Source organism: Mesorhizobium sp. WSM4849 (assembly GCF_055811385.1).
In genome coordinates this window covers 1-55,821 of record NZ_JBVVPW010000003.1, presented here as the reverse complement: position 1 = coordinate 55,821, position 55,821 = coordinate 1, and the positions used below count along the sequence as shown (strand labels likewise).

Sequence of the window (55,821 nt, the reverse complement as noted above, 5' to 3'; positions counted from 1 at the left end):
CCGATGAAATCTACGACACGCCGAACTCGCCGTTCGTCTACGGCTTCATCGGTGAATCGAGCGCGCTTCCCGTCAAGGTCGAAGACGGTCAGGTCTGGATCGCCGACCGCCCGATCGGGCTGTCCGCGCCGCATGCACCGCAAGGCGAAGCGACGCTGTTCTTCCGTCCGCACGATGTCGAACTGGTGGACGAATGCAATGGCTGCATCGCCGGCACGGTCGCCGCCAGCCGCCGCGTCGCCGGCACCAGACGGGTGGAGCTCGAAATCGGCGGCGAGCGTCAACGGGTCGAGATCGAGCTGCCCGTCGACCATCCGGCGGCGCAGAAAAGCCGGGTGGCGTTCAGGCCGCGGCGCTGGAAGCTTTTTCCGACTGCTTGATCCTCTATCCGGCCTACACCAGCCAGTTCTCGACCTTCAGGCCTTTGATCCGGTTGAACTCTGCCGTGTTGGCCGTCACCAGGGTAGTGCCCAGTGCGTAGGCGTGGGCAGCAATAAAAAGGTCGTTTTGGCCAATGGTCTGGCCGATGCGTTCCAACTCGGCGCGAATCGCGCCGTACTCGACATCCACCGGCACATCGAGCGGCAAGACAGGAATCTCAGCCAGCAATTCCTCGACTTTCTTGAGCATGACCGATCCTTTCCTGACGCAGCCATATCGCAGTTCCGAGGCGACGACGATGCTGGTACACACGGCGGCGTCTCCCACGCGCAGGATGGCGCTGGCGGCTCTGCCTGCCGGGTTTCGGATCATGTCGCTGATAATGTTCGTGTCCAGCATGAACCTCATTTAAAAAAATCCTCGGATTTGACAGGCATATCGTCGATCTCGGGGAAGTCCTCCTCGGGACCGAGCCGCGGCTCTTTCGCCCACTGCGCGAGCAGCCCCGTGAGGCCAGGTTTGCGGACCGGCTCGATGACCAAGCGGTCGCCTTCACGGCTGATCAAGACCTTTTCGCCGGGGAGCTCGAACTCGACAGGAATGCGCACCGCTTGGCTGCGATTGTTGCGAAACAGCTTCGCCTCTTTCGGTGGCGTTGTTGAATGGCGGCGCTGGGGCATGGCGACGGCTCCTTTGTATATACCATTTGTATATGCCAGATTACGCCATGACGCAATCGTCTTGCAGCACATGGGCACCGCTGCCCAGGTGAGCCTCGAACACCCTGCGTGAAAGAAAATCCTAGCGACGGCCCGGAATGGGAACATTTTTCTCGCGATGATGTGGCGAAGCCGTTCTACGTGTCTCGTCGCCCATCATGCCTTGCCGCTATGGTTGGGTAATAAGCGCACTGCGTTGGAGGCCTGTTTTCATGAAGCGATTTTTGCTTGGCGTCGCCACATTGGCCGGCCTGTTCCTGGCATCCTCCCAAGCCTGGTCGGCCGACAGACTGCTGAATGCGTCCTATGATGTAGGCCGCGAATTGTTTGCGCAGGTCAACAAGGCCTTCATATCAGAGCACCCCGGCGTGGCCATCGATCAGTCGCATGCCGGGACGTCGGCGCAAGCGCGCGCCATTGCCGAGGGCCTCGGCGCCGATGTCGTCACCTTCAACCAGGTCATCGACATCGACTTCCTGGTCTCGAAGGGTCTTATCTCCGCCGACTGGCAGAAGGACTTCCCCGACAACGCCTCGCCTTTCTATTCGCTGCCGTCCTTTTTGGTGCGCGCCGGCAATCCGAAAAACATCAAGGATTGGAACGATCTCGTGCGCGACGACGTCCAGGTGATCTTCCCCAACCCGAAAACATCCGGCAATGCGCGCTACACCTATCTGGCGGCCACCGCCTACGCCAAGGAGGCCTTCAAGGATGACGACGCCAAGGTGAAGGAATTCGTCACCAAGCTGTTCAACAACGTCCCGATCTTCGACAGCGGCGGGCGCGCCGCGACCACCACCTTCGTGCAGCGCGAGATCGGCGACGTGCTGATCACCTTCGAGTCGGAAACGCGCGGCGTCCGCAGGGAGTATGGCGATGACAAGTTCGAGCAGGTGACACCCTCGGTCAGCCTGCTGGCGGAGTTTCCGGTGGCGATCGTCGATACGGTCGCCGACGAGCATGGCACGCGTGACCTCGCCAAGACCTATCTCGACTTCCTCTACACGCCGCAGGGGCAGGACATCGCCGCCCGCAACGGCCTGCGGACTCGCGACGCGGCGGTCGCCGCCAAATACAAGGCCGAGTTTCCCGATGTCCGCCTGCTGACGGTGGAGGACGTCTTCGGCGGCTGGGCCAAGGTCAAGGTCGAGCATTTCGCAGCCGGCGGACTGCTCGACCAGACCTATGGCAGCCGCTAACGCGAGCGATCATCGAACGCGACAAGAAAGCCGGCTTTTGTCGGCTTTCTTCGTTTTCGCGGTCCGGAAAGGTGATTTCGCGCATTTTCGGGGCGGACCATCCAAAACGTCACGAAGAATCAACGTGTTTGTGCCTACCGTTCCATCAGACGGCTTGTTTTCGCGAAACTGCATCGCGCGACCAAAACGTCATGATTTACACACAAACAACCGCCAGATGCGGGGCGGTTGGGGTTTTCATGAACTGAATCGGGCATGCTTACCAAAAAAGGCAAATACGGCCTCAAGGCCCTCGTGCATCTGTCAGGCTTGCCGGTCGGCCAGCTCGCATTCGTCAACGACATTGCCGTCGCCAACAACATCCCGAAGAAATTCCTGGATGCCATTCTGGGCGAATTGCGCAATGCCGGCTTCGTCCAGAGCCGCAAGGGCAAGGAAGGCGGCTATCGCCTCGCCCGGCCGGCCTCCGAGATCAAGATCGGCCATGTCGTGCGTGTCCTCGACGGGCCGCTGGCGCCAATCCCTTGCGCCAGCCGCACCCAATATCAGCGCTGCGAGGATTGCGACGAAGCGACATGCCAGGTCCGGAACATGATGCTGGAGGTGCGCCAGGCGATCGCCGAGGTGCTGGACAATCGCAGCCTCGCCGCGATGCGCGACGCCGACAATGACGATTTTCCAGTCGAACTGACGTCGCAGATCTGATCAGCCGCCGCTAAAGCGGGATCCGCGCCGGCGAAGCCGGCTCATGAATTCGCCTCAAACAGGCTCACGACATCGCCGACGATGTCGGCGACCGGGCGCGTCGCATCGAGCGTCAATGCGTTCTCGTCGGCTGCCGGCGCTTCGAGCGTGGCGAACTGGCTGTCGACCAGGCTTGCCGGCATGAAATGGCCCTGGCGGGAGCCGACACGCTGCTTTGCGGTCGCGGGATCGATTTCCAGATAGAGGAAAACGATGTCTTGGCAAAAGCCGCGCAGACGTTCGCGGTAGCTGCGCTTCAGCGCCGAACAGGCGGCGACCACGCCTTGCCCTTCGCCGACCGATCCCGCAATGCGCCGGCCGATCGCGTCGAGCCAGCCTTCGCGCAATGCGTCGGTCAGCGGCTCGCCTCTTGCCATACGCGCGACGTTTTCCGGCGGATGCAGCCGGTCGCCCTCGACGAAGATGGCGCCCAACGCTGCGGCCAGCGCTTCGCCGACGGCCGACTTGCCACAACCGGCGACGCCCATCACCACGACGGCCGGTGCGGACCGGACGGCATCCCTCTGCATTTGTGCTGCCTTTTCGTCCACGATGCGGGTCAGCGGCTGGCCGGCGCGCGGCCGTAAAGCAGGAGCATGGCGACGATGACGACGCCGTAGATGATCTGCCGGCCCGCCTCCGGCATCTGCATGACCGAAAGAATGGATTGCAAAAGCGTGATCAGGATGACGCCGGCGACCGTGCCGAGATAGGAGCCGCGGCCGCCGAGGATCGAGGTGCCGCCAAGCACGACCGCTGCGATCGACGGCAGGAGATAGGCGTCGCCCATCGACTGCGCCGCCTTGGAGGCATAGCCGGCCAGAAGCACGCCGCCGAAGGCGGAGAGCCCGCCGGACACGGCGAAGGCGATCAGCACCACGCGCCGCGTGTCGATGCCGGAGAGGTAGGCGGCGCGCTCGCGGTTGCCGATGCCGTAGACCGTGCGGCCGAAGCCTGTGCGGGTCAGCACGAAGACCGTCGCAGCGCCGATCAGCGCCCAGATGACGACCGCGTTGGGCACGCCTGGAATGGCAAAGCCGGTCGCCAGATAGCGCATCGCCCGGGTCGCCGAATCCTGCGGCGAGAAGCCGCCCGTATAGACCACCATCAGCCCTTGCGCGACGGCATTGGTGGCAAGCGTGATGATCATCGAGGGAATGCGCAGATAAGCGACGCCGATGCCGTTGACGACGCCGATCGCGACACCGCAGAAGATGCCGAACGGGATCGCCAGCGCCACGCCGACCGGGCCGTAGGCGGCGGCCGCACAGGCCATCATTGCGCCCGCCGCCACCGACCACGGCACCGACAGGTCGATCTGGCCGAGCAGGATGACCAGCATCATGCCGGTCGCGATGACGCCGAGAAACGAGGCCACCTTGAGCTGCTGCAGCAGATATTCCGGCGACAGGAAGCTGCGCGAATAGAGACTGCCGACGAACAGCAGCAGCACGATACAGGCAAAGGCCGTCAGCACCGCGGGGTCGGCGCGGCGGATGAATTTCGGCATGCGGCCAGCGATGCCGCCGACGGTCGTTTCGCTCACAGGAACCACTCCAGCCGGTTGCGGACCCTGAACAGGGCGAAGGCGCCAAGGCTGACCGCGATCAGCAGGATGACGCCCTGGAACAGCGGCTGCCAGAGCGGATCGAAATCGAAGACGAAGAGCAGGTCGCCGATGGTGCGGAAGGCCAGCGCCCCGAAAATCGCGCCGATGGCGCTGCCCTTGCCGCCGAACAGCGAGACGCCGCCGAGCACCACGGCGGCGATCGAGAACAGCGTATAGGCATTGCCGCTGGCATAGGCCGCCTCGCCCGTATAGGTGAAGAAGGTCAGGAACAGCCCGCCGATCGCGGCCAGCAGGCCGGCCAGCGCATAGGCGGCGAATTTGCCGCGGCGGATCGGCACGCCGGACATGTAGGCCGCCATCTCAGACGATCCGGCCGCATAAGCCGCGCGGCCGAGCACGGAGCGGCTGAACGGCACCCAGACGACGAGCACGACGGCCAGCAGCGCCACCAGGCTCGCCGGCACCACGCCGAACAGCCGCCCGGTCAGCGCGTCGGCGAGATCCTCGTTGACCGAGCCGCCCGGGAAGGGTCTCAAAAGCAGCGCAATGCCGAAATAAACCGCGCCGGTGGCGATGGTGGTGACGATCGGCTGCAGCCGTCCGTAGATGACGATGGCGCCGTTGATCGCCCCGCACAGCAGCCCGGTGCCGAGCACCGCGACGACGCCGAGCGCGGTCTCGATGCCGGTGCCGATGACCAGCCATGAGGCCAGGCAGTTGGTCAGCAGGAAGATCATGCCGACGGAAAGGTCAATGCCGGCGGTGATCACCACCAGCGTCTGCGCCATGGCGACGAAGGCAAGCAGCACGCCCTTGTTGGAAGCCGTCTGCACGACATTGGCGGTAAAGCCCGCTGGATGGTTCGAGGTGTAGATCGTAAACATCACGATGAAGATGCCGAACGCCAGCAGCGTTCCGCGTTGTTCGGCAAGCCAATAGCGCCAATCCTTCACGCGTCCGCTCCTCGGGCTGGCGTCTTCGCCATGCCTCTAACAGGCATCTCTTCGCCATGGATGTTGAGCGCGCTGGCGATCAGCGCCCGCTCGGTGATCTCGGCGCCGACCAGCTCGCGCTTGACCGCTCCGTCATAGAGCACCAGCACCCGGTCGCAGCAGCCGATCAGCTCGTCATAATCGGTGGAGTAAAACAGGATCGCCGCGCCTTGGTCGGCAAGCTTGCGCATCAATTGATACAGTTCCTGCTTGGTGCCGACATCGATGCCCCGCGTCGGGTCGTTGAGCAGTATGATGCGCGGCTGCCGCATCAGCCATTTGGCGATGACGACCTTCTGCTGGTTGCCGCCGGACAGCGCGCCGACCGGAATGTCGAGCCCTGCCGTCTTGATCGCCAGCAGACCGACCATGTCGTCGATCAGCCGCTGCTCGGCGGCACGGTCGATGATGCCGGCCCTGGACAGCCGGTCGAGTGCGGCGAAGGAGAGGTTTTCGCGCACCGTCATCGGCAGCATCAGGCCTTCCGTCTTGCGATCTTCCGGGATCAGCGCCATGCCGATCCGGTCACCGCGCGCCTTGGCCGGGCTGGCGATCGCCACCGGTTTGCCGTCGATCACTATCTGGCCGCTGAGGCCGCGCAACACGCCGAAGAAGGCGAGCAGCAATTCGCGCTGGCCCTGGCCATCGAGGCCGCCGAGGCCGACGACTTCGCCCGCCCCGACCGTGAGCGAGATATTGTCCAGCCGGTCGGTCCAGGACAGTTTCCGCGCCTCCAGTACCGGAGCGGTGATAGCCGGCGCGCGCACCGGCTTCGTTGGGAAAATATGGCTGTATTCGCGGCCGATCATCAGCTGGACGACTTCATTGTCGCTCTTCGAGCCCGCAGCATAACTGGCGACATTGCGGCCGTTGCGGAATACCGTGCACTGGTCGGCTAGCTCGGCGATCTCGTTCATGCGATGCGAGATGTAGAGCAGCGCCAGCCCTTCCGACCGCAGCCGCTTCAAGACGCTGAAAATCTTCGCGACGTCGGCCGCGGTCAGCGCCGAGGTGGCCTCGTCGAGGATCAGGATGCGCGGCTTCCTGGCAAGTGCTTTGGCGATCTCGACCATCTGCCTTCTTGAAAGCGGAAGATCCTTGACCAGCGCCAGCGGGTGGATGTCGGAAGCGCCCGCGCGTGCGAGGGCTTCTTCCGCAATGCGTCGCTGCGCCTTGCGGTCGATCATGCCGAAACGCTTGGGCGGATCGGAAATGACGATGTTGTCGGCGACGCTGAGTTCGGGGACGAGCGACAATTCCTGGAAGATGCAGACGATGCCGGCCTGGTTGGCCGCGGCCGGCGAAGCGAAGCTCACTTCGCTTCCGTCCAGCATCATGCGGCCTTCGTCAGGCGCGACGACGCCGGCCATGACCTTGATCAGCGTCGATTTACCGGCGCCGTTTTCGCCGAGGATGGCGTGAATGCTGCCTGGTGTAACCGAAAGCTCGGCCTTTTCCAGCGCCCGCACACCGCCATAGCGCTTGGATATGCCCTCCATGCGGAAGAGCGGAACCGCACCGTCCATCGGCCCCTCCCAAGGCGCTTGTTCTTCGGAACCGGCGCCGCGGTATATCCCGCGGCGCCGAGCGACAGTCTACTGGTTTTCCTTGCTCTGGCCCATGATTTCCTGCGCGGTGAAGTTGATGCCGCAGGTCGGGAAAGAGTTGCCGACGAAGAAATTGTCGGATTGGTCGGGGAAATAGTCCTCGCCTTCCTTGAAGTTCGGATCCTCGACGATCGCCAGCGGCAGCTTCACCGCTTGCGGGACGATCTGGCCTTCGAGCGCGGCAATCGCCGTCTTGATGGCGACCGCTACCTGGGCCGGGCCGGTTCCGGCCGACGAGCATTTCAGCCCCTCTGCGGCAAACTTGGCGCAGAATTTGCGAAAGCCATTCTCCGTTTCGCCGCCGAACGGCACGAACGGATGCTTGGCATCGATCATCGCCTGAACGATGCCGGTGTCGCCGCCCTGCCCGGTGACGCCATCGAAGGGACCGTTGGTGGCGATCGCGTCGGCCGAGGCTTTTTGCGCCACGCCATCGTCCCATTTGCCGATGACTTCGGTGACCTCCCACTTCTTGCCGGAAGCATCGAGGACCTCGTGGATGCCATTGTGGCGGTCGGTGTCGACCGACGTGCCGGCAACGCCGCGCACCTCGAGTATCTTGCCACCATTGGGAATATGCTTGATCAGCCAGTTGGCCCACAACTCGCCAAGGCCTTTCTGGTCGACATTGACGTTGATGGCGTCCTTGGTGTCGAGAATGTTGTCGAAGGCGACCAGCACGACGCCGGCTTCCTTGGCGCGCTTGATGACCGGTCCGAACGCCGTCGGATTCTGCGCGTTGACGACGATCGCGTCATAACCGGAATCGATGAAGTTGTTGATCGCCGAAATCTGCGCCGGCACGTCTTCGCCGGTCGAGACGACCTTGAATTCCTTCAGTTTCGCCGCGACCTCCGGCTGCGCCGCATAGGCTTTTGCCGTCTGCACCATCTGGATGCGCCAGGTGTTGGCGATATAGCCATTGGCGAGCGCGATGCGGTATGGGCCTTCCTTCTTAGGGAATTTGAAGAACTGCGTGTCGGCCGCCCATGGCGCGAAGCATTCCGGCTCGGCGGACGGGCCGGTGACGATTTCGGCTTCGGCGAGCGCCGACGAGCTCAGCATGACGAATGCAGTGGCGGCAACGATGCCACCAACAAGTGACTTGAACATCGATATTCCTCCCAGTTGCAGTTTTTGATTGCTCTTACGCGTCTCGCGCATCCGGCCCGGCACCTTCCCGCCTTGCCCTTCGCGCCTTTCAGGCGGCCGAATGCCGACCCGATCTCCTCCCTTGTCGCTCGGCTAACCGAAGTAAAAACTATCATATTATACATAATAAACAAGCATGAGCTGTCGCTTATATATAATAAACAGACTTCGGTCTTTGCCGCGAGCTTCTTCCCAAAGGCAGATGGTAGCGCTACCCATGACGCCGTGTAAAGCGTCATTTCGCGATGCCTGGAAGTGCTTTCAGCGGGCAGTGCTCTCGCGGCACCTGAGCTCGAAGCCGAGGTCGACGACCGGCTCTTGCGGCCGCTTGCCTGCAATCGCCGCGAGCGCCATCGCGACCGACAGCCGGCCGATCTCGTAGCGAGGCGTCCGGATGCTGGTGATGGATGGAAAAGCCACTTCCATCATGTCGAGATCGTTGAAGCCTGTGATGCCGATCGTCTTCGGCACGGCGATCGAGGCGCGGTGGCACTCGAACAGTACGCCGAGCGCAATGTCGTCATTGTTGCAGAAAACTCCGTCCAGCGTCGGCACCTTGGCCAGCGCGTCACGAAACAGTTCGCGCCCGAGCGTCACGCTGGACGGCACCGGCGTCGTGGTGATCAGCCGCGCGTCGAACAGACCGGCCGCCTCCATCGCCGCGCGATAGCCGGCCAGCCGACGCTGCGAGCGTGGGTCCATGCGCGCGCCGATGAAGCCGATGCGGCGATAGCCCGTTTCAATCATGTGCTCCGTCGCCGCCTTGCCGCCGTCGAAATGCGAGAAGCCGACCATCATGTCGACCGGATCGGGCCCGGTCTCCATGACCTGCACCACCGGACAGCCGGCCGTCTCGAGCAGCCTTCGCGACGTTGGCGTCTGGTCGATGCCCGCCACGATCAGCGCCGCCGGGCGCTGCGGGCCGAACACCTGCAGCAGCCGTTCCTCCTCGAGGCCGGAATAATGGGTATTGCCGAGCTGGATGCGGTAGGAGCTGTCGGACAGGCTGTCATAGATGCCGCGCAGCACTTCGGCAAAGACGCTGTTGGTGAGCGACGGCACCAGCACGCCAAAGACCTCGGCGCGCGCCGAAGCCAATGCTCGCGCATTCGGGTCGGGCAGATAGCCGAGTTCATCGACGGCCGCCTGGATCTGGCGGCGCAGATCCTCCGAAACACGCCCGGGCTCGCGCAAGGCGCGGGAAACCGTGATGGCGCCGACGCCGGCCTTACGCGCGACATCGGCGATCGTCGGACGGCCGCCGCCGCGGCGCGAGCGTGGCTTCGTCATAGCCTTGTCCCGAACGCGGCGCCTTCGCCGAAGCGCGGCCACGAAATGCTGTTCAGCGTCTTTGCCACTGTCGCCATGCCAACCCGACTTGCCGCACCCGTCTGGCGTCGCGCAGCCTTACCCCATTGTCAAGCGAACCGGCCAGGACAGCTACCCGAACTCGGGTAGCGCCACAGTTTGAATTTCGGCTGTGGGTGGGTTCGCGGGCGTCTTGTCGTCCACCGTGCTCAGGCTTCTACGCCGTGCGGCGTCCGCTGCGCCACCTCGTGGCATAGGGCAACGCGAACAAGTAGAGACCGCTGAGCATAAGCAAGCCGAGCGGGATCAGCGGCATGAGGTACACCCAGTAGGCGGGCTCGACACCTACGCCCAAGGTGATGAAGATGGCAGCGACGACCGACGTAAAAATGATCGACAGCCAGCGGTGGAATTGCCGAATCCACGTATTCCAGTTCATGAGCACCTCCTCTGAAGACGAGCTGAAGCGGATCGGGCGACCCGCTTGGCGGCAGCCTTATTTGCAAGCTTGTTTGATTTGATGACGTCTTGTTGGCCATTGCCCGTTGGCGCCGGCACGCCTTACTCTATCCGCGCCAGGATCTGCTCCAGGTTAGTAAAGAACCGCTGCCATCCGTATTGGGCACCCTGGTAGTACTGCTGCTGATCCGGCCGGAAGCCCAACTGCTCCATGCGCAGATGGGTCCCCGTGCTCGTAGGGGTGAGCGTCCACGTGACGACACTTTTGAGATCCTTGGTATCCCACGTGTAAGACAGCGTTTTGTTGGGCTCGACTGCCTGGACCTGACAGTCGACCGCCCCCCAGTCCGCGCTAAGATTGAAACGGTGCCCCTCGTCTGGCTTGAAATCGTTCTTCATCAGCCACTCCTCGATCAGGTGTGATTGCGTGAGCGCGCGCCAGATCTTTTCCGGCGGAAAAGCGACCTCCCGTTCGACGACGACGGCGCGCGTTTTGGTCTCAGTATTGGTCATTGGTCCATCCTTTTGAGCAAATCTTCGAGGTTGTCGAACCGGCTTCGCCAGAACCCAGCCATTTGGTTCGTCCAGTCTATCAGCGGCGCCAAGGCACCGAGTTCCGCGCTATAATGCGTGTTGCGGCCTTCATGACGGTCGCGCACCAACCCGGCCTGCTTCAGGACCCCAAGATGCTTTGACACGGCCGGTTGCGAGACCCCGGCCCGAGCGGTCAGGGCCGCGACGGTCTGGTCTCCGTCGCGACACAGCCGCTCGAAGATGGCCCGTCGCGTCGGATCGGCAAGCGTTTTAAAGAGGATCTCGTGGGGCTGTGGCATCGTGATCGATAACTCGCTGGCTATTTATAAACCAATAACCACCGAGATATGTGTAAGTCAAGCAGGAACGTGGACCGGGATCCGCGTCTCAGGAGCCACCGCCCATGTCTTGCTACCACCGATTGCGGACTGTCATCGACTAGTCAGCGAATTTCCGCTCGGGGTCGTGAGCCGAAATTCAAAGGGTCAGTGCTCAGGCCATCGCCGCGGCGCTGCGCCGACTTTCCACAGCAACAGCACCATGGCCGCTATGTTCAGCAGGTTCCAGGCGATGCCGTTGAGGAACGCGGCGGCGTAGGAGCCGGTCAGATCGTAGATCCAGCCCGACATCCAGCCACCGATCGCCATGCCGAAGATGGTTGCCATCATGACGATGCCGACGCGCTGGCCGGCCTCCTTGGCGGGCATGTATTCGCGCACGATGATGGCATAGCAAGGCACGATGCCACCCTGCGACAGGCCGAAGACCAGCGAGACGACGTAGAGCGACGCTAGCCCGTCGAAGCGGATGTAGAACAACAGCGACAGGGCTTGCAGAACCGAGCCGATCAACAGGGTTTTCACGCCGCCGATGCGATCGGCAAGGAAGCCGGACGCCAGCCGGCTGACGACGCCCGCCGCCAGCATGATCGACAGCATGTCGGCGCCACGCGCCACGCCGTAGCCGAGGTCCATGCAATAGGCGACGATATGGACCTGCGGCATCGACATCGCCACGCAGCAGCCAAGGCCGGCGACGACGAGCAGCACCTGCAGGGCTGCCGGTGACAGTGAGATCGGCTGGACGGGCCGGCTGCCGGGAGAACCGGGAGCGGCGGCATGTGGTGCGCCGCGCCTGAGCAGCAGGATCAGCGGCACCATGGTCGCGAGGCAGACGACGCCGATCCCGGCATAGGTGAAACGCCAGCCTTCGGCCTGCATGACAAAGGGCATCGCCAACGGCCAGATCGCCCCGGCGAGATAGTTGCCGGCGGCGGCAGCCGTCACCGCGACGCCGCGGCGGCGGTTGAACCAGTGCGAGATGTCGGCGATCAGCGGCCCGAAAATCGCCGAGGTGCCGACGCCGATCAAAAGTCCCTGGACAAGAGTGAACTGCAGGATCGAAGTGGTCAGCGACGCCAGCAGGAAACCGGTACCGAGCGCCACCGAGGCAATGAGCGCCGGGATCCAGTAGCCCATGCGGTCGATGGCGCGGCCGACCAGCACATTGCCGGCGGCGAAACCGACCATGGTCGCGGTATAGGGCATCGACGCGGCGGCGCGATCGACGCCGAATTCCGCCTGCACGGCGGGCAGCACCACGACCACCGCCCACATGCCGACGCCGCCGATCGTCGCCAGCAGCACGGAAATGCCGAGCCGCATCCAGGCATAGGCGCTGTCGATGCCGCGGCTGCTTGCCTGGCTGGAGACGGTTGTGGTCAAGGCGTTTCCTGTCCGCGATTCTGCAAAATCGACCGGTTCGACACCACTATCGGTGCATTGGCGGCGCCGTGCAGCGCCACGACAGGCAAATCCGTGGCTCCAGGGATTCGAGCTGCGGTGGAACAGTGGCTGCCGTCCCGGAGTTTTATCAACGCACCAATGGAAGGAGTTTGTCATGACCGCGAAAAGGAAATGGTCGGCCGAGGTCACCGAGCACAGCGACGCGCTGGACCTCGAGGAACATATCTTCGAATCCCACGATCCCAAGAAGATCGCAGCCTCGCTGAAGCGATCGGCCGAACACAGCGAGCGGCGCAAGGCCGAGCCGTTCCAGTCCGCCATGTCGATGCTGAATTTCTACATCAACCGTGCCGGCAAAAACCTGCCGGCCGAGCAGAAGAAAGTGCTGGAGGACGCCAAGGACGAGCTGCGCGCCGCGTTCGGGCGCCCGAAACAAGATTAGAGGATCGACTTTACCTCGACTTGATGACGCCGTCGGTGTTGGCCAGGAGCTTGCGTACCGCGTTGCGCGCCGCATCCGGCCGCTGCAGGCGGATGTTCTTTTCGATCGCTTCGTGCAGCTTCTGCGCGTGCTGCAAATCGTCCAGTTCCCGCGTCGTATAGGCGAACAGATGATCGAACGCCGATTCGATCAGCACGCCGAGCGGCACCAGAAGATCGTTGCCGGATGCACGCAGGATGGCCAGATGAAAACGCGTATCGGCGCGCGTGCGCTCCTGCAGCGTCGTCGCCTCCCCCATCTCCCGGCAGGCCTGGCTGATCTCGGCCATCTGCTCGTCTGTGCGCCGCATGGCGGCAAAGGCGGTCGCTTCCGGCTCGATGATGTGGCGGAACTCCTGCACCGTTTTCAGGAACACCTCGCGGTCGGGCGATGTCGCATACCAGGCGAGCACATCGCGATCGAGCAGGTTCCAGCGCTCTTTCGGCTCGACCCAGCTGCCGATCTTCGGGCGCGAGGCCAGCAGGCTCTTGGCCATCAGCATCTTGATCGCTTCGCGCACCGCCGAGCGGCTGACGTCGAAGGTCTCGGACCATTTGGCTTCATTGGGCAGGATGGTTCCCGGCGGATAGTCGCCGCGCACGATCCTGAGACCGATTTCGTTGGCCAGCGACGCATGCACGCTCGACCCAGGCATACGCGCCGCGTCGGCGCGACGCACGACTGCCGGGCGCTCGGCGGACGCCGCCTTGGCCGGTGTTTTTCTCTTATTCGGCTTGCCGTCCCGCATGCGTTCACAAAGTCCGGATTCCGAAAGCTGTCAAGCACGGGGAAAGCCTCGGGCTGCAATGCCTGCTTCTGTGCACAGATCAGCCCGGATGCATCGACCTCGTCATGTCGTCTTGACGTATTTCCGCCAGCTGTGTTCCGGGCGGAATCCGAGCATATCCCGCGCCTTGCGGTTGGAGAGCAGCGTTTCGTATTCACCAAGTTCGCCCTTGACCGGCACGCCGGGATAAAACCGCTTCAGCAATTCGGCCGTCGGCAGGTCGGACGAGGTGTCGTCATTGGCGGCATTGAACACCTGATAGCCGAGCCCGTCCTTTTCGATGGCGCGCAACGTGATCTGGCCGAGGTCGCGCGCGTCGACATAACTCCAGGCGATCCGCTTGCGGAAACCCGGATCGGCGAACCATTTCGGAAACAGCGAATATTCATGCGGCTCGATGACGTTGCCGATGCGCAAAGCGTAGATGTCGATGCCGCTGCGCAGCGCGAAGGCGCGCGCCGTCTTCTCGTTGACGATCTTCGACAGCGCGTAGCTATCCATCGGATCGACATCGTACTCCTCGTCGAGCGGGAAATGTGTCGGGTCGCGCGGCTCGTTGGCGAAGACCAGCCCATAGGTCGTCTCGCTGGAAGCGATCACCACCTTGCGGATGCCGAGCTTCACCGCCGCCTCGATGACATTGTAGGTGCCGAGCGCGTTGATGCGGAACACCTCGTTGTCGGGCGTGATCATGATGCGCGGGATCGCCGCGAAGTGCACCACGGCATCGACCGGCTGCGCCCGCAACGACGGGTCGAATTCATGCAGGCCCATATAGCTCGACAGCGCATTGAACACCTGCCCGCTGTCGGTGATGTCGGTGACCAGCGTGCGCACCTTGGGATTGTCGAGCGGCTTGGTGTCGATGTTGAGCACCTGACAGCCCTGCTCGACCAGATACTGCACGACATGACGCCCAGCCTTGCCGCTGCCGCCGGTGAACATGATCCGCTTCGTCATTTTGCTCTCCACATTCCCTGGAATACATGTGTATTGTCAGACAATATGGCATTCCGCAATCGCCTGCCAACCGCCTGCGGCGAAAACCGGCTTCAACAATTCGCCTGCCAAAGTGCAGCGCCGTCATCGAGACCGCAACACAGGATTACACGACATGAACACCGCCGCCGCGAGCGAAAAGATCGGCTTCATCGGACTGGGCTTGATGGGCCACGGGATCGCGAAAAACATCGTCGATAAAGGCTATTCCCTGACGTTTCTCGGCCGCAAGAACCGCGCGCCGGCGCAAGACCTGCTTGGCCGCGGTGCGGAGGAAGCCGCGACCTCGCGCGACGTGGCAGTGGCATCTGATATCGTCTTCATCTGCGTCACCGGCTCGCGTGAAGTCGAAGCCATCATCCGCGGACCTGGCGGCCTCAAGGAAGGCCTGAAGAAGGGCGCTGTGGTTGTCGATTGCTCGACCTCGGATCCGACCTCGACGGTAACGCTTGCCGCCGAACTCAAGGCGCTCGGCGTCGACTATGTCGATGCCCCGCTCAGCCGCACGCCGAAGGAGGCGTGGGAAGGCACGCTCGACGCCATGGTCGGCGCGTCGGACGCGGTCTTTGCCCGGCTGAAGCCGGTGCTCGACACCTGGGCCGGACGTATCGTCCATATCGGCGACACCGGCGACGGCCACCGCATGAAGCTGCTCAACAATTTCATCTCGCTGGGCTATGCGGCGATCTATTCCGAGGCGCTGGCGCTGGCGCAGAAGGTCGGCATCTCGCCGCCGCGCTTCGACAGCGTCATCCGCAACGGCCGCATGGATTGCGGCTTCTACCAGACTTTTATGCGCTGGACGCTGGAAGGCGACCGCGACGCGCACAAATTCACCATCGCCAACGCCTTCAAAGACCTCACCTATCTCGAATCGATGGCGGGTGCCGCCGGCATCGCCAACCCGCTCGGTAATGCCACCAAGAACGCCTTCGCCGGCGCATTCGCCGCCGGGCCGGCCGATCAGTATGTGCCGATGCTGGCCACGCATATTGGCAAGGTCAACGGCGTCGACCTGACGCCGCCTACAGCGCCACGCGTCCGATAGGACGCGCAATGAAGGCTGCAGAGCCGACATGGAATTTTCATGAGCCCAAAGCCTGATTCATTGCAATAGAACCAGGCGCTATGCTCTTGTTTGATCATCATCTTCCGAACCGAACCTTTAGGACTACCATCTAGGGGCAAACCCAACCAGCCAGCGCAAATGGCCAAGATGGGTAGAATGTTGCCATTCGTCTCGCCGATGAGAACGAGCAAGTGGCGCCAATTGCCGACCTTGCCAGCGACGCCGGGAAGGTCAAGTCTCGGCCCCAAAGGAGCCGCTGGCGAAGAAATCATCCCTGCGTTGGTCGACAAGGTGAGCGCTGTAGAAGGCGACGAACCGGGTGCGGGCGCGAGCCCCACTACCCAAGCTTGTGACAAAGTCGATCGAGCACGTCTCGAAGCGCATTAGCGGCTTGGTCACGCTCGTCAGCAGACATCAGCTCGGGTTCAGCCTCCAGCCTGAGATGCGGCAGCACGGTTCGAACGGCGCTGCGGGAGGCGACCATATTGGCCTTCAGATCGAGGACGCGATAGGTGGCGACGGGATAGGCGATGCCCCTGACGTGGATGTGTCCCAGTTCCACGCAGGCGATAGTGTCCTTCACTTGCGCAAACGTCTCATAGGAAATGAGCACGGCGCCCGGCGGCGCCTCCTGCTCGAGGCGTGAGGCGAGATTCACGGCGCCGCCGATGATCGTGTAGTCCATCCGGTCTTCGCTGCCGAAGTTGCCGACGGTGCAGTAGTCGGTATGGATGCCGATGCGGCAGCGCAGCGGCGTTTCGATGCCGATGTCACGCCAGATTTCGGCAAGGTCGGTCATCCGCTTCTGCATGGCGAGAGCCATCTCGACGCAGGCGAGCGCGTCCTCCTTGACACCGCGAGTCTCCGGATCGCCGAAAAACATCAAGATCGCGTCACCGACATACTTATCGATCGTCGCGCCGTGATCCGAAGCAATTTTCGACATTTCCGTCAGATAGTGGTTGAGGAGCTGGGTGAGATCCTCGGACTCCATCTTGTCAGTGGTCTCGGTAAAGCCAGCGATGTCTGAGAAGCATATGGTCAGCTTCTTGCGCTGGCTGGCGATCCTGACGTCCTGACGGCCAGAAAATATCGATTTGTACACCTGCGGCGCGAGATACTTGGCCAGCTTGTTGGAAAGCGCCTCGAGAGCCGCGGACTTCTCGGCGAGGTTCTCCTCCCGTTGCTTCAGCTCCGTGATGTCCGAGTAGACGGCGACCGTTCCGCCGCCGGTGATCCGCCGCTCGCCTATCATGATCCATCGTCCATCGCCGCGCCGCTGCACCCAAGGGTCGCCAGGGTTGCGGTGCCGGGAGAGCCGCTCGGCGACCCATTCCTCGACCCGCCCCTCGGCATCCTTGATGTAGCCGCGCTCAGCGGACCGGCGGACGATGTGCTCGAATATCGTGCCGGGCGTCATTTCCTCCAGGCCGGCGTAGAGCAGTTCGCGATAGCGGCTGTTGCTGAGGACAAGCCGGTCCTGCCCGTCGTAGAGAGCGAACCCTTCGGAGATGCTCTCGATGGCATCGACGAGCCGCTGGCGCGCCTCGGCGACCTCGCGCAGGTTCTTTTCCTCGACCTCGACCGCGGTGTCCCGGAACAGCCTGAGCGCCTCGGCCATGCGCCCGATTTCGTCGCGGCCGGCGGCAGGTAGGGGCGCTCGAAGATTGCCGCCAGCGATCGCGAACATGCCTTGGCTCACCGCCCCCAGCCGGGCGAGAAGGCTTCGGTCAACATAGAGCCAGACCACCAGAACCGAACTCAGAAGGCTGAGGAAGGCGGAGCCAAGGACAACTCCGGTGCCGTAGCGCTGGACGACCGCGGCTTCGAGACCGGACGCGGTGATCTCGCGGTCCGCCGCGGCGACCAGCCGATCAACGGCAGCGGTGAGGCTGCGCGACAGCCGATTGTTTTCGCCGAGAAGCTTTTCGCCCTGCGCCAGGACGGCGAGCTCGTCCTGGCGGGCCTTGGGGATGCTCTTTTCGCCATCGATCAGCGCCTTAAACTCGTCCACCCGTTGTCGGAAGCGGATCTGCAGCTTCTCGTCGATCTCGGCGGAGATCGTTTCCAGAGCGGCAAGGGACCGGCGCAGCGGAAACAGGATCAACGCCAGATCGCCCGGCGTCGACGCGTCCGCCGTCCTGACCAGAGCGTCGTTGACCGCCGACATCTCCTGGTGCGCCCTCTGTTGGGGGATGTAGGCTGCAATCGCCTGGACGAGATCGGCCATGACCGCCGCGCTTCGATCCGGCGCGAGCGATGCGTCGGCCGCGGCCCGCCACTGCGCGAGCCTGGAATTCATCACCAGGATGCCGGGGGCCACGAGACGCTGGCCTGCAATTGTCGTCGCCGACAAGCGGCGCAACAGCTCTTCCTTGCGCGCGACCACGGCGAGGCGCGTGGCAACAAGGTCGTCGAGAGCGTCGAGGTTGCGCCTGAGACCGAGCACCGCAGCCTCGATCTCAGCCACCGCTGGCGTTCCGAGCGCGGCACCCTTGAGCGCGGCGAGCAGCTCCTCGAGGCGCGTCATCTCGACCCCGATCGCGGCCGAGACTTCGTTGTGCCGGGCTTTGCTAGTCGACGTCAGCACGGCCGGCGCAATGGCCGCGACCCGCTCGGCCTGGCGCGACAGCTGGAGGGAGGCAAGCGCCGACGGCACCCGATCCCTGGTGATGCGGTCGACGACGTCGCCGACCTGGAGAAAGGCATACAGGGCAGCCGCTGTTGCCAGCACTGCGAAGGCGCTGATCCCGAAAAAAGCCAGCAGCAGGCGGCCGCGTATGCCGAGACTTTCAAGCATCGCGGCGACGCTTTGATCCGAACGAGCGCGCTAACTTGGTCCGCATAAGATGCCTCAGGCGCGGCGGCGGCGGGGTGGGATCATCCTATTCCACCGGCACGTAACCTCCATCCCGCCAGACGTACCACGCCCAACTTTGGTTCGTGAGGTCGCCCTTTTCGTCGAAATCGACCAGGCCGAGCACCGTGTCGAACTGCTGGCCGCGCAGTGCTGCGATGACTGCGTTCAGCTCCAGGGAACCAGCCTTCCCGACTGCCTGCGCCCAGACCTGGACGGCGCCGTAGCTCAGCAGCGTGTAGCCTTCGGGCTCGAAGTTTTCGGCACGAAACCGCTCCACGACTGGAGCCGCTTCAGGGTCTCGCCGCGGGTCCGCAGGGATCGTGAAGAGAGTTCCCTCGGCCGCGGGACCGGCGATCAGGCCGAATTCCTCGGTCGCCATGGCATCGCCTGAGACGAGTTGAAGTGAGTATCCGCGGTCGCGTGCAGCACGGGCCATGAGTGCGGCCGCGTCATAGCGGCCGCCAAGGTACAACACTGCAATGCCGGCTGCCTCTAGAGCAGCGATTTCAACCGAATAGTCGGTCTTCTCGGGGTCGTACGCTTCATAGATCGCTTCGGTTACGCCCCGCCTGTTCAACTGCTTTCTGGTCTCGTCGGCGAGGCCCTTCCCATAGGTCGTGCGGTCGTGAAGGATTGCAATTTGCTTGTCGGCCCTGTGGTCGGCCAGGTAGTTGCCGGCCACGGTCCCCTGCGTATCGTCGCGGCCAATGACACGAAACACGTTGGCGCTACCTTGCTCCGTCAGCATTGGGTTAGTGGAGGCTGGCGAAATCTGCAAAATCCCCGCCGCCTCATAGACCTTCGATGCCGGGATCGACGACTCGGAGCACATATACCCGACAACGAAAACGACACCGTCAGCCACCAGCTTTTGGGCGGCCGCTACCGCTTGCTCGGGATCGCAGAAATCGTCGGCGGTGATGAGCCGTACCTGCTGCCCGAGTACGCCGCCCGCCGCATTGATGTCGGCTACGGCCATCTCCACGCCGCGCTGCAGCTGCTCGCCATTCCAAGCGAGCCGCCCAGTGACCGGACCAGCTGCCCCGATCGGTATCTCCGCCCGCGCCGGGCAGATGACGAAGGCCGCAAACGCGGCGACAGCTATGGTAACCACGCGGTGCATGACTGCACCTCCAAACCTTAGCTTACGCTAATATGGTTAACGCCGACAGCCCTTTCCGCAGGCGGGACGTGCCTGGGTCGGCCGCGATCCCGGCAACGGAGACGCAACAGGCGGCTGCATATACCGAGGCGTTCAGGCTCGCACCGATGCTTGATCCGAACGAGCGGCTGATTTGCCCTGCATCAGATGTCCCAACCAGCGCCGATGACCGGTTCTTACTCGACCGGCACGTACTCTCCACCTCGCCAGACGTACCATACCCAGTTCTGGATCGAGAGATCGCCCTTGTCGTCGAAATCGATCGAGCCCAGGACAGTGTCGAACTCCTGCCCGCGCAGGGTCGCGATGACCGTCGCCAGCTCCAGCGAACCTGCCTTCTCGACCGCCTGCGCCCAGACCTGGACGGCAGCGTAGCTCAGCAGCGTGTAGCCTGCGGGCTCGAAGTTTTCGGCACGGAATCGCTCCACTACCGGGGCCGCTTCGGGGTTTCGCCGTGGGTCCGCGGAGAACGTGAAGAGGGTCCCCTCGGCCGCGGGGCCGGCGATCAGGGCAAATTCCTCGGTCGCCAGGGCATCGCCGGAGATGATCTGAACCGCGTAGCCGCGGTCGCGTGCGGCGCGAACAATCAGCGCAACCTCGGCATGATACCCACCGACATACAGCACGGCGATGCCAGCGGCCTGTAGTGCTGCGACCTCGGCCGAATAGTCATCCTTGCCTGGGGTGTACGCGTCGTAGACAGCTTCGGTCACGCCCCGCTTGTTCAGCTGCTTTCTGGTCTCATCGGCGAGACCTTTCCCATATGTCGTGCTGTCGTGAAGGATCGCGACCTTCTTGTCGCCCCAGCGATCGGCTAGGTGGTTGCCGGCCACGATTCCTTGCGTATCGTCGCGACCAATGACGCGGAAGACGTTGGCCCGACCCTGTTCGGTCAGCTGCGGATTGGTCGATCCCGGCGAAATCTGTAGAACTCCCGCCGCCTCGTATACCTTCGATGCCGGGATCGAGGCTCCGGAGCAGTAGTGACCGATGACGAGCACCACGCCATCAGCGACCAGCTTCCGGGCTGCCACCACCGCCTGCTCGGGATCGCAGAAATCGTCGACCGCGATTAACCCCACCTGCTGGCCGAGAACGCCGCCCACAGCATTGAAGTCGGCAACAGCCATCTCTGCCCCACGCTGCCCCTGCTCGCCAATCCAGGCGAGCCGTCCCGTCATCGCGGCCGAAACCCCGACCAATACCTCCGCCCGCGCGGGGCAGATGAACAACGCCGCGAGCGCCACAAAAGCCACTGTGATGATACGGTGCATGGATGACACTCCAAGCGTGTAGTTTACGCCAATCCCGTCAACGCCGACAGTCCTTTCCGCGAACGTGGATATCTTGGCTGTTCCTACGGCGCACTCGTCTCGTCTTTGATTAGGCTTAAACCTGGATTTGCCATATCCCTGCGCGGGTTCGTTGACGGCTAAAGCGCTCGCGCTTGCCGAGGTTCTCAACAAAATCGGGCCTAAGCGGTTGTTGCCATCGCGTGCTACGAAGTGGATTGTCCCCTTTGCAGACGTTCCGGCCCGACCTACGAAGGTCGCTTTCGGGTCATGGGCGGGAGTTCGGCCGAGCGCGAACGAGTTTCCGCTTAGAGCCGAACTTTGCCGTTCAGAGCGATTGCGTTTGACCTTATCGCCGCGACCGCCCGATAACGTCGTCGGTGTTGGCGAGCAGCCTGTGCACGGCATTCCTTGCAGCCGCCGGACGCCTGAGACGGATGTTCTTTTCGATCGCCTCGTGCAGTGACTGTGCCCGCCGCTGATCGCTGGTCTCCCGGGTGACGAAGACGAACAGGTGGTCGAGCGCGGATTCGATCAGCACGCCGAGCGGCACCAGGAGGTCGTTGCCCGACGCCCGCAGGATGGCGAGATGAAATCGCGTATCGGCGCGGGTGCGCTCGGGCAGCGTCGCCGCCTCGCCCATCTCCCGGCAGGCCTGGCTGATCTCGGCCATCTGCTCGTCTGTGCGCCGCATCGCGGCAAAGGCGCTGGCTTCCGGCTCGATGATGTGGCGGAATTCCTGGACGGTGCGCAGGAACATTTCGCGATCGGGCGCCGTCGCGTACCAGGCAAGCACGTCGCGATCGAGCAGGTTCCAGCGCTCTTTCGGCTCGACCCAGCTGCCGATCTTGGGGCGTGAGGCCAGCAGGCTCTTGGCCATCAGCATCTTGATCGCTTCGCGCACCGCCGAGCGGCTGACGTTGAAGGTCTCCGACCATTTGGCCTCGTTGGGCAGGATGGTTCCCGGCGGATAGTCGCCGCGCACGATCCTGAGACCGATCTCGTTGGCCAGCGACGCATGCACGCTCGATCCGGGGATCAGCGCCGCGTCGGTACGGCGCGCGCCGGGCGGACGGGCAGCCTGTGCCTTGACCTTGGCCCGTGCCTTGACCGTTGTAGGTCGCTTTTTCAATCTTGCGTCCGACATCCATGTTCCCCGGCACAGGCTGAACTCAAGGCGCGGCAAAGCAGGAGCGGTTCGCCCCAGCACTGTCACCTCGCACGTTTCGTGAACCGGTGTGACGGGGCGCCCGTCGATCGGACGCCCCGAACTGCGAACCTACTTCTGGATGCAGGTATCGACCGTATCCTTGGTGCACTCGTCGAGACCGGTGAAGACCGGATCGGCGACAGGCTTGCCTTCGATCAGGTCGATCATCACCGAGGGTGCCTTGTAGCCCATCTCGAACGGCCGCTGGCCGACCAGTGCGGTCACCAGACCCTCCTTGGCAATGGCCACCTCGTCACCGATCGTATCGGCGGCGCCGATGACGAACTCGTTGCTGGCGATCTTGTCGGCCATCGGCTTGAACAGGTCGCGATAGGGCTGTGGCGCGCCGAACAGCGGCCAGCCGCCCATGATGCCGAAGGCGTCGAGATCGGGATTGGCGGCGAGGATATCGGTCATCGCCTGCACGCCCTTGGCGCCATCGTCATTGGTGAACACCGGGCAGCCGGCAACCTCGGTCCAGCCGCCCTCGCCGGCGAGCGCCGGGAGATCCTTCTGGCCTGAAAGCGCGTCGCGCATGCCCTGGGCGCGGCGCAGGATGTTGTCGGCCGCCGGATTGCCCTCAATGGTGCAGATCTTGCCACCCTCCGGCTTGCCCTTCTTGATGTACTCGCCGATCTTGTAGCCCATCAGGTAATTGTCGGTGCCAAGATAGGTCTTGCGCAGCGCCGCATCTTCCTTGCTGAGGTCGGCGTCGAGCGTCATGATCGGGATCGACGGATTGGCGCTTTTGATGGTCTGCGCGATCAGCGGCGCGTTGGACGGCGAAATCGCCATCGCCACCGTGTCCGGCTTGCTCAGCATGTCCTGGACGATCTGGGCTTCGCCGGCCTCGTCCGAAGTCGACGCTGGACCGGTGTAGAAGCATTCATATTCCGAGCTGGCGTTTTCCGAGTTCCATTTCTCGCAACCCTGGTGGATGGCCTCGAAGAACGGATTGTCGAGCCCCTTCACCACGATGACGAGCTGTTTCTTGGCCAAAGCCGGCCCGGCGCCCAACGCCAACACGGCGACGGCAGCGAGCAATAGTGATTTCCTCATTTCAGTCCTCCCTTGAAACAGACGGACACGGCGTGCCCGCCACACAGACCAGCCCGGATGCGCGATGACAGAGGTTCGTTTCGCGAGCGCTCGTGTCGTCAAGCCGGGCCGATAAGTATTTCCAGATGCGATCACAGACCAGCGCGATATAGACGCTGCCAGATCCTCGACCGATAAACCTCCGCCTACTTCGCCCCGGCGCGCCGGGGCAGGAGATCGGCATAATCTCCTCCGACGCTTAGCTAATATCGGCTTGCTACGGACGTCAATTGCTATTTGTCCTACAAAACGGATTTTTCGAAAGAAGCCGCTGTTGACGGCAAGGGGGCATATGCGTAAATGGGCGAAAGCGCGGTTCCCGGGAGGAGCTGGGAAGAGCGAGGCCGCGGCAGGACCACAGGCCGAAAGCACGGAGGAAGCAGTCTGGTGTCGGTTCTCGAACTCGCCAACATCTCAAAACATTTCGGCGCCATCCAGGCCGTCAACGACGTTTCACTGTCGATCGAGGCCGGACAGGTGGTCGGGCTGATGGGCGACAACGGCGCCGGCAAGTCGACGCTGGTCAAGATGATCGCCGGCAATTTCCGCCCGAGCCATGGCACGATGCAGATGGACGGCAAGGAGTTGATCCTGCACAAGCCGGTGGAGGCGCGCCAGCACGGCATCGAGATCGTCCATCAGGATCTGGCGCTTTGCAACAATCTGACGGCTGCCGCCAATGTCTATCTCGGCCGCGAGCTGCGCCGCGGCGTCGGGCCGTTTCGCATCCTCGACTACGCCGCGATGTACAAGCGCGCCGGCCAGATTTTTGCCGTGCTGAAATCCGAAACCCGCCCGCGCGATCTGGTCAAGCAGATGTCGGGCGGCCAGCGGCAGGCGGTGGCGATCGCCCGCACCATGCTTTCGCAAGCCAAGATCGTGCTGATGGACGAGCCGACGGCGGCGATCTCGGTCCGGCAGGTCGCCGAGGTGCTGAACCTGATCCGCCATCTGCGCGACCAGGGCATAGCGGTCGTGCTGATCAGTCACCGCATGCCCGATGTTTTTGACGTTGCCGACCGCGTCATCGTCATGCGACGCGGCCGCAAGGTCGCCGATAAGACGATCGCGTCGAGTTCGCCCGAGGAAGTCACCGGGCTTATCACTGGCGCCATCGAACAGGTTTGATGCCAGCCGGTTTCACCACGCAAGCAGATAAAGGTCGACGATGGCAGTAACTCTTGACCAGACGATCGCGCAGAAACAGCACACTTTGCTGACCAGGGTGTTTGCCAGCCAGACCTTCTGGGTGGTGATCGCCGTCATCCTCGCCTGCCTGTTCTTGTCCGTGGCAACCGATTCCTTCGCCACGTCGAAGAACCTCTATAACATCACGCGCAATGTCACCTTCGTCGCGATCGTCGCGCTCGGCATGACCTTCGTCATCATCACCGGCGGCATCGACCTTTCGGTCGGCTCGGTGCTTTGCCTGTGTTCGATGGTGCTGGCCGTGACCATGCATGCCGGCTACGGCATCGAGGTCGGCATTGCCGCTGCGATCGCGACGGCGCTGATCATCGGCGCCTTCAACGGCATCCTGATCGCCTATCTCGGCTTTCCGCCGTTCGTGGTGACGCTCGGCATGCTATCGATCGCGCGCAGCCTGGCCATGGTCGCCTCCAACAACACCGTCGTCTTCCAGTTCGGGCCCGACCACGACAAGCTTCTGGCGCTGGGTGGCGGCGCCTTTGTGTTCGGCATCGCCAATCCGGTGCTCTACATGATCGTGCTGGCGCTGATCACCGGCTTCGTCCTGCGCTGGACGAAATTCGGCCGGCACATCTTCGCCATCGGCGGCAACGAGCATGCGGCGACGCTGACCGGCGTTCCGGTGCGCCAGATCAAGGTCGTTGTCTACATGATCTCGGCGCTGGCGGCGGGCCTTGCCGGCATCATCCAGACCGGCTGGCTGGGCGCCGTCACCACCAATCTCGGCAACGGCATGGAGCTCCAGGTCATCGCCGCCACCGTCATCGGCGGCGCCAACCTCGCCGGCGGCATGGGCACAGCCTTTGGCGCCGTCGTCGGCGCGGCGCTGATCGAAGTGATCCGCAACAGCCTCGGCCTGCTCGGCATCAACGCCTTCTGGCAGGGAGTGTTCATCGGCGGCGCCATTCTGCTGGCCGTTCTGTTCGACCGGCTCCGCAATTTCAGGCGCAACGAATAGACCGCAGGTCACAAGCGCTATTCGTTTCCCTTGCAATCGCTCAGTCTGAAAATCGGTCGGCACGGTCCATAGCGGGCGCCAGGCGTGCGCATGTACCTTGACGCAGGCCCGGAACGAGCCGCACTATCCCCATTGCAGGCGAAGGGAGGCCAGTCGCCTGCGGGAGGATATACCCATGACGGAAGCGATCAGGCTCTACTGGGGCCGGTTCGGACATGTTTCTGTCCTGAACGTCGCCAGCGACTTCGTCACCCATGCCCATGTCGAGGCGCATATCATCATCTGGCTGGAAGGCACGGCCGGCGAGATGACCATCGGCCGCGAGACGGTGCGGCTTGGGCCGGGCACCGCCGCCGGCATCAATTCCTTCCAGCCGCACAGCCACGCTTTGTCCCGCGACGGCCGGCCCGGCCTGTTCCTCGCCTTCTACATCGATCCGGACTGGGCGCGCCGGCGCCGCGACCTGCCGTCCGCTGCGCCGCTGTTTTCAGCACCGGCGATCACATTGGAGCCTTGGCTGCACAAGGCGGCAGCCAACCTCCTCGACCATCTCAGCGACAATGAGAGCATCGACGACATCGTCAATTACGAGATCGAGCGCTTCATCGACAGCGTGCTCGACGCCGCCGACGCCTCGGCACCGCAAGTGGCACGCACCCGCGTCCACACCATGCAGGATTTCCGCGTTCGCAAGGCGATCCAGCTGATGAAGGCCAATGTCTGCGAACGCATCTGCTTCGATGATGTGGCGCGCAGCGTCGGCCTGTCGCGGCCGCATTTCTTCGCACTGTTCAAGGAGCAGACCAATCTGACGCCCAACGTCTACTGGAACACGCTGCGCATGGAGGAAGCGGTGCGGCAGTTGCAATGGTCGCAGGAGCCGCTGATCTCAGTCGCCTGCAATCTCGGCTTCACCACGCAGGGCAATTTCTCGCGGTTCTTCCGCGACCATGTCGGCGTTCCGCCGACACTCTATCGCGAGGCGGCGCGGGCCATTTCCTGAGCCATTTTCAGACTTATTGATAGGCGTTCAAGACGCATTGATAAGCGCCGCCGGGCTCGCCGCCCTACCCTCGCGACACAGATATCTGCAAGGGAACGATCATATGGCGAAAGTCACCATCTCCAGCGTCATCGACGCGCCGGTCGAAAAGGTCTGGGCGCGCATACGCGACTTCAACGGTCTGCCGAGCTGGCACCCGCGCATGGTCGAGAGTCATATCGAGGACGGCAAGGATGCCGGCGCGATCGGCTGCGTGCGCAACTTTCAGCTCGCCAGCGGCGCCCGCATCCGCGAAGAGCTGCTCGACTTCTCCGACGACAATTTCCACGTCAGCTACTCCATCCTGGAGACGCCGCAACCGCTGACCAACCACAAGGCGACGCTGCAGTTGCGGCGGGTGACCGATGGTGACCGCACCTATGCCGAATGGACCGCCAGCTTCGACGCTGCTCCCGAGGAAGCCGACAAGCTGGCCGAAGGCATGGGCGCCAACGTCTTCCAGGGCGGCTTCAACGCTTTGAAAAGTCATTTCGCCGGCCAAGGTTGAACTGAATTGGGCTGACAAACAGGAGCGTTCCATGGCGCTTGCACTGCAGACTTTCTCGACGGTCAAGGACGCGAGTGCGGCGCTGAAAGCCGCCGGCACCCGCTATCTCGGCGGCGGCACGCTGGCCGTGCGCGCCGCCAATGAAGGCGATGTCTCGGTCTCCAGCTTCATCAGGTCGACCGAGCTTTCGCTGTCGGCCATCACTGTTTCCGGCGGCAAGGTCCGCATCGGCGCCTCGGTGACCATGGCGGCGATCGCCCGCGATCCGGATCTCGCTCCGCTGGCCAGCGCGGCGCACGCCGTCGGCGGCCCGGCGATCCGCAACATGGCGACGGTCGGCGGCAATCTATTCGCCCCGGCGCCCTATGGCGATTTCACCGTGGCGCTGCTGGCGCTGGACGCAACAGTCAGCATCGATGGCGGCGAGATGCCGATCGAAACCTTCCTGGCAAAGCGCGAAAGCAATCACGCCATCGTCACTTCGGTCGGCTTCAGCTTGCCAGTGGAAGGCGGCTTTCGCTTCCTGAAAGTGTCGCGGATCAAGCCGAAGGGCGTCTCGGTGCTGAGCATCGCCGCCGTGCTGGAACAGGCGCCGGACGGCACCGTGTCTTCGGCGCGGATCGCGCTTGGCTGCATGGCCGACCGTCCGATGCGCGCGACGGCGGCGGAGAAGGCGCTGCTCGGCAGAATACTCAGCAGCGACGGCATCGCGCCGGCGCTGGCCGTTGCGAGCGACGGCACCGCGCCGATCACCGATCCGATCGCCAGTGCCTGGTATCGCAACGAAGTCCTGCCGGTCCATCTCGGCCGGCTTTTGCTCGCCTGAAAGCCAATGGCGGGTAAGTCCGCCTGGCTGCGGCGCAAGGAGTAGAAAAGATGGCAAAGGTCCCGGTTCAGTTCACGCTCAACGGCGCGGAGAAGGCCGAATTCATCGACAGCGGCACGACGCTGCTTCATGCGCTGCGCGACAAGATCGGCGACACCTCGCCGAAGGGCGGCTGCCATCAGGGCACATGCGGCGCCTGCTCGGTCATCATCGACGGCGAGCTGCGGCTTTCCTGCCTGACGCTGGCCGAGACCTGCAGCGGCGCCGCCATCACCACGACGTCAGGTCTTTCGGAAGGCGGCGTGCTGCATCCTTTGCAGCGCGCCTTCCTCGACGCCTTCGCCACCCAATGCGGCTTCTGCACGCCGGGCATGATCATGGCCGCCAAGGTGCTGCTCGACCACACGCCGAACCCCAGCCGCGACGAGGTGGTCGAGGCGCTGTCGGGCAATATCTGCCGCTGCACCGGCTACGAGCCGATCATCCAGGCGGTGCTGACCGCCGCGCGGTCCAATTCGCAGAATGCGGCCTGACGGGAGTCAAAAAGATGGAACTCCGCAAGAGCTATTTCGCCGACCAGCGCAAGGATGATCTGCACGAGATCGGCCAACCGCGGCCGCGTTCGGATTCACCCGGTCACGTCACCGGCAAGACCGCTTATTTCGCCGACCGCAATTTCCCCGGCATGCTGCATCTGAAGATCGTGCGCAGCCCGCATCATCACGCCCGCATCCGCGGCATCGACATTTCAGAGGCCGAGAAGCATCCGGGCGTGGTGAAAATCCTGACCGCCAAGGACGTGCCGCACAATGTCTACACCATCCTGATCCTGATCCAGATCGGGCCGGAGGACGAGACGGTGCTGGCCGACGGCAAGGTGCGCTGGAAGGGCGAGGCGGTGGTGGCGGTGCTGGCCGAGACCGAGCGTGCCGCGCAGGAGGCGGCGGCCAAGGTCAAGGTCGATTACGAGGTGCTGCCGGCGGTCTTCGACATGGAGGAAGCGCTGAAGCCCGGCGCGCCGATAGTCAACGAATATCACGGCCGGAACTACTATCTCTATGACAGCGGTGAATGCCGCAAGGTGCGCTTCGGCGATGTCGAGGCCGGCTTCGCCAGCGCCGATCACGTGCTCGAACAGACCTACCAATCGTCGCCGATCGAGCATGCGCCGACCGAGACGACCGGCTGCATCGTCGCCCCCGAGGGCAACGATCGCTTCACCTGCTACACCAACACGCAGGCGATGTTCTTCACGCTCGATAATGCCTCGATCATCCTGCAGATGCCCGGCAACAGACTGCATTTCGTCGGCGGTACCGTCGGCGGCGGTTTTGGCGGCAAGGTCGACGTCATTGTCGAGCCGATTGCGATCCTCGGCGCCAAGCTGACCGGTCGTCCTGTCTCCTTCATCTACAGCCGCGCGGAGGAGATGCAGATCTCCTCGCCGCGCGCGGCGGAAAAGGTCGTCATCAAGGACGGCGTCATGAAGGACGGCCGCATCGTCGCCAGAAAAGTCACCGGCTACACCGATGCCGGCGCCTATTCGCGTCACTCGCCCTACGGCGCGCAGAAGGGCGCCGGCCACTATCCCGGCCCCTACACGATCCCGAATGTCTGGATCGACACCTACTGCGTCTACACCAACCGCACCCCCTCCTCCGCCATGCGCGGCTTCGGTGTCACCATCGGCGATTTCGCGCTGGAAGTGCAGATGGACAAGCTCGCCCGGCTGATCGGCATGGACCCGCTCGAATTCCGCTTCATCAACGCCTACCGCGACGGCGACATGAAGGCGCACCGCCAGCCGACCGAAGGAGCCGCGCTGATCGAGTGCATGCAGGAAGCTTCGCGCGCCGCCAACTGGCCGGTGGCGGAGAAGTTCATGGCGATGTCGTCCTACGCGAAGGGAGCTTGAGATGGCGATCAGGCGCGGACGCGGCGTCGCCGCGATCAATTATCCGACCGGCATGAATCTCGGCGGCGACCCGACCCAGGCGTTGGTCCATTCGACGCCGACCGGCAATTTCATGGTGACGCTGTCGAGCGTCGATCTCGGCCAGGGCATGAAGCAGATCATGGCGCAGATCTGCGCCGAGACGATCGGCGTGCCGACCGACCGCGTCGTCGTCGACACCGCCGACACCGACACCGGCCCGCACTGCATGGGCACCTTCGCCTCGCGCGGCACGCACCGCGCCGGCAACGCGGTCATCCAGGCGGCCAGGGAAGCCCGCCAGGTGATGCTGGAAGTGGCGGCCGAGGAGCTGGAGGTGAATGCCTCGGACCTCGAGACCGACGGCCAGGGCAACATCCTGGTCAAGGGCGCCCCGCAAAAATCGATCTCGATCTTCGATGTCGCGCTGTCGGCGCATTTCAAGCGCGGCCGCTCGATTTCCGGCCGCGGCATGTTTTTGATCCCGCGCTCATATCCCGAGAAAGAAACCGGCGCGATGAAACCGTCGACCTGCTATGCGCACGCCTGCACCGTGGCCGAGGTCGAGGTCGATGACGAAACCGGCGAGGTCACCGTGCTGACGGTGAAGAATGTCTTCGAGATTGGCCGCGCGCTGAACCCGAAAATGGTCGAGCAGCAGCTCGTCGGCGGCTCGTGGATGGGCATCAGCCACGCACTCTACGAGACGACCGAACCCTACTACCCCAACCGCAATCATGGCGGCACCGACTTCAACCAATATCTGATGCCGGGACCTGGCGATCTTGCGCAAACTGAGATCATCGTGCTGGAACGACCCTCGGCCGACGGCCCGTACGGCGCCAAGGGGCCAGGCGAAATGTGCGCCAACCCACAGATTCCCGCGGTCGCCAATGCCGTCTTCGACGCCGTCGGCGTGCGCATCGACACGCTGCCGATCACGCCGGAACGCATCCTGCGCGCGTTGAGGGCGCAAGCTTCGAACTGAGTGCTGGAAATGCCCAAGAGAAGCGCCGAGACTGTCGCGACCTCGCCGGAGGGGGTGGCATCCCGCCTCGCCGCCTCGCGCTATCTGGCCGATGAGAGCCTGGCCACCGCCATCTTCCTGGCGATAAGGCTTGGCAAGCCGCTTCTGCTCGAAGGCGCGCCCGGTGTCGGCAAGACGGAGGCCGCAAAAGCAATCGCCGAAGTGCTCGCGCGCGACCTGGTACGGCTGCAATGCTATGAGGGGATCGACGCAGCGCATGCGCTCTACGAATGGAACTATCAGCGCCAGTTGCTCGCCATCCGCCATGCCGGCGAGCATGAGGTCGACATCTATGACGACCGTTTCCTGATCGCGCGGCCGCTGCTGCAGGTGCTGAAGGCGCCGGAAAAGCGCGTGCTGCTGGTCGACGAGATCGACCGTTCGGATCATGAGTTCGAAGCGCTGCTCCTAGAATTCCTGTCCGATTTCCAGATCAGCATTCCCGAGCGCGGCACTATTCGCACCAAATCGCAGCCGATCGTCATCCTGACCTCGAACCGCACCCGCGAACTGGCCGAGGCGCTGCGGCGCCGCTGCGTCTACCACTGGATTACCTACCCCGACGCCGAGCGCGAGGCCGCCATCATCATGCTGCGCGCCGGTGACGTCGCCGAGGCGACCGCACGCGCCGTGGCATCTGCCGTGCGCGACATCCGCGCCCGGCCGCTGGCGAAGCCGCCCGGCATTGCCGAGGCGGTCGAATGGGCCAATGCCGCGACGATCCTCGAAAAGGGCGGCAGCCCGTGGCCGGAAGCTTTTCGCCGCGCCATCGGCGTGCTGATCAAGGACGAAGAGGACCTGTCCTATATCGCCCCCGAGCTTGGTCGGATCGTCGAGGAGGCATTGGTGTGACACGCGACGTCAACGACCCCTTCGCCCCGTTCACAGCGGGGCGGCCGAATACGGATCGACCTCACCGCTGGCGGGACGGCACCCGCGAAGGAATGATGCGGGGAGAAAGCTTGCCCCGGGCGGCTGCGCCCTTGCTCGGCTTTGGCCGGCTGCTGCGCCGCTATGGCTTCCCGGTGGCGCCCGAGCAGGTATCGGGCTTCATGCAGGCGGTGACGCTACTTGGACCGCGCTCGATGATTGACATCCACGAGGCAGCGCTTGCCACGCTGGCGCCGCCGCCCGACCGCCGCGACGAGTTCGAGGCGCATTTCCAAAGCCATTTCTACGGCAACACCGCGGCCGTGGTCGAAGGCGAGGCCGACGAGGAAACCCGCGTCAAAGACGACGGCGGCGCCAGCGATGAAGAGATCGAGGTGGCGCGCCAGGAGAAAGGCGGCGAGCTGTCGTCCGGCGCCGAACAGCTGAGCGCCCGCGACTTCCAGCGCGACGGCGACGGGCTTGCCGCCTTCCGCTGCAAGCTCGCTACCGCCTTGCCCGCCCGCCGCTCCTTCCGCACCGTGCGCACGCACGCGCGCGGCAAGCTCGATCTGCGACGTTCGCTGCGCGAAATCGTCGGCGCCGATGGCGATGTGCCATCGCCGCTGCTGCGCCGCAGGCAGACCGTGCCGCGCAAGCTGCTGATCCTGATCGATGTGTCAGGCTCGATGAAGCTGCACACGTCGGACTACCTCAAACTGGCGCATGCGGCGGTGCAAGGCGCGGACCGGGCCGAAATTTTCACCTTCGGCACGCGGCTGACCCGCATCACCGCGGCGCTGCGCATTCGCGACCGCGACCAGGCGCTGGCCCGCGTGGCAGCACTGGTCGACGACTGGGACGGCGGCACCCGCATGGGACCGACGCTGCTCGCCCTCCTGTCAGTGCCGCGCTTCTCCGCTTTCGCGCGCGGCGCTGCGGTCGTCATCCTGTCGGATGCGTTGGAGCGCGGCGACCATGCCGAGCTGGAAATGGCGATGCGCCGGCTGAGCGCACGCGCCTTCCGGCTTTCGCTGGCGACGCCGCTGGCCGGCGATCCGCGTTTCCAACCGGCCACGGCAGCGCTTCGCGCCATCCTGCCGGTGCTCGACGATCTCGTCGACGGCTCGTCGATCTCGGGTCTTACCGATTTCATCCTGTCGCTCGCCCGCCCTGCCCCGACGGCCGCAGCAATCTGGAAGAGGGTTTCATGATGCAGAAGGCGATCGACGCGCATTTCCACATCTGGCGCCAAAAGGATCAGCCCTGGCTGCGCGGGCCGATGGTGCCGCGCATCTTCGGTCCTTACGAGCCGATCCGCCGCGACTACCCTATCGAGGAGTTCCTTGCCGATCAGCAAGGCTCCGGCGTCGAGAAGGCGGTCTACGTCCAGACCAACTGGGCGAAGGAGGATTTCGAGACCGAAGTCACCTTCCTGCAGAAGACGGCCAACGAGACCGGCTGGCCGCATGCCATCGTCGGCTATGCCGACATGACAGTGGACGATATCAGGCCCCAGATCGACCGGCTGATCAAGTACCCTCTGCTGCGCGGCGTGCGCATGCAGCTGCACTGGCACGAAACGCCGGCCTTCCGCTTCGCCGCCTCCCCCGATCAGGTCATCGACCCGAAGGTGCGGGCCAACGTAGCGCGACTGAAGGACTACGGCCTGTCCTTCGACCTGCAGCTTTTCCCGGCCCAGATGAAGGATGGGCTGACGCTTGTCGGCGAAAATCCGGAGACCAATTTCATCCTCACCCATGCCGGCATGCTGACCGATGTGTCGCCGGAAACCACCGAGGCCTGGAAGACCGGGCTGCGCACGCTTTCAGCCGGCCCAACGTTTATGCCAAGCTGTCCGGCCTCGGCACCTTCGTCCACCGCAACGACCCGGCGCTGATCGCCTACATCGTCGACAACGCGATCGACATCCTCGGCAGCGACCGTCTGATGTTTGGCTCGAACTTTCCAATCGAAAAACTGTGGACCAGCCACGCCGAGCTGAACAAGGCGCACCGCGAGGCGGTGGCCAAGCACGGCGCGGCCGCAGAGGCGGGCATTTTTTGGAACACGGCGGAGCGCGTGTATCGGCCGGTGTGACGCGCTGACCTCCCCTTCTCCCCTTGTGGGTTCCCCTTGTGGGAGAAGGTCAAGCCCGATTTCAGTTCCGCGGAAAATGGCCCGAAACTTCGGCGCCTGCGGCCGGCGGCAGCGCCAAAACGCGGAACGAGGCCGCGAGCCCGATAGCGCCGATCGCCAGGAAGGCGAGGCGGAAGTCGAAGAGGTCGAGCACCGGCCCGCTTCTCGCGATCTGCGACAAGTTGAGCAGCGCCGCGGCGACCGCTACGCCGAACAGCATCGCCACTTGCTGCAGCATGCTGGACAACGTCGCTGCCGAGCTCCGCTGCGGTGAGGCCACATCGGCGAAGGCCAGCGTGTTGAGCGCGGTGAACTGCATCGAACGCGACAGCCCGGCAATCAGCATCAGCGCCACCACCAGCGCTTGCGGGGTCTGCGGCGATATCGCCGCACAGGCCATGATCGACAGCGATGCGATCACCCCGTTGACGACCAGCACCGAACGGAAACCGAAGCGCTTCAGCGTCGGTGTCGTCACCGTCTTCATGCCGAGATTGCCCAGAAAATAGGCCAGGATCAGCATGCCGGCATCGACGGGTCTCAGGCCGAATCCGACCTGGAACAGCAGCGGCAGCAGAAACGGCGTGGCGTTGATGGCGACCCGGAAAATGGTGCCGGCCGACAGCGTCGAGATGGCGAAAGTCTGTACCTTGAATGCCGTGAGGTCGAGCAGCGGATTTTTTGCGCGCGCCAGATGCCGCACGGCCAGCCAGCCGACCAAGGTGCCGGCGACAAGCAGCGCTACGGTCGGCATGGCGCCGTCTTCCGGATGGGCGATGCGCTCGAGGCCGTAGAGCATTGACGCGAGCCCGACCGAGGTCAGAAGGAAGCCCGGCCAGTCGAGCGGCCTGGTTTCGGAGTCGCGGTCGCCGGGAATGAAGCGGGCGACCAGCGCTAGTCCCGCTGCGCCGAGCGGAATGTTGATGAAGAAATTCCAGTGCCAGGAGAGATACGTGGTGATAAAGCCGCCAAGCACCGGCCCGATCACCGGCGCGAACAGCGCCGGCCAGGTGATCAGCGCGGTGGCGTTGAGCAGCTCGGACTTCGAGGCGTTGCGCAGCACCAGGATTCGGCCGACCGGCGTCATCAGCGCACTACCCAGGCCCTGCACGGCACGCGCGGCGACGAACTGAGTCAGGTTCTGCGAGATGCCGCAGGCGATCGAGGCCAGCGTGAACAGCGCGATCGCCACGAGGAAGATGTTGCGCGCGCCGAAACGGTCGGCGAGCCAGCCCGACAGCGGCACGAACACCGCCATGGTCAGCATATAGACGGTGATGCCGATGCTCATCGCCACCGCCGGCACGCCGAAGGATTCTCCCATCTGCGGCAGCGATGTCGAGATGATCGTCGAATCCAGAAGCTGCATGAAGAAGGCGACGGCGACGATCAGCGCCACTCGCCGCGCCTGCCGCGCCGTCGTCGCGGTCTCGACCAAGGCTTTGTTTTCGGGAATGGCGGTCATGCGCAGAACTGTACGAAAGTTTTTTCCCGCGCCACTGGGAACCAGGCAATTGTCCGGCAAATCGATGACGCACCGGTTTGAACAGCATTTGGGCGGCGCCGTCCAGACATGGACCAACAAACTTTCGTGTCGTATCGCAACCTGTTATGCGATGACTGAACCTCGCCATCGAACTTTGACGCTTCGCGATTTCGTTTCGGCTCTTCTGACTAGGAACGCCCCCTTCATCAGGACCAATCTGCGCATGAAGCCCATCTACATCGATTATCTCAACGCCCTCGACATCGAAGCGCTTGATATGACCGATGCCGAAATCATCGAAGCGGTCGAGGCCGGCCTGATGGCGCAGGGCAACGGCCAGACGGTGATCGAGCCGCGCGTCCATCTCGAGCCGGACCCGTCCTTCAACGGCCATTTCAATGTCCTGCGCGGCTACGTCGCGCCGCTCGATGCGGCCGGCGTCAAGATTGTCGGTGACTATGTCGACAATTACCTGCACGGCCTGCCATCAGAATTCGGCATCCTCAATCTCTTCGATCCGCGCACCGGCACGCCGCGCGGTATTCTCGACGCCACTGGGATCACCGACATGCGCACCGGTGCCGTCACTGCCATCGGCGCAAAACATCTGGCGAAAAAGACGTCGAAGATCCTCGGCCATATCGGCGCGCGCGGCACCGCCTACTGGAACGTGCGCCTCCTCGACCACCTTTTCGACTTTGACGAGATCCGCGTGCATTCGCGCCGGCCGGAAAGCCGTGACGGCTTTGCCGCCAAGCTGTCCACCGATCTCGGCAAGAAGGTTACGGCGGTCGCCGACTGGCGCGCTTGCGTCGAGGGCGCCGACATCGTCGTCGAGGCCTCGCGGCTGCCGGAACCGCAGCCGCTGCTGAAGACCGAATGGATCAGGCCCGGCGCGCTGGTGATGCCCTACGGGACGATGAGCGCGGTGGAGCTGTCGTTGACCGACATCATGCAAAAGATCGTCGTCGACGACTGGGGCCAGTGCAAGGCCGGCAAATTCGGCTCGCTGCGCGCCCATGTCGAGACCGGACGCCTGAGCGAACAGACGCTGCACGCCGAACTTGGCCAGATCGCCGCCGGTCTAAAGCCAGGACGCCAGAGCGACGACGAGACGATCCTGTTCTGGCATCGCGGCCTGTCGCTCTCCGATATCGCGCTGGGCAAGGCGATGCTGGCCAAGGCGCAGGCCCAAGGCATCGGCCAGCGGCTGCGCTTCGCATGAGTGCGCTCGTCCTCACCGGGGCCGGCATTCGCGTCGAGAATGTCGCGGCGGTTGCCCGCGACGGACGCAGGGTGGAAGTAGCCCCCGCGGTCATGGAGAGGCTGGACAGGGCGCGAAAAGTGCTCGACCGCGCCGCCGCTTCTGGGCAGCCAATCTATGGGGTCAACACCGGTCTCGGCGCCAATCTCGGCACGTCGGTCAGCGGCGACGCCAGCGCCTTCCAGCGCCAGTTGCTCGAAGGGCGCAGCGGCGCGGTGGGTGACGCGCTGCCGCAAGACATCGTGCGCGCGACGATGCTTGCCCGTGCGGCGATGCTTTCGGCCGGTGGGTCGGGCATTTCGTCAGAGGTTTTCGTCGCACTCATCGACGCGCTCAATGCCGGCGTGCATCCGGTGATGCCGTCGCTGGGCTCGATCGGCGACAGCGACCTGCTGCTGATGGCAACGCTCGGTCGCATGCTGACCGGCGACGGCGAAGCCGACTTTCAGGGCCGGCGCATGCCGGCGGCCAGGGCGCTGGCATTGGCGCGCCTTGCGCCTGTCAGCCTCGCTCCCAAGGACGGGCTGTCGCTTATAAGCGCCTCGGCGGTGTCCGCCGGCAGCGGCGCGCTGGCGGTGGCCGACGCACTGACCGCCTTCGCGCAACAACAGCAGGCGGGCGCGCTGACCATGGAAGGCATCGGCGCCAACCAGACGATCCTCGACCCACGCTTGCAGGCGGCGCGACCAGCAACCGGCCAGCAGCAGGCGGCAAAAGGCTTGCGCGATCTGCTGGCACGCGACAAGGCGCCGTCACCGACGACCTTGCAGGACCCGCTGTCGATCCGCTGCATGCCGTCGATCCATGGTGCGCTGCTGCAGGCAATCGATCAGGCCAGGCAAGCCGTCGAGATCGAGCTCAACGCCGCCGCCGACAACCCGCTGGTGCTGGGCGACGAAGACATGGTGCTGTCGACCGGCAATTTCCACACCCCTTCGCTGTCGCTGGCCTTCGAGACGCTTGGCCTTGCCATAGCTCAATGTGCGGCTGCCTGTGCCGCCCGCTTCATCCAGCTCACCGGCTCAGGCCGCAACGGCCTGCCCAAATATCTGTCGCCGGTCGGCGGCGCTTCGGCCGGCTTCGTGCCGCTGCAAAAGACAGTGAGCGCGATTCTCGCCGCCATCCGCCACAAGGCAAACCCGGTGATGCTCGACTTCCTAGCCGTCTCGGAAGGCGTCGAGGACCATGCGACCCAGGCACCACTGGCCGTCTCGAAATGCGCCGACATGATCGAGCTGTGGCAGCGGCTGATTGCCTTCGAGCTGATAGCGGCCGCACAGGCCGTCGACCTGCGCGATGGGCTGACGCTGGCGCCGGCGACCGCCGCGATTCATGCCGCGGTGCGCGCGCTCGTCCTGCCGCTCAGGGAGGACAGGCCCCAGGGCATCGACGCCGAGGCGCTCTACGCCGCACTCGCTGGTGGAAGCTGGCAGGCCTAGCTAGTTTGCGCCGCCCTGCTCAAGCCGCGCTGTCGACCCTTTTCATGAACAGACCGAGTTGGTCCGGGTCCATGTGCACCACATGCTTGTCTTCGGGATAGGCCAGGCTGTTCACGTCGGCGACATATTCGGAAAAGGCGGCAACGCGTTCCGCCTGCAGGCGGTCATATTCGGCGGCAAAATTGCGGTAGACCTTGGAATGGCGGGGCATGTGGCCGCGGTTCTGCCCAAGGATATCGTCGGCGAATAGATATTGCGCGTCACAGCCGGTGCCCGCCCCCATCGACAGCATGATCAGCGAGGTCCGTTCCGAAATTGCCTTGGCCACCTCGACCGGCACGACTTCGATCTCGGCACCGATCGCGCCGGCGGCCTCGTACTGTTTGACCGCTTCGAAAATCTGCATGGCGCTGTCGGCGGTTTTGCCGACGGCCTTGAAGCCGCCGGTCCAGGTGGCGCGCGATGGGATCAGGCCGACATGGCCGATCACCGGGATCGCGTCGTCGGCAAGGCGCTTGACGGTGGCGAAGCCGGCGCTGCAATAGACCGCGTCGGCGCTTGCCTTGTAAAGCCGGAATGCCCAGCGCACGAAATCGTCGGCTGTGCCGATCTCATAGAAATTGTCGCCCGGCATGGTGAACAGGCTGGGTGCGGCATCGCGGTATTGCGGGTTGAGCACGAGCTCCGGCGGTACCGAGACGATGTCCACCCCGGCTCTTTCGGCGGCCTCGGCCTCGTCCATCGTCAACACGCGCAGCATGGTCAGCTGCCGCTTGCCCTTCATGGCGCGCAGGTCGGCGATCGTGGGTCTTTTACGGCTCATCGATTTTGGTTCCTTGTTGCGTATACGGCAGGCCAGTCAGGATTCAATTTGCATGATATTTCCGAAAACCGGGTCCCACTTTTCGGGATCATGCTTTAGATCTGGATCATCACCTTGCCAGCTTCGACCTTGACCGGATAGGTCTGCAGATTGACACAGACGGGAGCCCCTTTGGCCTGGCCGGTCTTGTAATTGAAGCGGCCATTGTGCTTGGGGCATTCGATGATGTCGTCCATGACAAGCCCGTCGGCCAGATGGGCCTTCTCATGCGTGCAAAACCCGTCGGTGGCAAAGAATTCGTCATCAGGGGAACGATAGATCGCGAAGGTTCGGCCGCCATGGTCGAAGCGGATGACATCCTCTTCGTCGACGTCGTCCGCGGCGCACGCTTCGACCCAATCGGCCATCTCTGTTTCTCCCGAAATTCCTGCATTGCGGCGGCGCGCGGTGCCTATTCAGCTGCTGCCGACATGTTCACTTCGTGGAACTCGCCGCGATAGGGCCGTGCCGTCGGAGGCAGTTCGCGCTTGAGGAAATAGTCCTCGTATTTGAGTTGCCTGAGCAGGACCGGCCAGACCTCGCGATAGGCATGCCACATCGACGGGTTCGGCTCCGGCAAATCGTGCTTGATCAGTTCGTGCAGCCTGGGCAGCGCGTGATAGGGCACCATCGGGAACATGTGATGCTCGACGTGGTAGTTCATATTCCAATAGATGAACCGGCTGATCCGATTCATGTAGACGGTCCGGCTGTTGAGCCGATGATCGACCACATTGTCGGCGAGACCGATGTGCTGCAGCAGCCCTGTCAGCACCATGTGCCAGGTGCCGTAGAGGCGCGGTACGCCGATGAGCACCAGCGGCACCCATGACCGCATAGTGAGGGCGAGCGCAATCGTGGCGACGTAGATGGCGACATGCCAGCGCGCGGCGATGACGGCCTTGTGCTGTTCCATCTCGGGAACGTAGCTTTTCTCGTCGGGCGTCAGCTTGCCGAACGCTTGACGTACCAGCGCCGGAAGCGAATAGCGAAAATCAAGGATGCCGGTGAAAGCGAGCGCCGCACGCAAAAGGTCCGGCGGGCGCATCACGGCGATCTCGGCATCGCGTCCGACGATGATGGTGTCGGTGTGGTGGCGGGCATGGCTCCAGCGCCAAGTCACCGGATTGCGCATCAGCATGAAGCTGGCGATTTGGTAGACCGCATCATTCATCCAGCGCGTCCGGAAGGCGGTGCCATGGCCGCATTCGTGCCAGCGCGAGTCGCTGGAGGAGCCGTAGAGCACGCCATAGACGAAGAAGAACGGCACGCACCACCAGGTGCCCCAGAAATAAACGCCGCCGGCAGCGGAACCCAGGATGGCGGCGATCCAGATGATCGTGTCGCGGATCGCCGGGCCGTCGGAACGTTGCATCAACTCCTTGATGACCTTGCGCGGGACGTCGGTATGGTACCATTCGGCCGAGGCCAGTCCCGTCTCGATCGCCCTGCGCGTGCTTTCGCCAACCAGGCTGTAGTCGCGCTTCATTGTGCCAGCCATTGTGACCTCCAATTCCTGGTGGGCCGCGAACCCTCCCCGCTCCAACCGGAGCGAGCCTCCCAACTGGTGCTTCGCGTCGTCCTCGCCATCATCACGATCTGCCTCCGAGCACCGGAAAATTGCCTGACGGCCGCGGATAATCCTGCTGCGGCTGCCTGGCGATGTCAGCGATCCGGCTTTCAGCGGCGGCGATGTCGCCGGCGCCGTCGAGAACCCGGAACACCGCATTGTAGGAGCGGCTTTCGCCATGCTCCAGCCAGATCATCTCGCCGCGCTCGCGCGCCGACAGATTGCCGAGCACGTGATGCGTCGACGGCTCTATGCCCAGCGCATACTGTCCCGCCTGGAAATTCTGCCATTCATAGGCGCAAGGCAGTTGGTCTTTGCGCGTGACGACTTCCAGGCCAAGGCCAAGACGGTCGTTGACCACGGCCACCGGCACCTCACCCTTGGCGTCGGCGCCGAGTTCGTGCTGCCAGACCTGTTCCATGAAACCCAGTTGCGGCGCCGGCACTGTGCGATAGCCGACCTTTTGCGCCTCGTAGCGCTCGCCGGCATGGCCCGCCCAGACAACGTCGCGAATCGGCGCCAGATAGCGCGAGCCTTCGTCGAGCACCGGATGGCTGACGTTGATGTGATAAAAGTACATATGCGGCGTGCGGTTGAAGCCGTGATTGACGACACGGTCCGACAGCCGGATCTCGTTGCCGCCGACATCGGCCTCGATCCGCCGCAGCAGATGCAGATCCTCGCCGAACACCGTCGATTGCTGGACGATCGCCTCGGCCCACAGCACACAGCGGTCGCTGTCCCACGCTTCGCCGTAGCCGACCAACCGCGCCGGGATGGTGCTGACGCGGCCATGCAGCGAATGGCGCACCGTCTTTTTCGGCGGATAGTTGTAGCTGTCGGCCGGAACCTCGTCCATGAACAGGATATGGTCGAGGCCGCAGGTCAGCAGCAGGCCCGAAAACGACCGTGCCCAGGCCAGCCCCTCCTCGCCTTCATACTCGTGCAGGCCGGGATGGCGAAAGCCGCTCGGCGAATGCCAGCCGATCGCCTGGCCCTTGAAGTCGCAATCGGCGACATCAAGCGCCCGGTCGACCAGCGCGGTGAAACGCAGGCCGGAGCCGGTGCGGAATTCGAGCATCCGTATGCCGCGCTCCACCCCGTCGCCAAGCGTCATCAGCCGCACGCCGGCGAATTGCGACAGCATGCCGGACCGCTCCGAGACCTGCCGGCGCGAAAGCGTCTTGCCGTAAAGCTCTACCATGTGACGGCCAGTTCCTTCACTTTGCTCTCGTCTCCTTGAGCAGGGCCGACATGTCGGCGCCGGTGATGATGCTCTCCACCGTCAGCAGGTCGGTATCGGCGACCGTCTGCTCGGCGACGATCTCGCCGCGGCGCATGACGATGATGCGGTCGGCGACCTGAAAGACGTGATGGATGTTGTGGGTGATCAAAAGCACGGAATGACCGGCGGCGCGCACCTCCTTGACGAAGCGCAGCACGCCGTGTGTTTCCTCGACGCCGAGATTGTTGGTCGGCTCGTCGAGGATGATGACCTTGGCGGCAAACTGCATGGCGCGCGAAATGGCAATCGACTGGCGCTCACCACCCGACAGCGTGCTGACCAGCGCATCGGCATCGAGCTTTTTCGAGATGCCGACGCGCTTCAAAAGTGCCGCGGCGGCATCGCGCAGCTTGGCGAGGTCGAGCGGCGCGAACACGCCCAGCCATTTCAAGTTGACCGGCTCGCGACCGAGAAAGAGATTGCGCGCGATGCTGAGGTCCGGCGCCAGCGACGTATCCTGGTGAATGGTCTCGATGCCGAGATCCATGGCGTCGCGCGTCGAGCGGATCGAGACTTTTTGGCCGCGCACATAGATGTCGCCGCGGTCGACGGGAAACACGCCGGAGATCGCCTTGATCAGCGTGGATTTGCCGGCGCCATTGTCGCCGAGCAAGGCCACCACTTCGCCCTCATTAAGTGTGAAGGAGGCGCTCTTCAGGGCGCGGACGCTGCCGAAGGACTTTTGCAGGTTCTGAAGCCGAAGCACTTCCATGGTCAGCTCCTGGCGGCGTTCTTCTGCAGCAACGCGTGCAGGATGAGCATGGCGAGGATGATGACGCCGACGAAGATGTTGTAGGCGAGCCCGGGCACGCCGATCAGCACGATGCCGTTGCGGATGCTGCGCAGCATCAGCGCACCGACGATCGTGCCCAGGATGGTGCCGCGCCCGCCGGTCAGCGCCGTGCCGCCAACCACCACCATTGCGATCACTTCGAGCTCGTAGCCGGTGCCGGCCACCGGCGAGGCGGCAGAGATGCGGAAGGCGCTGATCATGCCGGCCAGACCAGCCAGCACCGAGGTCAGGATGAACAGCCAGATCTTGACCGCATCGGCCGGCACGCCGCGCGCCACCGCGGCGTTGCGGTTGGAGCCGATGGCGCTGATCCAGTTGCCGAGCTTGGCGTAGTGCAGCACGTAGATCGCCAGCAGCGACAGGGCGATGAACCACCACAAGGACGTATAGAAACGGAACGTTCCGATATTGAAGCTGCCGGCCAGCAGCGTCACGAAAAAGCCTGGCTGGTCCCAGGATTTTAGCGGAAAGCCTTGCGTGATGTAGAGCGCAGCACCCCGCACGACGAGCAGCATCGACAGCGTCACCAGGAAGGAGGAGATGCCAATCTTGGTGACGGTCAGCCCGTTGATGGCGCCGATCGCCACGCACAGCAGCAGCCCGGCAAGCAGCGCCACACCGATATCAACCTGGCCGCTCTGCACCAGCAGCATGACGATGACCGGCGCCAGCCCGAAAACGGCGCCGACCGAAAGGTCGAACTCGCCTGCTGTCAAAAGCAGCGTCATGCCGAGCGCGATGATGCCGAGCTCGGGCAGGAAGGCCATCATGTTGGAGATGTTGAGCGGCGACAGGAAGTTGGCGTCGGCGATCGCGAACACCGCCAGCAGCACCATAAGGATGACGAGCGAGGAGAATTGCGGTGAGCGAATCAGGCTCGACCTGCGTTTCACGTCAGGCATTTCCTCTTCTGCGGCAATTGTCATGACGGATCGGACCATACTTCAAGGCGGCGCCCGCCGCCTGCGCGGCGGGCGTCAGTTTCCATCACTTGTCGTAGAGTTTCAGGATCGGCTCGACGCTTGTCGCGTCGTAGAGGCTGAAGGTGTGAATGTCGTAGCCGATCGGTTCACCCGAGGCGGCAAGCCCGAGCAGCGCCACCGGCATGAAGCCTTGCGCCGACGGGAACTGCCAGGCAGCCGCGTTGACGAAGCCGGCCTTGACGGCTTCGGCGGTTTCCCGGGAATTCCCCCAGCCGACGACCGGGATCTTGCCGGCCGGCACGCCGGCGCCGTCGAACACCCGCTTGATGCTGGCCGCGACGGAATCGCCGAGCGCGATGATCGCCGGCGGATTGTTGGCGACCATATAGTCGGTCATCTTGGCGATGATGCCGGCCGGATCGGTGCCGCAATCGACCACATCATATTTGATGCCGAGCGGATCGAAGACGCTGGCGATGCCTTCGGTCTCGAGCTGCTGGTAGCTGGCTCCAGGCACTTCCACCGGCAGGAACACCTTGTCGCCCTGCTTCACCATCTTGTGGTCGACCAGGTACTTGGCCCAGATGGCACCGGCCTCCTTGAGATCGGCGCCGACATAGGCCTGCCGCCCGGTTGCCGGATCGTCGGTGTTGAAGAACACGATCGGGATGCCGGCCGCCTTGGCCGCCTTCACCTCTTCCGTCCACAGCCCGGGCTGGGCCGAGGTGGTGGCGATCCCGTCCGGCTTGGCGGCGAGTGCTGAGCTGAAAGCTTCCTTCTGCGCCGCCATGTCGCCGCCGCTGAAGGAGATCTTGCAGGTCACCTTGAGCTGGTCGCAGGCCTTGGTGGCACCGGCATTCCAGTCGAGCCAGAATGCATCGGACGGGCCGCCATGCGACAGCAGATAGAACGTCTTCTCCTGCGCCAATGCTTGCGAGCTGAATGCGAGACCGGCGAGCACCGTCGCGGCCGCCGCCAGTTTCAATCCGAATTTCAACATTTCTCTTCCTCCATTATATTTCCTCCCGGCGGAAAGCGCCGCCGCGGCGACGCAGGACTCCTGTCAGAGGCCGTTGGCGCGGAACTTGCCGTCGAGGAATTTCTTGGCCCGCGGCACGTCATCTTCCGAGAGATGCTCGATGATGACCGGGATGTTCGGGTGCTTTTCGGCAAGCCGCTTGAGATAGAGATCATAGTTCAGCGAACCGAGGCCGGGCGCCGGCAGCTCGATCTCGCCTACACCGCGGAAAGTGTGGCTCTCCAGCGCGTCCTCGTCGCCGATGTCGGCGTGCTTCTCCGACTTATCGCCGCCCGAGCGCTTGACGTCCTTGGCGTGGGCTATTTTGATCTTATCGGTCAGCGTGTCGAACACCTGGTTGAGGATCTGGTCCATCCTGTCGATGTTGTGCGTCTCGAAATAGTTGGTCGGGTCCATCAAAAGGCCGAGGCCCGGATGGTCGACCTGCGCGAACATCTTCACCGTCTCCTCGACCGACCCCACGACATTGTTGACATAGGTTTCGAGCAGGAAGACCGCGCCGTGGTCGTAGGCCGTCTGAGCAAGGTCGGCGATGACCTTGCGGCACTCCTCGAAACCTTCCTCGGTCTTGTTCTTCGGATGGTGCACCCAGTCGGACTCGGTGTTGTAGGTGCCGGTTTCCGAGATCACGTAAGGCGAGCCGAAATCGCGCGCATTGCGGATGATCTCCTTCAGATAGCCGACGCGTTTCTCGCGCTCGGCCATGTCCGGATGGATGATGTTGGTGTAGCCCGACACGCAGCACACCGGCAGATTGTGATCGCGGAAGGTGTCGCGAACAGTCCTGGCTTTTTCCTTGGTGATCTGCCCGGCCGACAGGTCAACATCCCTAAAATGGAGGTCGAGCTGCACCGTGTTGAAATCGAGCGCGCGGATCTTTTGCGCAGTTTCCTTGAGGCCGTACGGGAAATAGCCCGTGAAGATACCTGCCTGCATCATGATGTGAAGTCCTCCCTGTAAGCGATTCAGTTGATTGAATTTGTCGAGATTTCGGAGAGCTTGACCGTGCGACCCTCATCGATCGAGCGATAGCCCGCTTCGATCAGCGCCATAGTCTTGACGTTGTCGGCGACGGAAAGTGCGGGCGGCTCACCCGTCTTCACTGCGTGCTGGAGTTGCTCCATCACGCCGATGAAGGCATGCGGGAACCACATTGTCTCCCAGGTGGGTGTCACCCATTCGCCGCCGGTGGTCGCGGTCGAGGCATAGGTCAGCGTCGAGGCAGAACCCGTCGGCCAGCCGATCGTGCCCTTGGCGACGCCCTTGGTGCCGTCGACGCGCCAGTTGATGTGCTGGTCGTCCTTGTAACCCTCCTGGCGCGGGCCGGACCAGACATCCTCCAGCGACACTGCGAGCACCCCGGACGGAAACCGCAGCGTCGAAACGGTGATGCCGTCGGAATGGTCGAACTTCGTGCGCGGATCCTTACGCGTCAGCGTCGTAATCTCGTCGGGATCACCGAACAGGAAGCGCAGCACGTCGAGATGGTGGACGCTCATATTGGCAAGCGTCAGCCGGTCATAGTCCTCGAGGAATGTCTGCCAGTGCGGGATCGCATGCATGTCGATCTGCGCGAAGACGATGTCACCGAGCGCGCCGCTATCCATGATCTGCTTCAGCACGCGCATCGACTGGTCGTAGCGCATGTTCTGGTTGACCGAGAGGATCTTGCCGGCCCTGGCCGCCTCGTCGCGCAACTCGATCGCATCCTTGAGCGACAGCGCCAGCGGCTTCTGCGCCAGGATCGCCTTGATGTGCTTCTGCTTAAGCGCATGGCGGATCAGCGCCGGCTGCTGGTCGGGCGGAAAGGCAAGGTCGATGATCTCGACATTTTCGTCGTCGATCAGTTGCTCGGGCGTGTCGTGGACGGTCGGGATCTCCCAGCGCTTGGCGACCTTCTCGGCGCTGGCCCTGGTCCTAGAGGCGATCGCCACCACCGGAAAACCAGCTTCGTGATAGGCGGCAAGATGGCATTCGGCCATGATCATGCCGGCGCCGACGCAGCCGATCCTGAATTCCCTGGTGCGGACTTTAACGTCCGGCTCGAAGCCGTTGCCCGCTATTACTCCGCTTGCCATATATTCCTCCCGAAGCTCGTTCCTTGCGGTCGCCGTCATCTTGCCAGCGCTCCCCCGCTTTGACCGAAATAATGCACGCGGCCGGGCTCGCAGGATATCGCCACCATCGCGTCCGGCCTGATATCAGGCTGGCCGCGCAGCAGCGCCCTCAGGCGCGCCTGCCCGGCAGCGAGTGTCACGACGGTATAGCCGCCGAGCGGCTCGACCTCGAACACTCGCGCCGGGCGCCCCGCACGCCCATCCGACGTTCCATCATCCGATATTTCCCCATCCAGCCAGGGCCGGACCTTGATGTCTTCAGGCCTGAGCCCGATCTCGACGGCATCGGCCGGCGCGGCCTTATCCGCGATGCGGATCGTGCCTTCGGCTGCCTCGACGCCGCCCTCGCCGCGTAGCAACTTCAAGATGTTCATCATCGGCGAACCGAGCAGCCGCGCCACATAGGTGCTGGCCGGCCGGTCATAGATCTCGGCCGGCGCGCCGATCTGCCTGATCTTGCCATTCTCCAGGATGGCAATACGGTCGGCGACCGACATCGCCTCTTCCTGGTCGTGCGTGACATAGATCAGCGTCTTGCCGAGCTCACGCTGGATACGTTTCAGCTCGACGCGCGTCTCCTCGCGCAGCCTGGCGTCGAGCGCCGAGATTGGATCGTCCATTAGATAGGCATTGGGGTCGCGCACCAGCGCCCGAGCGATCGCCACGCGCTGCCGCTCGCCGCCCGAAAGCTGCGCCGGCGGCTTATGCAGGATGTGGCCGATATGCAGCTTGGCCGCGACGTCTGCGACACGCTTTTCGATTTCGGCCTCGGCGACCCGGCGTTCGACCAGGGGAAAGCGGACATTGTCGCGCGCGCTCATATGCGGAAACAGCGCCAGGTTCTGGAACACCATGGCGACATTGCGTTCGGCCGGCGACACCGTGTTGACCGGCCTGCCGCCGATCAGGATTTCGCCGGCGTCCGGCGTCTCCAGCCCGAGCACCAGACGCAGCACCGTCGACTTGCCCGACAGCGGCGGGCCGAAGAAGCAGAAGAACTCATTGTCGTTGACAGTGAACGAGGCGTCGTCGACGGCGAGCGTGTCGCCATAGCGTTTCGTCACATTGCGGAAGACGATATCGGCCATGGTCTCAGCCCGCCTTCATGGCAAGGCCGGTGGCGGCGTCGAACACACGCACGGACGCCTGGGCCGGCGCGACAACCGCTGTCTGCCCGATCGCCAGCCCGACGTCATTGTCGAACATCGCCTTCACCGTGCTCTCGCCCTGGCCGAAATGGACGATGGTGCGCGCGCCGATGCGCTCGATGAACGTTACCGGCATCGACAGGCCGCGGTCTGAGAGAATCACCTGCTCAGGCCGAAAGCCGTAGAGCACATCTTCGCGCGCGGCCCTCACCGCCGGGGCGAGATTGTCCGGCAGCGGCGGCGTGACACCGAGCGGCCCGAGATCGATGACCAGGCCACGGTCGCTTTCCGCCGGCCTGCCCTTGAGCAGGTTCATGCCCGGCGCACCGATGAAGCGGGCGACAAAGACATTGGCCGGATCGTTGTAGACCTCGAGCGGCGTGCCGACCTGCTGCAGCACGCCATGGTCCATCACCGCGATGCGATCAGCCATGGTCATCGCTTCGAGCTGGTCGTGGGTGACATAGACCATGGTCTGCCGGAACTGACGCTGCAGCTGTTTCAGTTCGGTCCGCATCACCGCCCGGAAGGCGGCGTCGACATTGGACAGCGGCTCGTCGAGCAGGAAAATCGCCGGCTCCGTGATCGCCGAACGGCCGATCGCCACGCGCTGCAATATGTTGACCGACAGCCTGTCGGCCTTGCGGTCGAGCAGCGGAGTCAGCTGCAGCATCTCGGCAATCGCGCCGACGCGGCGGTCGATCTCGGCCTTTGGCGCGCCACGCATTTTTGGGCCGTAGGCAAGGTTCTGTCGCACGCTCATATGGGTGAAGATCGCATAGTTCTGGAAGACGAAGCCGACGCCGCGCCGTCCCATCGGCACGCCGGCCATGTCGCGCTCGCCGAACAGTATCTTGCCGCTGGTCGGCTCTTCCATACCGGCGATCATGTTCATCGTCGTCGACTTGCCGCAGCCCGACGGCCCGAGCAGCGCCATGAACTCGCCGTCGGCGATGGCGAGATCCATCGTCTTCAAGGCGGTGAAGTCGCCAAACTTCTTGACCAGGTTCTGCAGATGGATCGCGCTCATGCCGGCACCTCGCGTACCCGGGCCATGCGCTTCATCGCAAACACCGCGGCGATGGACAGCACGATCAGGATGGCCAGCGCGATCGCCGCGACATAGCCCCAGATCAGGTCCTGGGTGGTGAGCTTGTAGATGTAGACGGAGATGGTCTCGGTGGCGACGCCGGGACCGCCGCCCGTCATGATGTAGAGCGTGTCGAAGATCTTGAAGTTCTCGATGACCCTGATTGCCAGTGCGATGATGATGATCGTCTTCATCTTCGGCAGCACGATGGTGACGAAGCGCTGCCAGGGATTGGCGCCAAGCAGCGTCGCCGCTTTGATCTGGTCCTCGGGCACGCCGACCAGGCCGGCAAGCAGGATGAGGAACATCAGCGGCGTCCATTGCCAGATGTCGGCGAGCATGACGGCGATGAGCGCCAGCGTCGGGTCCGACAGCCAGGCGATGGTGACGGGAAAGCCTGATAGCGCCGACAGGATGTCGTTGACCGGTCCGCCTGACTGGAACAGCATGAAGAACATGTAGCCGGCCACCGCCGGCACCACCATCATCGGCATCAGCAGGATCGAATAGAAGATCCGCTTGCCCGGGAACTCGTCGGCAAACAGCGTGGCGAGTGCCAAGCCGAGCAGGAATTCCGCTGGCACGCAGACGATCATGACGATGGCCGTTCTCTTGAGCGCGCTCCAGAAGCGCGCGTCGGCGGCAAGGTCGGTGTAGTTGGCGAAGTTGTTCCACAGCGACCAGGCGCTCCACCAGCCGAGGCCGGACAGCGGCGACCAGTCGGTCAGGCTGATATAGAGCTGCATCAACAGCGGAAACACCGCGATGAACAGCACCAGGATCTGCGCCGGCAGTGTCAGCCGGAAACCGAGCTTTACCCCTTCGTCCCGAAGGGTCGGCTTTGCCTGGACGGTTTTCATCACGTCCTCCGGAATCGTGGCAGTGACCGCGCTCATTGCTTGAGCGCCCCGAAGGTCAGCCCGCGCACCAGATGGCGCTGGATCGCGATGCCCATGATGACAGGCGGCACCGCCGCGATCAGGCCGAGTGCCGCCTTGGCACCGTAGAGCTGGCCGGTCATCGAAGACGACAGCGAGGCCATGTAGACCGGCACCGTCACCCATTCGCGTGTCGTCAAAAGCAGCGCGATCAGATAGTCCGACCAGTTGAGGATGAAGACGAACAGCGCGGCACTGGCCAGCGGCGCGCGCATCATCGGCAGCGTGATGCGGGTGAAGACGCGCAATCGCGAGCAGCCCTCGACCAGCGCCGCTTCCTCGATCTCGCGCGGCATGTCGTCGAAGAACGTCTTCATCAGCCAGAACGCAAAGGGCAGCGTGACGATGCCGTAGATCAGCGACAGCCCCCACCAGCTGTCGGTAAAGTTGAGAAAGGCCCACATGATCATCACCGGGGTCATCACCGCCATCGGCGGAAACAGGCGGAGCTGGATCAGCGCCAGCGGCAGGTTCTGGCCCGAGCCGAAGCGCGACAGCCCGTAGGCCGCCGCGGTGCCCGCCGACATGGCGATCGCCGTTCCGAACACCGCCGACAGCAGCGATGACAGGATCGGTTTCAGGGCGGTACGGTCGAGCGCGACGATCAGGTTGTTGGTCGATTCACCGAAGACGAAGCGGAAATTGCTGAGCGTCGGGTTCTTCGGCCACCAGGTCAGGTCGGCGCCGGTCGCCGACCATTCGGCGATCGGCTTGAAGGCCATCGAGACCATCCACAGGATCGGCACCAGCGTCACCGCCATAGCAGCAAGGATCGCTGCATAGCGGAATATTTCGAAAGGAACGGAACGCTTCATTTTGCAGCTTTGCTGGTACCATCGTTTGCGGAGGGGAAGAGCAAACTCCTCCCCTACATTCGTATGCTGGGAGGAGGATCAGCTGATCGGATCGAGAACGGTGGGCCAGGCCTCCTTGTTGGTCTTGATGGCTTCGAGAAGCTTCTCCTCGCCGGTGCGGCGGGCGATCTTCTTCCATTCGGCCTCGGTGTCGACCATCGCCTGCTCGGCGGTCTTGGCCTTGGTCAGCGCGGCAACGAGGTTCTCGTCCAGCGCATTGTGGAAGGCGGTGGCGCCGGGATAGTTGATGGTCGGCACGGTGCGGGCGACCGTCTCGCGCACCACATCCATGTGATAGGCGTGATAGGTCTGGCGGACCAGCGGGTCGGAGAAATCCGACAGCCGGAACGGATCGAAATAGCCGCCCGGATTGGCGGTCATCCAAGCATAGATGCGGCTCGATCCGAGCCACTGCAGGAACAGGTAGCAGGCCTCCGGATTCTTGGCCTGCGAGGAGACCGAAGCCGATAAATTGAGCCACAGCACCGAACGGCTGATCAGCTTGCCGTCGATCTCGCGGCCCGGCGGCAGCATCGAGCCGATCTTGCCGGTGACCTGCGAATCCTTGTTGCCGGCATTGTCGAGGAATTTCGGCAGGTTGGAGAAAGCGCAGGTCATGGCGGCGCCGCCCTTAGCGAAATTGCCATACTGCTCCGGCCAGCCCCACGAGATCGCATCCGGCGAATGATGGGCCAGCGATGCGATGTACTCGTTGGTAGCAGCTATGCCTTGCTCCGAATTGATCAGCGGCTTGCCGGTGTCGTCGAACAGGAACTGATTGGGCGAAGCCATTGAGACATAACGCTGATACCAGTTGGTGTAGCCCCAGCCCTGGTTGCGCAGATCGGTTGAGCCGAACAGGCCCTTGTCGGGGCGCTGGAAGAAGGCCGCGATCTCGTCATGCTGCTTCCAGGTCCTTGGCGGCGCCAGTTCGTAGCCATGCTTGTCGGAGAAGGCTTTCTTCTCGGCCGCGTCGCCGAACAGATCGGTGCGATAGACCCAGGTCTGGAAATCGCCATCCAGCGACACGCCATAGGTCGAGCCGCGATACTGGTTGAGCAGCGAGACGCCCTTGGCGCCGTTGACATAGCCGCGCTCGGGATCGTCCCATTCCGGCTTGTACTGGGCGACGAAGTCGTCGAGCTTCAGGATGCCGCCGGTTTCGGCTAGGTCGCCGAGACGGTTCCATTCGACCGCGTAGATGTCATAGGCTCCACCCTTGGTGGAGATGTCCTGCATCGTCTTGGTGAATTCCTGGCCGTTCGGCACGCCGACGATCTCGAGCGGAATGCCGGTTTCCTTCTCCCACAGATCCTTGATCGAGGGCGCGCCGGTGGGAAACGGCTGCGTCAACTGCCCGATCGAGCCGTCGGACAGGCCGAGCACGATCTTGGCCGGCGCCTTGCCGGCACCCTTCATCGCCTTGGCCGCCTCGATGGCGCGGCCTTCCGGCGTGTCGGGACCATACTGATAGCGCTCCGAGCCGTCGAAGCCCGTCGGGCCGCCGATCATGCCCGGCGCCAGCGCGTCGGCCGCATAGGCGCGGCTGGGACGGATGAATTTCGGTGCGATACCTGCGGCGGCAACAAGCACGGCCGCCTTTCCTCCGGACGCCAGCAAACGGCGCCGCGACATGCGGATCATATCAGACATTGGAAGTCCTCCCTCGAGGGCCTTGTTCCTCCACGGCCCTCATGATGGATATTGACGGCACTATAGGAAGGCTGTCAACATCATAAATAATCAAAACACGTCATAACATCGCAAATGAGGCAGAGGATGCAGTCCAGCGAGGTCAGCCCACGGCACCTAGTGCTTGAATTTGAGGGAACCGAGCGCCGCGCCGATCCTTTTCGGCCCGGCTCGACGATTTGGTGTAGCGCGCCGGCTTGCGCATCGGCTAAGGCCGGATACATCATTTCCCATCAGAATCGCGGATGACAATGAAATCGTCGTCCGCCATCCGATCCGCTAATCCGCGATTTTGATGCGCCTGTAGCGCACCAGCAATGAGGTGATCGACTGTGCGGTCCACCCTGACAGACATAGCCCGGGAAGCCGGCGTTTCAGCCGCGACGGTCGACCGTGTGCTCAACAACCGCGCCGGGGTCAGGGCGCGCACCCGCGAGGTCGTGCTGGAAACGGCGCAGCGGCTAGGCTACATCGCTGAAAATTCGAACGGCCCGATCCCGCGCAATGCACCGCGCGGCGATGTCATACGGCTCGACTTCGCCCTGCCCGCCGGCACCAATTCCTTCATCAAGATGCTGCACCGGCACATCGAGGCGCAGGCGCAGTCAAGACCGGACCTCGATGTGCGCGTTGCCACGATCGAAGGCTTCAATCCCGACCGGCTTGCCCGCCTGTTGCAGGAATTGCGCGGCCAGACGCAAGGCGTCGGCGTCATCGCGCTCGACCATCCGACGGTCCGCGAGGCGATCCGCTCGCTATCGGCCAGCGGCGTCAAGGTCGTCACCATCGCATCCGATATCCTGCACGTGCCGAGGGTCGCCTATATCGGCATCGACAACCGCGCCGCCGGCCGGCTCGCCGGCTACCTGCTCAACCGCTTCATGGCCGCCGATCGTCCGGGCAAGGTCGCGCTGTTCGCCGGCTCGCTCTCCTATCGCGGCCATGAGGAGCGCGAGATGGGCTTCCGCCACATCCTGACGGAAGACTCGCCCAATCTGCAGATCGTTGAGATGCGCGAGATGCTCGACGACCGGGAAAAGGCCTATCTGGAGGCCTCCGCTCTGCTGGACCGGCACCCGGACCTGGCCGCGATCTACAATGTCGGCGCCGGCAACACCGGCATCGCTCGCGCACTCAAGGAGCGAGGCCGGGCGCTGTCGACCGTGTTTCTCGGCCACGAAGTGACGGAAGGCACCAAGGACCTTTTACTCGACGGCACGCTCGACGCGGTCATCGACCAGAACCCGCGCGTCGAGGCCCGCGAAGCGCTCAACACCTTGAGCCACGCGATCAGGGACTTGCCCTACGAGTTGCACCAGCCGAGGCTGCAGGTGATTTTCAGGGAAAGCATCCCGGAGATCTGAAGAGGCTCAGGGATATCAGAGGCCGCGCCATCAAGTGCGGCCTGTGGCGCTGCGGCGATCAGGGTAATCTTGAGCTCGATGCCGTGCGGGCTGTTGTCTTCGGGGACGATTAGGACCGGGATCGCCTCCGCATGCCGAACGGTTCGTCCATCGGCTGTTTCGCGGCGGAAGCGGCTGCCGCGAGGATCGTTCGCGAGCACTGGCGCGACACGCTCGGGCTTGGCCGCGACGAGACGCTCGCTGCCGCCTATTGGCGGCGGGGCGCGGCGGGACCGATGGCCGGCTAGATCTTGCTCACCATCGCTTGCGCATTCTCGCCCAGGCCGATCGCGATCCGGTCGCCGGAGGCAATGCCTGATATGTCGCAGACGACCAGCGGCATGCTGATGTCGTAGAGGAACTCGGCGACGATGGCGCCGACGGCAAGGATCGGATCCGGCCGCTCCAGCAGGATGCCGGCCGGCGCGGTGCCCCTGCGGATGGCCTCGGCGAGAACCGAAGACGAGGACGACGATCCGCGCCCGGATGCCATCACCAGGATCTTGCCGGCGACATTTTGGCCAAGACCAGGATGCGAGTGGTCGATGATTTCGCCTGTTTCGACGTCGATCCCGCCCCAGAAGCTGAGCACGTGCGAAAGCACCATCGCCGTGCCTTGCGCTTCGCCGGCAAGCTGGAACGTGCCAACTCTCTTCAAGACCGACTTTTCCAGCCCTTTCATGGCGCGCTCCGCACGACATGCCCGGCCGCTGCCGAGCGGACGCAATCTTCCATATCGCCGAACACCACTGACACGCCGATATTGCCGGGCGCGTAATGTGCCCATTTGCCGGAATTGGTCATCACCACGCCCTCGAGACGCTCGAGGATGGTGGTGACATAGGTGCAGGTATCGGTCACCGGAATGAGGCTGAACTTTTGCGCATCGTCCAGCTCGCCCTCATCCTGCAATCTCTTCAACGTGGCGCGTCCGGTGTTGACATAGATCGGAACGCCCCTGCCCGGCGCGACCTCGCGCAGCAGCGGCAGCAGGCGCATCCACTCGTCATGGGAAAAATGCGGCGTGCCGAGCGACACGGCTGCAAGCGGCGCGCCGTCGGAGACGCTCGACAGCCTGGCCAGCGCATGGTCGATGTCGGCGCGAGAGATCCGGATCGTCGTCTCCGGCGCCATGCCGCGAAATGCCTCGTCGAGCGTCTTTGCTTCCGGCGTGATGCCCACCGCATGAAACAGCGCCACGGCGCCCGCCGTTGCCGCCGCCGCACCCAGCGCCTTCAGCTGGTCCTCGTCGCGCGGCTGCGGCAGGCCTGATATCACAGGAATGCGGTCGTCGCTCCTTTGCCCGACAATAAGCCCGACGCCGACGAACAGGGCGTCGGTAGACTCGAAAGAACCGGTCAGCTCGAACAGGATCTGGCCGCGTCGATTATCGCTCAAATGCAGGCCCCAGGCCGGCGCGCGCCCGGTCATCGCGCAGCACAAATCGATGAAATCGCCATAGCGGTTGGTCCGCGCGCCGATCACCGAATTGGCGAAGACGATCGCGTTGGACTCGCCCCAGGCGATCTGCTCGCCGAAGGCCGGGCGGAACCGGGTCTGATAGGGCGCGCAGGTGAAGGTCGCCTGGCAGCCGAGTTCCAGATGCGCCTTCATCAGTCGCCGCGCCGGCACTTCTTCGGCGGCCGGCATCTTCACCAGCCCGGGATGGATGAGGTCGAACGAGCCGACATTGAGTGTTGTCGGTACCCGAACGCGGCCGCCGCCCTCGACCAGCCTTTCGACGAAATCGAGGCTGGCCTGGCCGTGATAGAGGCAGCCATCGATATGGGCCCCGGCAATGTCCAACAGCTTGCGCGCGCCGACTGCGTTGGAAAAGGCGACCAGTATCTTCATCGCGGCGGCCACGGCCGGGCCCTGCTCGCCATCGAGCATGGACTGATCCTCGGTCGTCAATTCCAGCATCATCGGCATGCTCCGGCGCCCCACTATGCCCGACAGATGGAGGGACAGCACCCCATAGGCGCTAACTTAGGGCATGAGCGTTATCCTTGCTGCGGCGGATTGGCTTTTTCGTCGCCTC

General features: G+C 63.6%; 55 protein-coding genes and 1 pseudogene (1 of these 56 only partly in view). 20 read left to right on the top strand and 36 right to left on the bottom strand.

What is annotated here, in order from left to right:
* Positions 1-380: the final stretch of a sulfate/molybdate ABC transporter ATP-binding protein gene (locus AC0L3L_RS03750; RefSeq protein ID WP_473549833.1), read on the top strand. 661 nt of this gene lie to the left of the window's left edge; 380 of the gene's 1,041 nt are visible here — the last part of the coding sequence; the start codon falls outside the window, past its left edge; the stop codon is at positions 378-380.
* A 13-nt stretch (positions 381-393) separates the two neighbouring features.
* On the opposite strand, the gene AC0L3L_RS03745 is transcribed toward AC0L3L_RS03750, so the two are convergent.
* Positions 394-789 carry a PIN domain-containing protein gene (locus AC0L3L_RS03745; RefSeq protein ID WP_473636599.1) on the bottom strand — a complete coding sequence of 132 codons (396 nt, stop codon included), beginning with the start codon at positions 787-789 and terminating at the stop codon, positions 394-396.
* On the bottom strand, positions 786-1,061 hold the full coding sequence (locus AC0L3L_RS03740; protein ID WP_123152028.1) for an antitoxin: 276 nt from the start codon (positions 1,059-1,061) through the stop codon (positions 786-788). Before AC0L3L_RS03740 ends, AC0L3L_RS03745 begins: the two co-directional genes overlap by 4 nt.
* Positions 1,062-1,312: 251 nt before the next feature.
* Here AC0L3L_RS03740 and AC0L3L_RS03735 point away from each other — a divergent pair, with 251 nt between their 5' ends.
* Both AC0L3L_RS03735 and AC0L3L_RS03730 read left to right on the top strand, forming a co-directional pair.
* Positions 1,313-2,299 (top strand): sulfate ABC transporter substrate-binding protein, encoded by a 987-nt coding sequence (locus tag AC0L3L_RS03735; RefSeq protein ID WP_473485168.1) that lies wholly within the window; start codon positions 1,313-1,315, stop codon positions 2,297-2,299.
* 255 nt (positions 2,300-2,554) lie between these two features.
* Positions 2,555-3,004, top strand: coding sequence for an RrF2 family transcriptional regulator (locus tag AC0L3L_RS03730; RefSeq protein WP_029351604.1), 450 nt, complete (start codon positions 2,555-2,557; stop codon positions 3,002-3,004).
* Positions 3,005-3,045: 41 nt separating this feature from the next.
* Here the strand turns inward: AC0L3L_RS03730 and AC0L3L_RS03725 are convergent, their stop codons facing one another.
* The 10 genes from AC0L3L_RS03725 to AC0L3L_RS03680 form a co-directional block, all read right to left on the bottom strand.
* Positions 3,046-3,573, bottom strand: coding sequence for a gluconokinase (locus AC0L3L_RS03725; protein ID WP_473636598.1), 528 nt, complete (start codon positions 3,571-3,573; stop codon positions 3,046-3,048).
* Between the two features lie 29 nt (positions 3,574-3,602).
* Positions 3,603-4,589: an ABC transporter permease gene (locus tag AC0L3L_RS03720; protein WP_473636597.1), complete on the bottom strand. Its 987-nt coding sequence runs from the start codon at positions 4,587-4,589 to the stop codon at positions 3,603-3,605.
* Complete coding sequence (locus AC0L3L_RS03715; protein WP_123152032.1) at positions 4,586-5,566, bottom strand: ABC transporter permease; 981 nt, start codon at positions 5,564-5,566, stop codon at positions 4,586-4,588. Before AC0L3L_RS03715 ends, AC0L3L_RS03720 begins: the two co-directional genes overlap by 4 nt.
* Positions 5,563-7,131 (bottom strand): sugar ABC transporter ATP-binding protein, encoded by a 1,569-nt coding sequence (locus AC0L3L_RS03710; RefSeq protein WP_473636596.1) that lies wholly within the window; start codon positions 7,129-7,131, stop codon positions 5,563-5,565. The genes AC0L3L_RS03715 and AC0L3L_RS03710 overlap by 4 nt, the downstream gene beginning before the upstream one ends.
* Positions 7,132-7,200: 69 nt before the next feature.
* The gene (locus AC0L3L_RS03705; RefSeq protein WP_473636595.1) at positions 7,201-8,325 is read right to left on the bottom strand and encodes a sugar ABC transporter substrate-binding protein; all 1,125 of its coding nucleotides are present in this window, start codon (positions 8,323-8,325) and stop codon (positions 7,201-7,203) included.
* A 300-nt stretch (positions 8,326-8,625) separates the two neighbouring features.
* Positions 8,626-9,654, bottom strand: a complete 1,029-nt coding sequence (gene gntR / locus AC0L3L_RS03700) for an HTH-type transcriptional regulator GntR (RefSeq protein ID WP_192363657.1) — start codon at positions 9,652-9,654, stop codon at positions 8,626-8,628.
* Between the two features lie 235 nt (positions 9,655-9,889).
* Positions 9,890-10,111, bottom strand: a complete 222-nt coding sequence (locus AC0L3L_RS03695) for a hypothetical protein (protein ID WP_473636594.1) — start codon at positions 10,109-10,111, stop codon at positions 9,890-9,892.
* 122 nt (positions 10,112-10,233) lie between these two features.
* Positions 10,234-10,644: an SRPBCC family protein gene (locus AC0L3L_RS03690; protein ID WP_473636593.1), complete on the bottom strand. Its 411-nt coding sequence runs from the start codon at positions 10,642-10,644 to the stop codon at positions 10,234-10,236.
* On the bottom strand, positions 10,641-10,964 hold the full coding sequence (locus tag AC0L3L_RS03685; RefSeq protein WP_473485163.1) for an ArsR/SmtB family transcription factor: 324 nt from the start codon (positions 10,962-10,964) through the stop codon (positions 10,641-10,643). The genes AC0L3L_RS03690 and AC0L3L_RS03685 overlap by 4 nt, the downstream gene beginning before the upstream one ends.
* A 186-nt stretch (positions 10,965-11,150) precedes the next feature.
* Entirely contained in the window at positions 11,151-12,329 is a 1,179-nt protein-coding gene (locus AC0L3L_RS03680; RefSeq protein WP_473636777.1) for an MFS transporter, read from the bottom strand.
* A gap of 235 nt (positions 12,330-12,564) precedes the next feature.
* On the opposite strand from AC0L3L_RS03680, the gene AC0L3L_RS03675 reads away from it, so the two are divergent.
* On the top strand, positions 12,565-12,852 hold the full coding sequence (locus tag AC0L3L_RS03675) for a DUF3175 domain-containing protein (RefSeq protein ID WP_123152037.1): 288 nt from the start codon (positions 12,565-12,567) through the stop codon (positions 12,850-12,852).
* 10 nt (positions 12,853-12,862) lie between these two features.
* On the opposite strand, the gene AC0L3L_RS03670 is transcribed toward AC0L3L_RS03675, so the two are convergent.
* Together AC0L3L_RS03670 and AC0L3L_RS03665 are read right to left on the bottom strand one after the other, a co-directional pair.
* The gene (locus tag AC0L3L_RS03670; protein ID WP_473485162.1) at positions 12,863-13,639 is read right to left on the bottom strand and encodes a FadR/GntR family transcriptional regulator; all 777 of its coding nucleotides are present in this window, start codon (positions 13,637-13,639) and stop codon (positions 12,863-12,865) included.
* 102 nt (positions 13,640-13,741) lie between these two features.
* Positions 13,742-14,638: an NAD-dependent epimerase/dehydratase family protein gene (locus AC0L3L_RS03665; RefSeq protein ID WP_473485161.1), complete on the bottom strand. Its 897-nt coding sequence runs from the start codon at positions 14,636-14,638 to the stop codon at positions 13,742-13,744.
* Between the two features lie 154 nt (positions 14,639-14,792).
* Between AC0L3L_RS03665 and AC0L3L_RS03660 the strand changes: the two genes are divergently transcribed.
* The gene (locus AC0L3L_RS03660) at positions 14,793-15,725 is read left to right on the top strand and encodes an NAD(P)-dependent oxidoreductase (protein WP_473636592.1); all 933 of its coding nucleotides are present in this window, start codon (positions 14,793-14,795) and stop codon (positions 15,723-15,725) included.
* Between the two features lie 358 nt (positions 15,726-16,083).
* Here the strand turns inward: AC0L3L_RS03660 and AC0L3L_RS03655 are convergent, their stop codons facing one another.
* The 5 genes from AC0L3L_RS03655 to AC0L3L_RS03635 all read right to left on the bottom strand — a co-directional run bounded on the left by AC0L3L_RS03655 (position 16,084) and on the right by AC0L3L_RS03635 (position 23,329).
* On the bottom strand, positions 16,084-18,546 hold the full coding sequence (locus tag AC0L3L_RS03655; RefSeq protein WP_473636591.1) for a PAS-domain containing protein: 2,463 nt from the start codon (positions 18,544-18,546) through the stop codon (positions 16,084-16,086).
* A gap of 85 nt (positions 18,547-18,631) precedes the next feature.
* Entirely contained in the window at positions 18,632-19,729 is a 1,098-nt protein-coding gene (locus tag AC0L3L_RS03650; protein ID WP_473636590.1) for a branched-chain amino acid ABC transporter substrate-binding protein, read from the bottom strand.
* A 215-nt stretch (positions 19,730-19,944) separates the two neighbouring features.
* Positions 19,945-21,042: a branched-chain amino acid ABC transporter substrate-binding protein gene (locus AC0L3L_RS03645; RefSeq protein ID WP_473636589.1), complete on the bottom strand. Its 1,098-nt coding sequence runs from the start codon at positions 21,040-21,042 to the stop codon at positions 19,945-19,947.
* Between the two features lie 367 nt (positions 21,043-21,409).
* Positions 21,410-22,207 carry a FadR/GntR family transcriptional regulator gene (locus AC0L3L_RS03640; RefSeq protein WP_473636588.1) on the bottom strand — a complete coding sequence of 266 codons (798 nt, stop codon included), beginning with the start codon at positions 22,205-22,207 and terminating at the stop codon, positions 21,410-21,412.
* A 132-nt stretch (positions 22,208-22,339) separates the two neighbouring features.
* Complete coding sequence (locus tag AC0L3L_RS03635; RefSeq protein ID WP_123152044.1) at positions 22,340-23,329, bottom strand: sugar-binding protein; 990 nt, start codon at positions 23,327-23,329, stop codon at positions 22,340-22,342.
* 426 nt (positions 23,330-23,755) lie between these two features.
* Here AC0L3L_RS03635 and AC0L3L_RS03630 point away from each other — a divergent pair, with 426 nt between their 5' ends.
* The 11 genes and pseudogenes from AC0L3L_RS03630 (at position 23,756) to AC0L3L_RS03580 (ending at position 33,838) form a co-directional block, all read left to right on the top strand.
* Positions 23,756-24,496: an ATP-binding cassette domain-containing protein gene (locus AC0L3L_RS03630; protein ID WP_029351636.1), complete on the top strand. Its 741-nt coding sequence runs from the start codon at positions 23,756-23,758 to the stop codon at positions 24,494-24,496.
* A gap of 40 nt (positions 24,497-24,536) precedes the next feature.
* The gene (locus tag AC0L3L_RS03625) at positions 24,537-25,535 is read left to right on the top strand and encodes an ABC transporter permease (RefSeq protein ID WP_473485155.1); all 999 of its coding nucleotides are present in this window, start codon (positions 24,537-24,539) and stop codon (positions 25,533-25,535) included.
* Between the two features lie 175 nt (positions 25,536-25,710).
* A complete protein-coding gene (locus AC0L3L_RS03620) occupies positions 25,711-26,538 on the top strand; it encodes an AraC family transcriptional regulator (protein WP_473636587.1) in 828 nt (275 codons plus the stop codon).
* 103 nt (positions 26,539-26,641) lie between these two features.
* Positions 26,642-27,085, top strand: a complete 444-nt coding sequence (locus tag AC0L3L_RS03615; protein ID WP_473636586.1) for an SRPBCC family protein — start codon at positions 26,642-26,644, stop codon at positions 27,083-27,085.
* Between the two features lie 31 nt (positions 27,086-27,116).
* On the top strand, positions 27,117-27,911 hold the full coding sequence (locus AC0L3L_RS03610; protein WP_473636585.1) for an FAD binding domain-containing protein: 795 nt from the start codon (positions 27,117-27,119) through the stop codon (positions 27,909-27,911).
* Positions 27,912-27,961: 50 nt separating this feature from the next.
* Positions 27,962-28,444 carry a (2Fe-2S)-binding protein gene (locus AC0L3L_RS03605; RefSeq protein WP_192359772.1) on the top strand — a complete coding sequence of 161 codons (483 nt, stop codon included), beginning with the start codon at positions 27,962-27,964 and terminating at the stop codon, positions 28,442-28,444.
* Between the two features lie 14 nt (positions 28,445-28,458).
* Positions 28,459-29,826: a xanthine dehydrogenase family protein molybdopterin-binding subunit gene (locus tag AC0L3L_RS03600; RefSeq protein ID WP_473636584.1), complete on the top strand. Its 1,368-nt coding sequence runs from the start codon at positions 28,459-28,461 to the stop codon at positions 29,824-29,826.
* A gap of 1 nt (position 29,827) precedes the next feature.
* A complete protein-coding gene (locus tag AC0L3L_RS03595; RefSeq protein ID WP_473636583.1) occupies positions 29,828-30,832 on the top strand; it encodes a xanthine dehydrogenase family protein molybdopterin-binding subunit in 1,005 nt (334 codons plus the stop codon).
* Between the two features lie 9 nt (positions 30,833-30,841).
* Positions 30,842-31,723 (top strand): AAA family ATPase, encoded by an 882-nt coding sequence (locus tag AC0L3L_RS03590; protein WP_473636582.1) that lies wholly within the window; start codon positions 30,842-30,844, stop codon positions 31,721-31,723.
* A 92-nt stretch (positions 31,724-31,815) separates the two neighbouring features.
* Positions 31,816-32,952: a vWA domain-containing protein gene (locus AC0L3L_RS03585; protein ID WP_473636776.1), complete on the top strand. Its 1,137-nt coding sequence runs from the start codon at positions 31,816-31,818 to the stop codon at positions 32,950-32,952.
* A pseudogene (locus tag AC0L3L_RS03580) lies at positions 32,952-33,838 on the top strand (amidohydrolase family protein). Before AC0L3L_RS03585 ends, AC0L3L_RS03580 begins: the two are co-directional and overlap by 1 nt.
* Before the next feature lie 61 nt (positions 33,839-33,899).
* Here the strand turns inward: AC0L3L_RS03580 and AC0L3L_RS03575 are convergent.
* Positions 33,900-35,342, bottom strand: a complete 1,443-nt coding sequence (locus AC0L3L_RS03575) for a DHA2 family efflux MFS transporter permease subunit (RefSeq protein ID WP_473636581.1) — start codon at positions 35,340-35,342, stop codon at positions 33,900-33,902.
* A 244-nt stretch (positions 35,343-35,586) separates the two neighbouring features.
* Here AC0L3L_RS03575 and AC0L3L_RS03570 point away from each other — a divergent pair, with 244 nt between their 5' ends.
* Both AC0L3L_RS03570 and AC0L3L_RS03565 read left to right on the top strand, forming a co-directional pair.
* Positions 35,587-36,588, top strand: coding sequence for an ornithine cyclodeaminase family protein (locus AC0L3L_RS03570; protein ID WP_473529663.1), 1,002 nt, complete (start codon positions 35,587-35,589; stop codon positions 36,586-36,588).
* On the top strand, positions 36,585-38,066 hold the full coding sequence (locus tag AC0L3L_RS03565) for an HAL/PAL/TAL family ammonia-lyase (RefSeq protein WP_473636580.1): 1,482 nt from the start codon (positions 36,585-36,587) through the stop codon (positions 38,064-38,066). The genes AC0L3L_RS03570 and AC0L3L_RS03565 overlap by 4 nt, the downstream gene beginning before the upstream one ends.
* Positions 38,067-38,085: 19 nt before the next feature.
* Here AC0L3L_RS03565 and AC0L3L_RS03560 read toward each other — a convergent pair whose 3' ends face one another.
* The 14 genes from AC0L3L_RS03560 to AC0L3L_RS03495 form a co-directional block, all read right to left on the bottom strand.
* The gene (locus AC0L3L_RS03560; RefSeq protein ID WP_473488139.1) at positions 38,086-38,889 is read right to left on the bottom strand and encodes a 3-methyl-2-oxobutanoate hydroxymethyltransferase; all 804 of its coding nucleotides are present in this window, start codon (positions 38,887-38,889) and stop codon (positions 38,086-38,088) included.
* A gap of 95 nt (positions 38,890-38,984) precedes the next feature.
* Positions 38,985-39,296: a MocE family 2Fe-2S type ferredoxin gene (locus AC0L3L_RS03555; RefSeq protein WP_473529664.1), complete on the bottom strand. Its 312-nt coding sequence runs from the start codon at positions 39,294-39,296 to the stop codon at positions 38,985-38,987.
* 44 nt (positions 39,297-39,340) lie between these two features.
* Entirely contained in the window at positions 39,341-40,429 is a 1,089-nt protein-coding gene (locus AC0L3L_RS03550) for a fatty acid desaturase family protein (protein WP_473636579.1), read from the bottom strand.
* A 91-nt stretch (positions 40,430-40,520) separates the two neighbouring features.
* Positions 40,521-41,702 (bottom strand): aldose 1-epimerase family protein, encoded by a 1,182-nt coding sequence (locus tag AC0L3L_RS03545; protein WP_473488141.1) that lies wholly within the window; start codon positions 41,700-41,702, stop codon positions 40,521-40,523.
* A 16-nt stretch (positions 41,703-41,718) separates the two neighbouring features.
* Positions 41,719-42,501, bottom strand: a complete 783-nt coding sequence (locus AC0L3L_RS03540) for an ATP-binding cassette domain-containing protein (RefSeq protein WP_473488227.1) — start codon at positions 42,499-42,501, stop codon at positions 41,719-41,721.
* Positions 42,498-43,517 (bottom strand): ABC transporter permease, encoded by a 1,020-nt coding sequence (locus tag AC0L3L_RS03535; protein WP_473636578.1) that lies wholly within the window; start codon positions 43,515-43,517, stop codon positions 42,498-42,500. The genes AC0L3L_RS03540 and AC0L3L_RS03535 overlap by 4 nt, the downstream gene beginning before the upstream one ends.
* Positions 43,518-43,563: 46 nt before the next feature.
* Entirely contained in the window at positions 43,564-44,499 is a 936-nt protein-coding gene (locus tag AC0L3L_RS03530) for a sugar ABC transporter substrate-binding protein (RefSeq protein WP_473488143.1), read from the bottom strand.
* Positions 44,500-44,562: 63 nt separating this feature from the next.
* Complete coding sequence (locus AC0L3L_RS03525; RefSeq protein ID WP_473636577.1) at positions 44,563-45,477, bottom strand: sugar phosphate isomerase/epimerase family protein; 915 nt, start codon at positions 45,475-45,477, stop codon at positions 44,563-44,565.
* A gap of 26 nt (positions 45,478-45,503) precedes the next feature.
* Positions 45,504-46,601 (bottom strand): Gfo/Idh/MocA family protein, encoded by a 1,098-nt coding sequence (locus AC0L3L_RS03520; protein WP_473488228.1) that lies wholly within the window; start codon positions 46,599-46,601, stop codon positions 45,504-45,506.
* Between the two features lie 50 nt (positions 46,602-46,651).
* A complete protein-coding gene (locus tag AC0L3L_RS03515) occupies positions 46,652-47,743 on the bottom strand; it encodes an ABC transporter ATP-binding protein (protein ID WP_473488145.1) in 1,092 nt (363 codons plus the stop codon).
* A gap of 4 nt (positions 47,744-47,747) precedes the next feature.
* Positions 47,748-48,833 carry an ABC transporter ATP-binding protein gene (locus tag AC0L3L_RS03510; RefSeq protein ID WP_473636576.1) on the bottom strand — a complete coding sequence of 362 codons (1,086 nt, stop codon included), beginning with the start codon at positions 48,831-48,833 and terminating at the stop codon, positions 47,748-47,750.
* Positions 48,830-49,789: a carbohydrate ABC transporter permease gene (locus AC0L3L_RS03505; protein ID WP_473488147.1), complete on the bottom strand. Its 960-nt coding sequence runs from the start codon at positions 49,787-49,789 to the stop codon at positions 48,830-48,832. The genes AC0L3L_RS03510 and AC0L3L_RS03505 overlap by 4 nt, the downstream gene beginning before the upstream one ends.
* Positions 49,786-50,646, bottom strand: a complete 861-nt coding sequence (locus AC0L3L_RS03500; protein ID WP_123152066.1) for a carbohydrate ABC transporter permease — start codon at positions 50,644-50,646, stop codon at positions 49,786-49,788. Before AC0L3L_RS03500 ends, AC0L3L_RS03505 begins: the two co-directional genes overlap by 4 nt.
* Before the next feature lie 78 nt (positions 50,647-50,724).
* A complete protein-coding gene (locus tag AC0L3L_RS03495; RefSeq protein WP_123152067.1) occupies positions 50,725-52,338 on the bottom strand; it encodes an extracellular solute-binding protein in 1,614 nt (537 codons plus the stop codon).
* Positions 52,339-52,709: 371 nt separating this feature from the next.
* On the opposite strand from AC0L3L_RS03495, the gene AC0L3L_RS03490 reads away from it, so the two are divergent.
* Positions 52,710-53,741, top strand: coding sequence for a LacI family DNA-binding transcriptional regulator (locus tag AC0L3L_RS03490; protein WP_123152068.1), 1,032 nt, complete (start codon positions 52,710-52,712; stop codon positions 53,739-53,741).
* A gap of 131 nt (positions 53,742-53,872) precedes the next feature.
* Positions 53,873-54,028 (top strand): SIP domain-containing protein, encoded by a 156-nt coding sequence (locus tag AC0L3L_RS03485; RefSeq protein ID WP_473636575.1) that lies wholly within the window; start codon positions 53,873-53,875, stop codon positions 54,026-54,028.
* Here AC0L3L_RS03485 and AC0L3L_RS03480 read toward each other — a convergent pair.
* Together AC0L3L_RS03480 and AC0L3L_RS03475 are read right to left on the bottom strand one after the other, a co-directional pair.
* Positions 54,025-54,462 (bottom strand): aconitase X swivel domain-containing protein, encoded by a 438-nt coding sequence (locus AC0L3L_RS03480; protein WP_473636574.1) that lies wholly within the window; start codon positions 54,460-54,462, stop codon positions 54,025-54,027. The two genes, AC0L3L_RS03485 and AC0L3L_RS03480, sit on opposite strands and share 4 nt — an antisense overlap.
* Positions 54,459-55,706, bottom strand: coding sequence for an aconitase X (locus tag AC0L3L_RS03475; protein WP_473636573.1), 1,248 nt, complete (start codon positions 55,704-55,706; stop codon positions 54,459-54,461). Before AC0L3L_RS03475 ends, AC0L3L_RS03480 begins: the two co-directional genes overlap by 4 nt.
* Positions 55,707-55,821: the final 115 nt, after the last annotated feature.

Excerpts from the sequence above, each read along its gene's own strand:
- AC0L3L_RS03745 (WP_473636599.1), bottom strand. The coding sequence starts at position 789 with ATGAGGTTCATGCTGGACACGAACATTATCAGCGACATGATCCGAAAC.
- AC0L3L_RS03740 (WP_123152028.1), bottom strand. The coding sequence starts at position 1,061 with ATGCCCCAGCGCCGCCATTCAACAACGCCACCGAAAGAGGCGAAGCTG.
- AC0L3L_RS03735 (WP_473485168.1), top strand. The coding sequence starts at position 1,313 with ATGAAGCGATTTTTGCTTGGCGTCGCCACATTGGCCGGCCTGTTCCTG.
- AC0L3L_RS03730 (WP_029351604.1), top strand. The coding sequence starts at position 2,555 with ATGCTTACCAAAAAAGGCAAATACGGCCTCAAGGCCCTCGTGCATCTG.
- AC0L3L_RS03725 (WP_473636598.1), bottom strand. The coding sequence starts at position 3,573 with ATGCAGAGGGATGCCGTCCGGTCCGCACCGGCCGTCGTGGTGATGGGC.
- AC0L3L_RS03710 (WP_473636596.1), bottom strand. The coding sequence starts at position 7,131 with ATGGACGGTGCGGTTCCGCTCTTCCGCATGGAGGGCATATCCAAGCGC.
- AC0L3L_RS03705 (WP_473636595.1), bottom strand. The coding sequence starts at position 8,325 with ATGTTCAAGTCACTTGTTGGTGGCATCGTTGCCGCCACTGCATTCGTC.
- gntR (WP_192363657.1), bottom strand. The coding sequence starts at position 9,654 with ATGACGAAGCCACGCTCGCGCCGCGGCGGCGGCCGTCCGACGATCGCC.
- AC0L3L_RS03695 (WP_473636594.1), bottom strand. The coding sequence starts at position 10,111 with ATGAACTGGAATACGTGGATTCGGCAATTCCACCGCTGGCTGTCGATC.
- AC0L3L_RS03690 (WP_473636593.1), bottom strand. The coding sequence starts at position 10,644 with ATGACCAATACTGAGACCAAAACGCGCGCCGTCGTCGTCGAACGGGAG.
- AC0L3L_RS03685 (WP_473485163.1), bottom strand. The coding sequence starts at position 10,964 with ATGCCACAGCCCCACGAGATCCTCTTTAAAACGCTTGCCGATCCGACG.
- AC0L3L_RS03680 (WP_473636777.1), bottom strand. The coding sequence starts at position 12,329 with ATGCGGCTCGGCATTTCCGTGCTGCTGGCGACGATCGGCGGCGTCGGC.
- AC0L3L_RS03675 (WP_123152037.1), top strand. The coding sequence starts at position 12,565 with ATGACCGCGAAAAGGAAATGGTCGGCCGAGGTCACCGAGCACAGCGAC.
- AC0L3L_RS03670 (WP_473485162.1), bottom strand. The coding sequence starts at position 13,639 with ATGCGGGACGGCAAGCCGAATAAGAGAAAAACACCGGCCAAGGCGGCG.
- AC0L3L_RS03665 (WP_473485161.1), bottom strand. The coding sequence starts at position 14,638 with ATGACGAAGCGGATCATGTTCACCGGCGGCAGCGGCAAGGCTGGGCGT.
- AC0L3L_RS03660 (WP_473636592.1), top strand. The coding sequence starts at position 14,793 with ATGAACACCGCCGCCGCGAGCGAAAAGATCGGCTTCATCGGACTGGGC.
- AC0L3L_RS03655 (WP_473636591.1), bottom strand. The coding sequence starts at position 18,546 with ATGCTTGAAAGTCTCGGCATACGCGGCCGCCTGCTGCTGGCTTTTTTC.
- AC0L3L_RS03650 (WP_473636590.1), bottom strand. The coding sequence starts at position 19,729 with ATGCACCGCGTGGTTACCATAGCTGTCGCCGCGTTTGCGGCCTTCGTC.
- AC0L3L_RS03645 (WP_473636589.1), bottom strand. The coding sequence starts at position 21,042 with ATGCACCGTATCATCACAGTGGCTTTTGTGGCGCTCGCGGCGTTGTTC.
- AC0L3L_RS03640 (WP_473636588.1), bottom strand. The coding sequence starts at position 22,207 with ATGTCGGACGCAAGATTGAAAAAGCGACCTACAACGGTCAAGGCACGG.
- AC0L3L_RS03635 (WP_123152044.1), bottom strand. The coding sequence starts at position 23,329 with ATGAGGAAATCACTATTGCTCGCTGCCGTCGCCGTGTTGGCGTTGGGC.
- AC0L3L_RS03625 (WP_473485155.1), top strand. The coding sequence starts at position 24,537 with ATGGCAGTAACTCTTGACCAGACGATCGCGCAGAAACAGCACACTTTG.
- AC0L3L_RS03620 (WP_473636587.1), top strand. The coding sequence starts at position 25,711 with ATGACGGAAGCGATCAGGCTCTACTGGGGCCGGTTCGGACATGTTTCT.
- AC0L3L_RS03615 (WP_473636586.1), top strand. The coding sequence starts at position 26,642 with ATGGCGAAAGTCACCATCTCCAGCGTCATCGACGCGCCGGTCGAAAAG.
- AC0L3L_RS03610 (WP_473636585.1), top strand. The coding sequence starts at position 27,117 with ATGGCGCTTGCACTGCAGACTTTCTCGACGGTCAAGGACGCGAGTGCG.
- AC0L3L_RS03605 (WP_192359772.1), top strand. The coding sequence starts at position 27,962 with ATGGCAAAGGTCCCGGTTCAGTTCACGCTCAACGGCGCGGAGAAGGCC.
- AC0L3L_RS03600 (WP_473636584.1), top strand. The coding sequence starts at position 28,459 with ATGGAACTCCGCAAGAGCTATTTCGCCGACCAGCGCAAGGATGATCTG.
- AC0L3L_RS03595 (WP_473636583.1), top strand. The coding sequence starts at position 29,828 with ATGGCGATCAGGCGCGGACGCGGCGTCGCCGCGATCAATTATCCGACC.
- AC0L3L_RS03590 (WP_473636582.1), top strand. The coding sequence starts at position 30,842 with ATGCCCAAGAGAAGCGCCGAGACTGTCGCGACCTCGCCGGAGGGGGTG.
- AC0L3L_RS03585 (WP_473636776.1), top strand. The coding sequence starts at position 31,816 with ATGATGCGGGGAGAAAGCTTGCCCCGGGCGGCTGCGCCCTTGCTCGGC.
- AC0L3L_RS03575 (WP_473636581.1), bottom strand. The coding sequence starts at position 35,342 with ATGACCGCCATTCCCGAAAACAAAGCCTTGGTCGAGACCGCGACGACG.
- AC0L3L_RS03570 (WP_473529663.1), top strand. The coding sequence starts at position 35,587 with ATGAAGCCCATCTACATCGATTATCTCAACGCCCTCGACATCGAAGCG.
- AC0L3L_RS03565 (WP_473636580.1), top strand. The coding sequence starts at position 36,585 with ATGAGTGCGCTCGTCCTCACCGGGGCCGGCATTCGCGTCGAGAATGTC.
- AC0L3L_RS03560 (WP_473488139.1), bottom strand. The coding sequence starts at position 38,889 with ATGAGCCGTAAAAGACCCACGATCGCCGACCTGCGCGCCATGAAGGGC.
- AC0L3L_RS03555 (WP_473529664.1), bottom strand. The coding sequence starts at position 39,296 with ATGGCCGATTGGGTCGAAGCGTGCGCCGCGGACGACGTCGACGAAGAG.
- AC0L3L_RS03550 (WP_473636579.1), bottom strand. The coding sequence starts at position 40,429 with ATGGCTGGCACAATGAAGCGCGACTACAGCCTGGTTGGCGAAAGCACG.
- AC0L3L_RS03545 (WP_473488141.1), bottom strand. The coding sequence starts at position 41,702 with ATGGTAGAGCTTTACGGCAAGACGCTTTCGCGCCGGCAGGTCTCGGAG.
- AC0L3L_RS03535 (WP_473636578.1), bottom strand. The coding sequence starts at position 43,517 with ATGGTCCGATCCGTCATGACAATTGCCGCAGAAGAGGAAATGCCTGAC.
- AC0L3L_RS03530 (WP_473488143.1), bottom strand. The coding sequence starts at position 44,499 with ATGTTGAAATTCGGATTGAAACTGGCGGCGGCCGCGACGGTGCTCGCC.
- AC0L3L_RS03525 (WP_473636577.1), bottom strand. The coding sequence starts at position 45,477 with ATGATGCAGGCAGGTATCTTCACGGGCTATTTCCCGTACGGCCTCAAG.
- AC0L3L_RS03515 (WP_473488145.1), bottom strand. The coding sequence starts at position 47,743 with ATGGCCGATATCGTCTTCCGCAATGTGACGAAACGCTATGGCGACACG.
- AC0L3L_RS03510 (WP_473636576.1), bottom strand. The coding sequence starts at position 48,833 with ATGAGCGCGATCCATCTGCAGAACCTGGTCAAGAAGTTTGGCGACTTC.
- AC0L3L_RS03505 (WP_473488147.1), bottom strand. The coding sequence starts at position 49,789 with ATGAGCGCGGTCACTGCCACGATTCCGGAGGACGTGATGAAAACCGTC.
- AC0L3L_RS03500 (WP_123152066.1), bottom strand. The coding sequence starts at position 50,646 with ATGAAGCGTTCCGTTCCTTTCGAAATATTCCGCTATGCAGCGATCCTT.
- AC0L3L_RS03495 (WP_123152067.1), bottom strand. The coding sequence starts at position 52,338 with ATGTCTGATATGATCCGCATGTCGCGGCGCCGTTTGCTGGCGTCCGGA.
- AC0L3L_RS03485 (WP_473636575.1), top strand. The coding sequence starts at position 53,873 with ATGCCGAACGGTTCGTCCATCGGCTGTTTCGCGGCGGAAGCGGCTGCC.
- AC0L3L_RS03480 (WP_473636574.1), bottom strand. The coding sequence starts at position 54,462 with ATGAAAGGGCTGGAAAAGTCGGTCTTGAAGAGAGTTGGCACGTTCCAG.
- AC0L3L_RS03475 (WP_473636573.1), bottom strand. The coding sequence starts at position 55,706 with ATGATGCTGGAATTGACGACCGAGGATCAGTCCATGCTCGATGGCGAG.